This window comes from Geodermatophilus sp. SYSU D01045, from assembly GCF_054050295.1.
This window is the reverse complement of sequence record NZ_JBJGZB010000004.1, coordinates 1-56,173: the sequence shown is the minus strand read 5'-3', so window position 1 is coordinate 56,173 and position 56,173 is coordinate 1. Positions and strand designations below refer to the sequence as shown.

At 76.4% G+C, this 56,173-nt stretch carries 62 protein-coding genes (1 of these 62 cut by a window edge); 47 read left to right on the top strand and 15 right to left on the bottom strand.

Features of this window, described 5'->3' with window-relative positions; all coding sequences use genetic code 11:
* A protein-coding gene (locus ACI798_RS04655) for an RNA degradosome polyphosphate kinase (RefSeq protein ID WP_456940177.1) crosses the window boundary here: on the bottom strand, positions 1-539 show its 5' end (the start). 1,567 nt of this gene lie to the left of the window's left edge; the window shows 539 of its 2,106 coding nt (coding positions 1-539); its start codon is at positions 537-539; its stop codon lies beyond the left edge, outside the window.
* Between the two features lie 53 nt (positions 540-592).
* Positions 593-1,219: a 2-phospho-L-lactate guanylyltransferase gene (gene cofC / locus ACI798_RS04650; RefSeq protein WP_456940176.1), complete on the bottom strand. Its 627-nt coding sequence runs from the start codon at positions 1,217-1,219 to the stop codon at positions 593-595.
* Between the two features lie 120 nt (positions 1,220-1,339).
* On the opposite strand from cofC, the gene ACI798_RS04645 reads away from it, so the two are divergent.
* The 4 genes from ACI798_RS04645 to ACI798_RS04630 are packed head-to-tail and all read left to right on the top strand — an operon-like array spanning position 1,340 to position 5,981.
* Positions 1,340-2,140: a lysophospholipid acyltransferase family protein gene (locus ACI798_RS04645; protein ID WP_456940175.1), complete on the top strand. Its 801-nt coding sequence runs from the start codon at positions 1,340-1,342 to the stop codon at positions 2,138-2,140.
* Positions 2,137-3,159 (top strand): NAD(P)H-dependent glycerol-3-phosphate dehydrogenase, encoded by a 1,023-nt coding sequence (locus tag ACI798_RS04640; protein ID WP_457047355.1) that lies wholly within the window; start codon positions 2,137-2,139, stop codon positions 3,157-3,159. The genes ACI798_RS04645 and ACI798_RS04640 overlap by 4 nt, the downstream gene beginning before the upstream one ends.
* Positions 3,156-4,334, top strand: coding sequence for a cystathionine gamma-lyase (locus tag ACI798_RS04635; protein ID WP_457047354.1), 1,179 nt, complete (start codon positions 3,156-3,158; stop codon positions 4,332-4,334). The genes ACI798_RS04640 and ACI798_RS04635 overlap by 4 nt, the downstream gene beginning before the upstream one ends.
* A 6-nt stretch (positions 4,335-4,340) precedes the next feature.
* Positions 4,341-5,981: a TIGR03767 family metallophosphoesterase gene (locus tag ACI798_RS04630; protein WP_457047353.1), complete on the top strand. Its 1,641-nt coding sequence runs from the start codon at positions 4,341-4,343 to the stop codon at positions 5,979-5,981.
* 69 nt (positions 5,982-6,050) lie between these two features.
* Here ACI798_RS04630 and ACI798_RS04625 read toward each other — a convergent pair whose 3' ends face one another.
* Entirely contained in the window at positions 6,051-6,836 is a 786-nt protein-coding gene (locus ACI798_RS04625; RefSeq protein ID WP_456940171.1) for a CDP-alcohol phosphatidyltransferase family protein, read from the bottom strand.
* Between the two features lie 108 nt (positions 6,837-6,944).
* Here ACI798_RS04625 and ACI798_RS04620 point away from each other — a divergent pair, with 108 nt between their 5' ends.
* Both ACI798_RS04620 and ACI798_RS04615 read left to right on the top strand, forming a co-directional pair.
* A complete protein-coding gene (locus ACI798_RS04620) occupies positions 6,945-8,093 on the top strand; it encodes a D-alanine--D-alanine ligase family protein (protein ID WP_457047352.1) in 1,149 nt (382 codons plus the stop codon).
* Positions 8,090-8,728 carry a hypothetical protein gene (locus ACI798_RS04615; RefSeq protein ID WP_456940169.1) on the top strand — a complete coding sequence of 213 codons (639 nt, stop codon included), beginning with the start codon at positions 8,090-8,092 and terminating at the stop codon, positions 8,726-8,728. Before ACI798_RS04620 ends, ACI798_RS04615 begins: the two co-directional genes overlap by 4 nt.
* A gap of 18 nt (positions 8,729-8,746) precedes the next feature.
* Here ACI798_RS04615 and ACI798_RS04610 read toward each other — a convergent pair whose 3' ends face one another.
* Together ACI798_RS04610 and ACI798_RS04605 are read right to left on the bottom strand one after the other, a co-directional pair.
* Positions 8,747-9,241: a DUF3515 domain-containing protein gene (locus ACI798_RS04610; protein WP_456940168.1), complete on the bottom strand. Its 495-nt coding sequence runs from the start codon at positions 9,239-9,241 to the stop codon at positions 8,747-8,749.
* A gap of 88 nt (positions 9,242-9,329) precedes the next feature.
* The gene (locus tag ACI798_RS04605) at positions 9,330-9,563 is read right to left on the bottom strand and encodes an Lrp/AsnC ligand binding domain-containing protein (protein ID WP_456940167.1); all 234 of its coding nucleotides are present in this window, start codon (positions 9,561-9,563) and stop codon (positions 9,330-9,332) included.
* A gap of 92 nt (positions 9,564-9,655) precedes the next feature.
* Between ACI798_RS04605 and ACI798_RS04600 the strand changes: the two genes are divergently transcribed.
* Genes ACI798_RS04600 through ACI798_RS04590 form a run of 3 tightly spaced genes read left to right on the top strand, consistent with a single transcriptional unit; the run spans position 9,656 to position 11,839 of the window.
* On the top strand, positions 9,656-10,690 hold the full coding sequence (locus tag ACI798_RS04600; protein WP_457047351.1) for a thiamine-phosphate kinase: 1,035 nt from the start codon (positions 9,656-9,658) through the stop codon (positions 10,688-10,690).
* Positions 10,674-11,222, top strand: a complete 549-nt coding sequence (locus ACI798_RS04595; protein ID WP_456940165.1) for a GNAT family N-acetyltransferase — start codon at positions 10,674-10,676, stop codon at positions 11,220-11,222. Before ACI798_RS04600 ends, ACI798_RS04595 begins: the two co-directional genes overlap by 17 nt.
* Positions 11,210-11,839 carry a cytidylate kinase-like family protein gene (locus ACI798_RS04590; protein WP_456940164.1) on the top strand — a complete coding sequence of 210 codons (630 nt, stop codon included), beginning with the start codon at positions 11,210-11,212 and terminating at the stop codon, positions 11,837-11,839. The genes ACI798_RS04595 and ACI798_RS04590 overlap by 13 nt, the downstream gene beginning before the upstream one ends.
* Positions 11,840-11,920: 81 nt before the next feature.
* Here the strand turns inward: ACI798_RS04590 and rpmB are convergent, their stop codons facing one another.
* Positions 11,921-12,103 (bottom strand): 50S ribosomal protein L28, encoded by a 183-nt coding sequence (gene rpmB, locus ACI798_RS04585; protein ID WP_436277817.1) that lies wholly within the window; start codon positions 12,101-12,103, stop codon positions 11,921-11,923.
* A 159-nt stretch (positions 12,104-12,262) separates the two neighbouring features.
* Between rpmB and ACI798_RS04580 the strand changes: the two genes are divergently transcribed.
* From ACI798_RS04580 to smc, 12 genes are all read left to right on the top strand, one after another.
* Entirely contained in the window at positions 12,263-13,858 is a 1,596-nt protein-coding gene (locus tag ACI798_RS04580; protein WP_457047350.1) for a DAK2 domain-containing protein, read from the top strand.
* A gap of 4 nt (positions 13,859-13,862) precedes the next feature.
* On the top strand, positions 13,863-16,049 hold the full coding sequence (gene recG, locus ACI798_RS04575; RefSeq protein ID WP_457047349.1) for an ATP-dependent DNA helicase RecG: 2,187 nt from the start codon (positions 13,863-13,865) through the stop codon (positions 16,047-16,049).
* 79 nt (positions 16,050-16,128) lie between these two features.
* Complete coding sequence (gene rsmD / locus ACI798_RS04570) at positions 16,129-16,683, top strand: 16S rRNA (guanine(966)-N(2))-methyltransferase RsmD (protein WP_457047348.1); 555 nt, start codon at positions 16,129-16,131, stop codon at positions 16,681-16,683.
* Positions 16,680-17,168, top strand: coding sequence for a pantetheine-phosphate adenylyltransferase (coaD, locus tag ACI798_RS04565; RefSeq protein ID WP_456940160.1), 489 nt, complete (start codon positions 16,680-16,682; stop codon positions 17,166-17,168). Before rsmD ends, coaD begins: the two co-directional genes overlap by 4 nt.
* Positions 17,165-17,854 carry a hypothetical protein gene (locus ACI798_RS04560; protein ID WP_456940159.1) on the top strand — a complete coding sequence of 230 codons (690 nt, stop codon included), beginning with the start codon at positions 17,165-17,167 and terminating at the stop codon, positions 17,852-17,854. Before coaD ends, ACI798_RS04560 begins: the two co-directional genes overlap by 4 nt.
* A 124-nt stretch (positions 17,855-17,978) precedes the next feature.
* Positions 17,979-18,605: a YceD family protein gene (locus ACI798_RS04555; RefSeq protein ID WP_456940158.1), complete on the top strand. Its 627-nt coding sequence runs from the start codon at positions 17,979-17,981 to the stop codon at positions 18,603-18,605.
* Between the two features lie 2 nt (positions 18,606-18,607).
* Positions 18,608-18,787 carry a 50S ribosomal protein L32 gene (gene rpmF, locus ACI798_RS04550; RefSeq protein ID WP_089402499.1) on the top strand — a complete coding sequence of 60 codons (180 nt, stop codon included), beginning with the start codon at positions 18,608-18,610 and terminating at the stop codon, positions 18,785-18,787.
* A gap of 11 nt (positions 18,788-18,798) precedes the next feature.
* Positions 18,799-19,575 carry a ribonuclease III gene (rnc, locus tag ACI798_RS04545; RefSeq protein ID WP_457047347.1) on the top strand — a complete coding sequence of 259 codons (777 nt, stop codon included), beginning with the start codon at positions 18,799-18,801 and terminating at the stop codon, positions 19,573-19,575.
* A gap of 3 nt (positions 19,576-19,578) precedes the next feature.
* Positions 19,579-20,454: a bifunctional DNA-formamidopyrimidine glycosylase/DNA-(apurinic or apyrimidinic site) lyase gene (gene mutM, locus ACI798_RS04540; protein WP_456940156.1), complete on the top strand. Its 876-nt coding sequence runs from the start codon at positions 19,579-19,581 to the stop codon at positions 20,452-20,454.
* Positions 20,451-20,726 (top strand): acylphosphatase, encoded by a 276-nt coding sequence (locus tag ACI798_RS04535; protein WP_456940155.1) that lies wholly within the window; start codon positions 20,451-20,453, stop codon positions 20,724-20,726. Before mutM ends, ACI798_RS04535 begins: the two co-directional genes overlap by 4 nt.
* 151 nt (positions 20,727-20,877) lie before the next feature.
* On the top strand, positions 20,878-21,069 hold the full coding sequence (locus ACI798_RS04530; RefSeq protein WP_456940154.1) for a hypothetical protein: 192 nt from the start codon (positions 20,878-20,880) through the stop codon (positions 21,067-21,069).
* Positions 21,070-21,148: 79 nt separating this feature from the next.
* A complete protein-coding gene (gene smc / locus ACI798_RS04525) occupies positions 21,149-24,721 on the top strand; it encodes a chromosome segregation protein SMC (protein WP_457047346.1) in 3,573 nt (1,190 codons plus the stop codon).
* A 31-nt stretch (positions 24,722-24,752) separates the two neighbouring features.
* Here smc and ACI798_RS04520 read toward each other — a convergent pair whose 3' ends face one another.
* Together ACI798_RS04520 and ACI798_RS04515 are read right to left on the bottom strand one after the other, a co-directional pair.
* Positions 24,753-25,568 (bottom strand): endonuclease/exonuclease/phosphatase family protein, encoded by an 816-nt coding sequence (locus ACI798_RS04520; protein ID WP_457047345.1) that lies wholly within the window; start codon positions 25,566-25,568, stop codon positions 24,753-24,755.
* 4 nt (positions 25,569-25,572) lie between these two features.
* Positions 25,573-27,288 (bottom strand): alkaline phosphatase D family protein, encoded by a 1,716-nt coding sequence (locus ACI798_RS04515; RefSeq protein WP_457047344.1) that lies wholly within the window; start codon positions 27,286-27,288, stop codon positions 25,573-25,575.
* A gap of 72 nt (positions 27,289-27,360) precedes the next feature.
* Between ACI798_RS04515 and ftsY the strand changes: the two genes are divergently transcribed.
* The gene (ftsY, locus tag ACI798_RS04510) at positions 27,361-28,596 is read left to right on the top strand and encodes a signal recognition particle-docking protein FtsY (RefSeq protein ID WP_456940150.1); all 1,236 of its coding nucleotides are present in this window, start codon (positions 27,361-27,363) and stop codon (positions 28,594-28,596) included.
* Here the strand turns inward: ftsY and nicT are convergent.
* Complete coding sequence (gene nicT / locus ACI798_RS04505) at positions 28,593-29,720, bottom strand: Nickel transporter NicT (RefSeq protein WP_457047343.1); 1,128 nt, start codon at positions 29,718-29,720, stop codon at positions 28,593-28,595. The two genes, ftsY and nicT, sit on opposite strands and share 4 nt — an antisense overlap.
* Before the next feature lie 337 nt (positions 29,721-30,057).
* Here nicT and ACI798_RS04500 point away from each other — a divergent pair, with 337 nt between their 5' ends.
* The 4 genes from ACI798_RS04500 to ACI798_RS04485 all read left to right on the top strand — a co-directional run bounded on the left by ACI798_RS04500 (position 30,058) and on the right by ACI798_RS04485 (position 34,499).
* Positions 30,058-31,398: an ammonium transporter gene (locus ACI798_RS04500; RefSeq protein ID WP_457047342.1), complete on the top strand. Its 1,341-nt coding sequence runs from the start codon at positions 30,058-30,060 to the stop codon at positions 31,396-31,398.
* Positions 31,395-31,733, top strand: coding sequence for a P-II family nitrogen regulator (locus ACI798_RS04495; RefSeq protein WP_073421809.1), 339 nt, complete (start codon positions 31,395-31,397; stop codon positions 31,731-31,733). The genes ACI798_RS04500 and ACI798_RS04495 overlap by 4 nt, the downstream gene beginning before the upstream one ends.
* 105 nt (positions 31,734-31,838) lie before the next feature.
* Complete coding sequence (locus tag ACI798_RS04490; RefSeq protein WP_457047341.1) at positions 31,839-34,205, top strand: [protein-PII] uridylyltransferase; 2,367 nt, start codon at positions 31,839-31,841, stop codon at positions 34,203-34,205.
* A gap of 87 nt (positions 34,206-34,292) precedes the next feature.
* Entirely contained in the window at positions 34,293-34,499 is a 207-nt protein-coding gene (locus ACI798_RS04485) for a hypothetical protein (protein WP_456940146.1), read from the top strand.
* Between the two features lie 24 nt (positions 34,500-34,523).
* Here ACI798_RS04485 and ACI798_RS04480 read toward each other — a convergent pair whose 3' ends face one another.
* Both ACI798_RS04480 and ACI798_RS04475 read right to left on the bottom strand, forming a co-directional pair.
* Positions 34,524-35,567: a baeRF3 domain-containing protein gene (locus tag ACI798_RS04480; protein WP_456940145.1), complete on the bottom strand. Its 1,044-nt coding sequence runs from the start codon at positions 35,565-35,567 to the stop codon at positions 34,524-34,526.
* The gene (locus ACI798_RS04475) at positions 35,564-36,034 is read right to left on the bottom strand and encodes a hypothetical protein (protein ID WP_457047340.1); all 471 of its coding nucleotides are present in this window, start codon (positions 36,032-36,034) and stop codon (positions 35,564-35,566) included. Before ACI798_RS04475 ends, ACI798_RS04480 begins: the two co-directional genes overlap by 4 nt.
* Positions 36,035-36,226: 192 nt before the next feature.
* Here ACI798_RS04475 and ACI798_RS04470 point away from each other — a divergent pair, with 192 nt between their 5' ends.
* The 3 genes from ACI798_RS04470 (at position 36,227) to ACI798_RS04460 (ending at position 39,346) form a co-directional block, all read left to right on the top strand.
* Entirely contained in the window at positions 36,227-36,532 is a 306-nt protein-coding gene (locus ACI798_RS04470; RefSeq protein WP_457047339.1) for a helix-turn-helix transcriptional regulator, read from the top strand.
* Positions 36,533-36,680: 148 nt separating this feature from the next.
* Positions 36,681-38,264, top strand: coding sequence for a signal recognition particle protein (gene ffh / locus ACI798_RS04465; RefSeq protein ID WP_457047338.1), 1,584 nt, complete (start codon positions 36,681-36,683; stop codon positions 38,262-38,264).
* Positions 38,261-39,346 carry an amidohydrolase family protein gene (locus ACI798_RS04460; RefSeq protein ID WP_456940141.1) on the top strand — a complete coding sequence of 362 codons (1,086 nt, stop codon included), beginning with the start codon at positions 38,261-38,263 and terminating at the stop codon, positions 39,344-39,346. Before ffh ends, ACI798_RS04460 begins: the two co-directional genes overlap by 4 nt.
* Here ACI798_RS04460 and ACI798_RS04455 read toward each other — a convergent pair.
* Both ACI798_RS04455 and ACI798_RS04450 read right to left on the bottom strand, forming a co-directional pair.
* Positions 39,343-39,951 carry a histidine kinase dimerization/phospho-acceptor domain-containing protein gene (locus ACI798_RS04455; protein WP_457047337.1) on the bottom strand — a complete coding sequence of 203 codons (609 nt, stop codon included), beginning with the start codon at positions 39,949-39,951 and terminating at the stop codon, positions 39,343-39,345. The genes ACI798_RS04460 and ACI798_RS04455 overlap by 4 nt on opposite strands.
* Positions 39,952-40,020: 69 nt before the next feature.
* Positions 40,021-40,602, bottom strand: a complete 582-nt coding sequence (locus ACI798_RS04450) for a hypothetical protein (RefSeq protein WP_456940139.1) — start codon at positions 40,600-40,602, stop codon at positions 40,021-40,023.
* 155 nt (positions 40,603-40,757) lie between these two features.
* On the opposite strand from ACI798_RS04450, the gene ACI798_RS04445 reads away from it, so the two are divergent.
* On the top strand, positions 40,758-42,524 hold the full coding sequence (locus tag ACI798_RS04445) for a proline--tRNA ligase (RefSeq protein WP_456940138.1): 1,767 nt from the start codon (positions 40,758-40,760) through the stop codon (positions 42,522-42,524).
* Here the strand turns inward: ACI798_RS04445 and ACI798_RS04440 are convergent.
* Complete coding sequence (locus ACI798_RS04440; protein ID WP_456940137.1) at positions 42,491-42,892, bottom strand: VOC family protein; 402 nt, start codon at positions 42,890-42,892, stop codon at positions 42,491-42,493. The genes ACI798_RS04445 and ACI798_RS04440 overlap by 34 nt on opposite strands.
* A 158-nt stretch (positions 42,893-43,050) precedes the next feature.
* Here ACI798_RS04440 and rpsP point away from each other — a divergent pair, with 158 nt between their 5' ends.
* From rpsP to ACI798_RS04360, 16 genes are all read left to right on the top strand, one after another.
* Entirely contained in the window at positions 43,051-43,530 is a 480-nt protein-coding gene (gene rpsP / locus ACI798_RS04435) for a 30S ribosomal protein S16 (protein WP_457047336.1), read from the top strand.
* Positions 43,531-43,533: 3 nt separating this feature from the next.
* Positions 43,534-43,770 (top strand): RNA-binding protein, encoded by a 237-nt coding sequence (locus ACI798_RS04430; protein ID WP_387993447.1) that lies wholly within the window; start codon positions 43,534-43,536, stop codon positions 43,768-43,770.
* A 10-nt stretch (positions 43,771-43,780) separates the two neighbouring features.
* The gene (gene rimM / locus ACI798_RS04425) at positions 43,781-44,311 is read left to right on the top strand and encodes a ribosome maturation factor RimM (protein ID WP_457047335.1); all 531 of its coding nucleotides are present in this window, start codon (positions 43,781-43,783) and stop codon (positions 44,309-44,311) included.
* Entirely contained in the window at positions 44,308-45,051 is a 744-nt protein-coding gene (gene trmD, locus ACI798_RS04420) for a tRNA (guanosine(37)-N1)-methyltransferase TrmD (RefSeq protein ID WP_457047334.1), read from the top strand. The genes rimM and trmD overlap by 4 nt, the downstream gene beginning before the upstream one ends.
* Positions 45,044-45,544 carry an NUDIX domain-containing protein gene (locus tag ACI798_RS04415; RefSeq protein WP_457047333.1) on the top strand — a complete coding sequence of 167 codons (501 nt, stop codon included), beginning with the start codon at positions 45,044-45,046 and terminating at the stop codon, positions 45,542-45,544. The genes trmD and ACI798_RS04415 overlap by 8 nt, the downstream gene beginning before the upstream one ends.
* A 194-nt stretch (positions 45,545-45,738) precedes the next feature.
* Positions 45,739-46,095: a 50S ribosomal protein L19 gene (rplS, locus tag ACI798_RS04410; protein ID WP_387993438.1), complete on the top strand. Its 357-nt coding sequence runs from the start codon at positions 45,739-45,741 to the stop codon at positions 46,093-46,095.
* An 87-nt stretch (positions 46,096-46,182) separates the two neighbouring features.
* Positions 46,183-47,085, top strand: a complete 903-nt coding sequence (gene lepB, locus ACI798_RS04405) for a signal peptidase I (protein WP_456940132.1) — start codon at positions 46,183-46,185, stop codon at positions 47,083-47,085.
* A gap of 244 nt (positions 47,086-47,329) precedes the next feature.
* Positions 47,330-48,052: a LuxR C-terminal-related transcriptional regulator gene (locus ACI798_RS04400; RefSeq protein WP_456940131.1), complete on the top strand. Its 723-nt coding sequence runs from the start codon at positions 47,330-47,332 to the stop codon at positions 48,050-48,052.
* Positions 48,053-48,250: 198 nt separating this feature from the next.
* On the top strand, positions 48,251-49,042 hold the full coding sequence (locus ACI798_RS04395) for a ribonuclease HII (protein WP_457047332.1): 792 nt from the start codon (positions 48,251-48,253) through the stop codon (positions 49,040-49,042).
* A complete protein-coding gene (locus ACI798_RS04390; protein ID WP_446756854.1) occupies positions 49,039-49,359 on the top strand; it encodes a DUF2469 domain-containing protein in 321 nt (106 codons plus the stop codon). The genes ACI798_RS04395 and ACI798_RS04390 overlap by 4 nt, the downstream gene beginning before the upstream one ends.
* Before the next feature lie 131 nt (positions 49,360-49,490).
* Complete coding sequence (locus ACI798_RS04385) at positions 49,491-49,850, top strand: YraN family protein (protein ID WP_457047331.1); 360 nt, start codon at positions 49,491-49,493, stop codon at positions 49,848-49,850.
* The gene (locus tag ACI798_RS04380) at positions 49,847-51,367 is read left to right on the top strand and encodes a YifB family Mg chelatase-like AAA ATPase (protein ID WP_457047330.1); all 1,521 of its coding nucleotides are present in this window, start codon (positions 49,847-49,849) and stop codon (positions 51,365-51,367) included. Before ACI798_RS04385 ends, ACI798_RS04380 begins: the two co-directional genes overlap by 4 nt.
* Positions 51,364-52,626, top strand: coding sequence for a DNA-processing protein DprA (gene dprA, locus ACI798_RS04375; RefSeq protein WP_457047329.1), 1,263 nt, complete (start codon positions 51,364-51,366; stop codon positions 52,624-52,626). The genes ACI798_RS04380 and dprA overlap by 4 nt, the downstream gene beginning before the upstream one ends.
* An 84-nt stretch (positions 52,627-52,710) precedes the next feature.
* Complete coding sequence (locus ACI798_RS04370) at positions 52,711-53,646, top strand: tyrosine recombinase XerC (protein WP_457047328.1); 936 nt, start codon at positions 52,711-52,713, stop codon at positions 53,644-53,646.
* Between the two features lie 71 nt (positions 53,647-53,717).
* Entirely contained in the window at positions 53,718-54,521 is an 804-nt protein-coding gene (gene whiG / locus ACI798_RS04365; RefSeq protein WP_457047327.1) for an RNA polymerase sigma factor WhiG, read from the top strand.
* Positions 54,522-54,527: 6 nt separating this feature from the next.
* Positions 54,528-54,902, top strand: coding sequence for an antibiotic biosynthesis monooxygenase family protein (locus tag ACI798_RS04360; protein ID WP_456940124.1), 375 nt, complete (start codon positions 54,528-54,530; stop codon positions 54,900-54,902).
* On the opposite strand, the gene ACI798_RS04355 is transcribed toward ACI798_RS04360, so the two are convergent.
* Positions 54,827-55,432: a TMEM175 family protein gene (locus ACI798_RS04355; protein ID WP_457047326.1), complete on the bottom strand. Its 606-nt coding sequence runs from the start codon at positions 55,430-55,432 to the stop codon at positions 54,827-54,829. The two genes, ACI798_RS04360 and ACI798_RS04355, sit on opposite strands and share 76 nt — an antisense overlap.
* A gap of 194 nt (positions 55,433-55,626) precedes the next feature.
* Between ACI798_RS04355 and ACI798_RS04350 the strand changes: the two genes are divergently transcribed.
* Positions 55,627-56,127: a hypothetical protein gene (locus tag ACI798_RS04350; RefSeq protein WP_456940122.1), complete on the top strand. Its 501-nt coding sequence runs from the start codon at positions 55,627-55,629 to the stop codon at positions 56,125-56,127.
* The last annotated feature ends 46 nt before the right edge of the window (positions 56,128-56,173 follow it).

Genomic DNA, 56,173 nt, shown 5'->3' with positions numbered 1-56,173 from the left:
AGGTTGAGCGACAGGCCGCTGATGTAGGGGAACGGGTGCGCCGGGTCGACGGCCAGCGGGGTGAGGACCGGGAACACCTGGTCACGGAAGTACTCGCGCAGCCGCCGGGTCTCGGTCTCGGCGAGGTCGTCCCAGTGCACGATCCGGATGCCCTCGGCCTCCAGCCGTGGCGTGACGTCCTGCTCGAAGCACACGGCGTGCCGGTGCACCAGCTCCTGGGTCCGCTCGGTGACCCGGGCCAGCTGCTCGCGGATGGTCAGCCCGTCGGGGGAGCGGACGGTCAGCCCGGTGCTCTGCCGCCGCTTCAGCCCGGCGATGCGCACCATGTAGAACTCGTCGAGGTTGCCGGCGAAGATCGCGAGGAACTTGACCCGCTCCAGCAGCGGCATCGAGGCGTCCTCGGCCAGCTCGAGCACCCGCGCGTTGAAGTCCAGCCAGGACAGCTCCCGGTTGAGGAAGCGGTCCACGGGCAGCGGGGGCTGCTCGGCGGGCGCGGGGGTCTCGGGCCCGGTGGTCGGGGACGTCGTCTCGGCTGCCACCCGTTCATCGTGCCCCACGCACGTGAACGACCGGTGCCGTTCCGCGGCACCGGTCAGGCGGCCGGGCGGGGCAGCCGCGGCAGCAGCGCCGCCGTCGCCGTCCCGACGCCGAGGCCGGCGGCCGCGGCCAGGTCCGCAGGCGTGTCGACGTCGCGGCGCAGCCCCGGCCAGTCGCCGTCGAGGGGCACCGCGCCCGCGGCGGCGTGCGCGGCGGCGGAGTCCCGGCCGAACCGCGGGTCCAGGGGCACGCCGGCCGCGGTGAGCAGGGTGGTGCCGGTGCCCGCGGCGTCGGCGACGAAGCAGCGCGGCGCCGCCGCGGCCGCGGCCAGGGCGGCGGCCAGCTCCACCGGCCGCAGCGCCGGCAGGTCCGACGACAGGGCGGCGACGGGGTCCCCGCCGCCGGCCCGGGCGCCGTGGGCGAGCGCCGGGTTGAGCCCGCGGTCGGGCTCGTCGGGCACCGTGCGCGCGCCGAGCGCCCGGACGGTGGCGGCCGCGCGCTCGTCGTCGGTCACGACGACGACGTCGGCCACCGTGGGGCAGGCGCGGGCCGCGGCGACGGTGTCGGCCAGCAGCGCGAGCACCAGGTCCGCGTGCAGCCCCGGACCGCCGCCGGTCAGCGGCACGAGGCGGGTCTTGGCCGCGGACAGCCGCTTCGCCGGGACGACCAGGGACCACCGCACGGCACCATGTGAGCACACCGCCGCGGCCCGCCGCGGACGCCGGGAGGACCCCGGTGCGCACCCGGGCCGGCCGGAGGGTCGATCATGTGCCGGTCGTCACGACCGAGCGGAGGTGTGCCGGTGACCGAGGAGCAGTCCTCCGGGACCACTGCGGTACAGCGGCGCGCGCTGCACGAGCGCGGCCGGCTGCCGTGGTCGCTGAAGCTGGCGGTCGCGCTCATCTACCCGACCACGTCGCTGGTGTTCCGGCTGCGCTACCGGGACGGCGACCGGCTGCCGCGCACCGGGCCGGTGCTGCTGGTGGCCAACCACGTGTCGGTGCTGGACCCGCTGGCCTGCGCGCGGCTGGTCTACGACAACGGGCGGGTGCCGCACTTCCTGGCCAAGCAGGCGGTGTTCAAGGGCGTCGTCGGCAAGATCCTCCGGCACGCCGGGCAGATCCCGGTGGCCCGCGGCTCCGCCGACGCCCGCGGCTCCCTGGCCGCCGCGGCGGCCGACCTGGAGGCGGGCAACGTCGTCGTGATCTACCCCGAGGGCTCGGTGACCCGCGACCCCGACTGGTGGCCGATGCAGGCGCGCACCGGCGTCGCGCGGCTGGCGCTGACCACCGACGCGGTGGTGCTGCCGGTGGCCCAGTGGGGCCCGCACCGGGTGCACGACTACCACACGAAGAAGCTGCACCTGCGCTTCCGGGCGCCCGCCGACTACGCCGTCGGGGAGCCGGTCGACCTGTCCGCGCTGCGGGCCGAGGTCCGTGCCGGCCGGCCGCTGACCCCGGACCTGCTCCGGGAGACCACCGACCTCATCATGGGCCGGGTGCGTGACCTGCTGTCCGGGCTCCGGGGTGAGCCGGCCCCCGCCTCGTTCGCCCCCCGGCCGGGGCGGTCGCTGCCCGGCGACCTCCCGGGGAGCGCTGCGTGAGCGAGCTGGACCGCCTCGGGCGGGGCACCCGCGCCGCCGTCCTGGGCGCCGGCTCCTGGGGCACCACCTTCGCCAAGGTGCTCGCCGACGCCGGCTGCACGGTGTCCCTGCACGCCCGCCGGGCGGAGCTGGCCCGGGCGATCGCCGAGACGGGGGAGAACGCCGAGTACCTGCCCGGCGTGCGGCTGCCCCGCGCCCTGACGGCGACCCCCGACGCCGCCGAGGCCCTCGACGGCGCCGACGTCGTCGTGCTCGCCGTCCCCTCCCAGTCGCTGCGCGCCAACCTGCTCGAGTGGACGCCGCTGCTGCCCCCGGACGCGACGCTGCTGTCGCTGATGAAGGGCGTCGAGCTCGGCACCACCAAGCGGATGAGCGAGGTGATCTGCGAGGTCACCGGCGCGGGGCCGGACCGGGTGGCGGCGCTGTCGGGGCCGAACCTGGCGCGGGAGATCGCCGAGGAGCAGCCGGCCGCCACCGTCATCGCCTGCCCGGACGGCGACCGCGCCGCCGCGCTGCAGGCCGCCTGCCACACCGTCTACTTCCGGCCGTACACCAACCAGGACCTCGTCGGCTGCGAGCTCGGCGGCGCGGTGAAGAACGTCATCGCGCTGGCCTGCGGCATCGCCGAGGGGATGGGCTTCGGCGACAACACGCGCGCCTCGCTGATCACCCGCGGCCTGGCCGAGACCACCCGCCTGGGGACGGCCCTGGGCGCGGAGCCCGCGACCTTCGCCGGGCTGGCCGGCCTGGGCGACCTCGTGGCCACCTGCAGCTCGCCGCTGTCGCGCAACCGCACGTTCGGGGAGAAGCTGGGGCGGGGCCTGTCGCTGGAGGAGGTGCAGGCCACCACCCGGCAGACCGCCGAGGGGGTCAAGAGCTGCCGCCCGGTGCTGGACCTGGCCCGCGCGCACGGCGTGGACGTGCCGGTGACCGAGGCGGTCGTCCGGGTCTGCCACGAGGGCGTGCCGGCCGCGCAGATGGTGAAGGAGATCATGTCCCGCGAGGCGAAGCCGGAGTGACCGACGGCTCCACCGGCCGAGCCGGAGGGACGCTGCCTGCCGGGTGGGGCGACGGCACCCGCTCGGTCCGGGCGGGCGACGCCCCACCGGTACCCGGCACCCCGCTACGCCCCTCGCCGGTGTTCGCCGCGCCCTTCCACCTCGGCGACCGGCCGCCGCGCGCCGGCGGCGCCGACGCCTACGCCCGCACCGAGCACCCCACGTTCCGGGCGTTCGAGGACGCCGTCGGCGAGCTCGACGGCGGGCGGTGCCTCGCCTTCTCCACCGGCATGGCCGCGGTCACCGCCGCGGTGACCGCGCTGGTGTCGGCCGGCGACCGGCTGGTGCTGCCCGCCGACGGCTACTACGCGACCCGGCTGCTCGCCCGCGACGAGCTGGAGCGGCTCGGGATCCGGGTGGAGTACGTGCCCACGACCGGGATCGGCGAGGTCGCCGCCCGTGGCGACCTCGACGGCGCCCGCATGGTCCTGCTGGAGACCCCCAGCAACCCGCACCTCGACGTCTGCGACGTCGCCGCGGTGGCCCGCGCGACGCGGGCGGCCGGTGCGCTGCTCGCCGTCGACAACACCACCGCCACCCCGCTCGGCCAGCGGCCGCTGGCGCTCGGCGCCGACCTCACCGTGGGCGCCGACACCAAGGCGCTCACCGGGCACAGCGACCTGCTGCTCGGCCACGTCAGCACCACCTCCGACGAGGTGTTCGACCGGCTCAAGGGCTGGCGCGACCACACCGGCAGCACGCCCGGCGCGTTCGACGCGTGGCTCGGGCACCGGTCGATGAGCACGCTGGACCTGCGGCTGGCCCGCCAGGCCGACACGGCCGCGGCGGTGGCGGAGGTCCTCGCCGGCCACCCGGCGGTGACCGGCGTCCGGTGGCCGTGGCTGGCCTCGGACCCCTCGCACGAGCTCGCCACCCGGCAGATGCTGCGGCCGGTCGGGGTCGTCTCGGCCGAGCTCGCCGACGAGGCCGCGGTGTCGCGCTTCCTCGCCGCGAGCCGGCTGTGGACGGCGGCGACCAGCTTCGGCGGGGTGCACAGCACCGTCGACCGGCGGGCGCAGTGGGGCGGGGACGCGGTCCCGGCGGGCTTCCTCCGCTTCTCCTGCGGCATCGAGGACACCCGCGACGTCGTCGCCGACCTCACCGCCGCGCTCGACGCCGTGTCCGCTGCCGCCTGACCCCGGATGAGCCGCACCACCCTCGACCGCGTCCTCGCCGCCGGCCCCGTGCTGCACGCCGGCCGGGACGGCGACTACCGGGCGCTCGCGTGGGCGGCCGGGGAGCCGCACCGGGTGCGCCGCGAGCTGGTCGGGCCGTCGTGGGAGCCGCCGCGCCGCGGGGTGCGGGCGGTCGCCTGTCTCGCGCACGTCACCGACCTGCAACTGGCCGACGTCTGCTCGCCGGCCCGGTTCGAGTTCTTCCACCGCTTCGAGGCCGACCCGCGGATGCGCGCGCTCGTGCCCATGCACCGGCCGCAGGAGGCGCTGACCGCGCACGCCGTCGACGCGCTGGTGCGCACCCTCAACGGCCTGGCCGGCGCGCCGCGGACCGGTCAGCCGCTGCAGGTGGTGGTCACCACCGGCGACGCCATCGACAACGCGCAGTGGAACGAGCTGGAGCTGTACCTCGCCGTCCTCGGCGGGGGAGTGGTCTCACCCGGCGCCGGGCTGACCGCCTACGACGGCGTGCAGGCCTCGGGATGGCCGCACGACCTGTTCTGGCGGCCCGACGACGACGGCGGTGTCCACCACGAGCGCTTCGGCTTCCCCGCCCGCCCCGGGCTGCTGGAGGCGGCGTTCGCGGCCTTCGCCGCCGAGGGGCTGCGGCTGCCGTGGCTGGGCTGCCACGGCAACCACGAGGCGCTCATCCAGGGCGTCGGCGTCCCCACGCCCGCGCTGGCCGCCGTCCTCGGCGCCGGGCGCAAACCGGTCGACGTCGACCCCGCCCTGCCGCTGGACGACGCGCTGCACCTGTTCACGCACCGCTCCGAGGTCTTCACCACCGCCACCTCGCGCCCGGTGACGCCGGTGGCCGACCGCCGCTTCATCGACCGCCGCTCGTTCGTCGCCGCCCACCTCGCCGACGACGGGGCGCCCGCCGGGCACGGGTTCACCGAGGAGAACCTGCGCGACGGCACCGCCTACTACGTCTGGGACGGGCTGCCCGGCGTGCGCGTGGTCTGCCTGGACACCACCCGGGTCACCGGCGGCGCCGCGGGCTCGGTCGACGCGGTCCAGGCACGCTGGCTGGAGGAGCGGCTGCGCGAGGTGTCGTCGTCGGCGCCCGGTCCCGACGGCGGGCGGGTGGCCACCGGCAACGCCGACCGCCTGGTGGTCCTGCTCTCGCACCACGGGTCGGGCACCCTCACCCGCTCCGACGCCCTCGGCGGGCAGCCGGCCGCCGACGACACCGCCCTGGGCGCGCCCGAGCTCCTCGCGCTGCTGCACCGGTACCCGAACGTGGTGCTCTGGCTCAACGGGCACACGCACGTCAGCGAGGTGCGGCCGTGGGCGCACCCGCGCGAGCCCGGCCGCGGGCTGTGGGAGGTGACCACCTGCGCCGTCGTCGACTGGCCCGGGCAGGCCCGGCTGGTCGAGCTGCTCGACAACGGCGACGGCACCCTGTCGCTGGTCTGCACGATGGTCGACCACGACAGCCCCGCACGGCCGCCGGCCGCCGAGGACCCGGCCGCCGGGGACCCCGCCGCGCTGGCGGCGCTGCACCGCGAGCTGGCGGCCAACGTGCCGTACGCCGGCCTCGGCTCGCCGCTGGCCGGCACGCCCGCCGACCGCAACGTCGAGCTGGTCCTCCGCGCTCCGTTTTAGGAGGACCCTCCTGCCCCCACCCCTCGCTCCGCTCGGCGCGGGCCCCTGCAGGAGGGCCGTTCCAGCCCGTCACCCGGCGGTGCGGGCGTCCCGGCGGCGGCGGTGGGCGGCGCGGGCGGTGAGCCAGCCGCTGAAGGCCAGGTAGTAGACGACGTAGGCGAACGACAGCGCGACCACGAACGGGTTCGGGTCGGGCAGCTGGGCGACGAGCACGGCGTAGGACACGAACCAGACGGCGGTCAGCGCCATGCTCACCTGCCACAGCGCCTCGGTCCGCGACGGGTACAGGTAGCGCACGGGCACGAACACCAGCACCGAGCAGACGACGAGCACCACGGCCACGGCCACCTGCGACAGGTCGAGCACGACCGCGTAGAACGCGACGACGTTCCAGTAGCTCGGGAAGCCCAGGAAGGTGTGGTCGTCGGTCTTCGCGTCGACCCGGCAGAACTGGTAGCTCGACGCCAGCAGCGGCAGGGCGGCGAGCACCCAGCCGGCCGGCCCGTGCGGCAGCACGCCGGTGGTCCAGAGCAGGACGACGGGGGCGAAGACGTAGGTCAGGTAGTCGACGATGTTGTCCAGCAGCGAGCCGTCGAACCAGGGGATCGTCTCCTTGACCCGCGCACGACGGGCCAGCATCCCGTCGGTGCCGTCGACCACCAGCGCGGCCAGCCCGATCCACAGCGCGGCCTCGACCTCGCCCTCGATCGCGGCCAGCACGAACAGCAGCGCCAACACCGAGCCCAGCGCCGTGTAGGCGTGCACCGCCGCCCCGGCCAGCCGCAGGGGGAGCGGGTGCCGGCGCGCGGCGGCGTCCCCCTGGTGCGCCGTCGTCGCCGGAGGCCGGGGGTCCACCGGAGGGGCCGCGTTCTCCCGCATCGCCGACGAGGTTCCCACACCGCCCGGGTGCCGGCCCCGCGGGAGCCGCAGGACGCGCGGGGGCGTCGACTAGGGTCGGCCGCGATGAGCGGAACTCGCAAGGTGCGCGTCGCGGTCGTGTTCGGGGGGCGCAGCGCCGAGCACGCCATCTCCTGCGTCAGCGCCGGGAGCGTGATGGCGGCGCTGGACCCGGAGCGCTACGAGGTCGTCCCCGTCGGCATCGCCCGCGACGGCCGCTGGGTGCTCCCCGACGAGGGCCAGCAGCTGGCCATCGCCGGCGGGCGGTTGCCCGAGGTCACCGGCGGGACGGCGGTGTCGCTGGTCGGCGACCCCGCCGGGCGCGGCCTGGCCGTGCTGGAGCCGGCCGCCGCGATCGGCCCGGCGCTCACCGAGGTCGACGTCGTCTTCCCGGTGCTGCACGGCGCCTACGGCGAGGACGGCACCATCCAGGGACTGCTGGAGATGAGCGGGCTGCCCTACGTGGGGTCCGGGGTGTTCGCCAGCGCCGCGTCGATGGACAAGGAGTTCACCAAGAAGCTCCTGGCCGCCGCGGGGCTGCCGCAGGGTGACCACGTGGTGCTCCGCGACGCCGGGGGTGCGCTGTCGGCCGACCCCGACGTGCTCACCGCCGAGGACCGCGAGCGGCTCGGCCTGCCGGTGTTCGTCAAGCCCTCGCGCGCCGGGTCGAGCATCGGCATCACCCGGGTCACCGACTGGGCGCAGTTCCCCCGGGCGGTGGCCACCGCGGCCGCCGTCGACCCGAAGGTCGTCGTCGAGGCCGCCGTACCCGGCCGGGAGATCGAGTGCGGCGTGCTCGCCGGCCGCGACGGCGGGCCGCCGGAGGCCAGCCTGCCGGCCGAGATCCGGCTCAAGCCGGGCACCGACTGGTACGACTTCGACGCCAAGTACCTCGAGGACGCCGTCGAGTTCGACGTCCCGGCCGGCCTCACGCCCGAGCAGACGCGGATGGTGCAGGAGGCCTCCCGCCGCGCCTACCTCGCCCTGGACTGCGAGGGCCTGGCGCGGGTGGACTTCTTCCTCGGCACCGGGCCCGACGGCCGCGAGCGGCTCGTGATCAACGAGGTCAACACCATGCCGGGCTTCACGCCCATCTCGATGTTCCCGCGGATGTGGGCGGCCAGCGGGGTGTCCTACCCCGAGCTGGTGGACCGGCTGGTCACCTCCGCACTGACCCGTGCGGGCCGGCCGGGGGACCACCGGACCCCCCGGTGACCCCGGGCCGGGTCGCGGCCGTGCTCGCCGGGCTGGTGTGCCTCGTGCCGGCCACGGGCTGCACACCGACCAGCGCCACCCCCGCGCCCGCCCCCGCCACGCCGGAGAGCGTCGAGGAGCTCGGGGAGCTGCTGCTCCACGAGGTGCCCTCCGGCCTCCCGCGGATCCCCGACGCCGACCTGCAGCCCCCCGCCGGCGCCAAGACCGTCGACGACGTGGCCACCTACTCCGAGGACCCCGCCCGGGAGCGCGCGGTGCTGCGCGAGTACGGCTACCGGCACGGCTGGGAGCGCTTCTGGGGCGCCACGACCGGCCCGCTCACCAGCGTCTTCCTCGACCAGTTCGCCGACCCCGCCGGCGCCGCCGCCTACGCGCGCGACCTCGCCGGCAACGACGCCGAGCTCTACGACGGCGTGCTGCACCACGACCCGTCGTCGCTGCCCGAGGGGTGCAGCCTGCTCACCGTGGCCGAGGCCGACCCCGCGACCGGGCTGTCCGGCCCGGCCGCGTTCGCCTGGTGCGGGCACGGGGTGTTCAGCGTGGGGGTCACCGCCGTGGCGGCCACCGAGGAGGCGGCGGGCGACGAGGTCCACGACGCCGTCCGGGCCCAGCTGGAGCGGCTCCCGGCCCCCTGAGCGGCCCCCTGAGCGGTCTCAGCGCGGCGGCAGCGTGTCGGCGATGACGCCGCTGAGCACGGTGACCGGGGCGCTGTCGACGTCCGGCGGCAGGGTCACCTGCACGTACGCCGCGCGGTCGACCGCGGTCCAGGTCGTGGCCTCCTCGGCCTGCTCGACGAACCAGGTGACCTGGTCGATCTGCAGCAGCCCCTCGCCGGCGACCAGGCCCGCGGGCTGCGGCACGCCGCACACCAGGACGATCGGCGGGTCGCCCCAGGCGGCGGCGTAGGGGGTGTCGGAGTCGACCAGCCGCTGCGGCTCCTCCGTCAGGTCGAGGGGCAGCCCCGCCATCAGCGCCGGGCAGTGCGCGTCGGCCTCCGGCGTCGGCGGCGGGACCTCGACCGGCAGCACCGGGAGGTCCTCCGCGCGCTGCTGCGTCGGGGCGCCGCCGACGTCGGCGACCGGGTCCTCGCCGTCGTCGTCGCCGCCGACCACCCGGACCAGGACCAGCAGCGCCACGAGCACCGGCACGACGACGGCGGTCGCGACCAGCGCCAGCCGGCGCAGCGGGTCGCGCGCGGGCGCCGGCGCCGGGTCCGGGGCGTCCTCGCTCAGCGGCTCAGATGTTGACGACGGGGCAGGTCAGCGTGCGCGTGATGCCGTCGACCGACTGGACGCGGGCCACCACCAGCCGACCCAGGTCGTCGACGGTCTCGGCCTCGGCGCGGACGATGACGTCGTAGGGCCCGGTGACGTCCTCGGCCTTGGTCACGCCGGCGATCTCGCTGATCGTGGACGCCACCTGGGCGGCCTTGCCGACCTCGGTCTGGATCAGGATGTAGGCGTGGACCACGGGACGACCTTCCTCGGACGGCTGCGCAGGCGGCTGCCTGCCACGGGCAGGCGGACTGGACCGCAACGTACCCCAGCGACCGGGAGTGACCTGTGACACGGCCCCGTCCGCTGGTCCCGCGCGAGGACCTCGCCGACAGCGTCCGGGTCGTCGGCGAGTTCGGCGTCATCGCCCGGGTGGTCGCCCGCGCCGGCTCCGCGCAGGTGGCGCAGGTCGGCCCCGGCGACGACGCCGCGGTGCTGCGCGTGCCCGACGGCCGGGTGGTCGCCACCACCGACGTGCTCGTCGAGGGCCGCCACTTCCGCCGCGACTGGTCCTCGGCCGAGGACGTCGGGCACAAGGCCGCCGCCGCCAACCTCGCCGACGTCGCCGCGATGGGCGGGGTGGCCACCGCGCTGCTGGTCGGGCTGGCCTGCCCCGCCGACACGCCCACCTCGTGGCTGGAGGGCGTGGCCGCCGGGATGGCCGCCGAGTGCGCGCCGCTGGGCGCCGCCGTCGTCGGCGGGGACACCGTGGCCTCGGCCCCCGACAGCGGCGCCGTCGTCCTGTCGGTCACCGCGCTGGGCGACCTCGGCGGCCGGGTGCCGGTGCTGCGCTCGGGAGCGCGGCCCGGCGACGTGCTCGCCGTCGCCGGGCGGCTGGGCTGGTCGGCGTGCGGGCTGGCCGTGCTGCGCCGCGGCTTCAGCAGCCCGCTGGCCGCCGTGACCGCGCACCGCCGCCCCACCCCGCCCTACCTCGCCGGGCCCGCCGCGGCCGACGCCGGGGCGACCGCGATGTGCGACGTCAGCGACGGCCTGCTCGCCGACGCCGGGCACCTGGCCGCCGACAGCGGCGTCGTCCTGGACGTCGACCGGGCCGCGCTGGTGCGTGCGACCCTGGAGCCGCCCGGTCCGCTGCAGCAGGTGGCGGCGGCCCTCGGCGCCGATCCGCTGGCCTGGGTGCTCACCGGCGGGGAGGACCACGCCCTGCTGGCGACCTTCCCGCCGTCCGCGGTGCTGCCGGAGGGGTGGGTGCCGATCGGGCGGGTCGAGGAGGGGGAGCCGGGGGTGTCCGTCGGTGGGGAACCCGCGGCCGCGGTCGCGGTCGCGGTCGGTGCGGAGGGGACCGGGCATGTCCACTTCGGCTGAGGTGCGGCTGCGCGACGGGTCGGTCGCGCGGCTGCGCGCGGTGCCCTACGACGACCCGCTGGCCCGCGACCTCGTCGGCCGGGTGCAGCAGGAGTACGTGGTGCGCTACGGCGGGCCCGACGGCGCCGTCGTCGACCCGGCCGAGTTCGTGCCCCCGGCCGGGCTGTTCCTCGTCGCGGAGGTCGACGGCGAGCCGGCCGGCTGCGGCGCCTGGCGCCGGCACACCGAGGGGGACGACCCCACCGTCGTCGAGGTCAAGCGCGTGTACGTCGTGCCGCGCTTCCGCCGGCGCGGCCTGGCCCAGGTGCTGGTCACCGCGCTCGAGGACTCCGCGCGCGGTTCGGGGTACCGCTCGGTCGTGCTCAACTCCGGCGACCGCCAGCCCGAGGCGCTCGCGCTGTACGGGGCGATGGGGTACACGCCCGTCCCGGGGTACGGCATCTACGCCGGTGAGGCCGGGGCGGTCTTCCTGGGCCGGCGGATCGGCGACGACATCGACGACGAGGACGAGGAGCGGCCGTGGGCGTCGTGACGATCTCCGCGTCCTACGGCGCGGGCGGGCCGGAGGTCGGCCCCGCCGTCGCCGAGCGGCTCGGCCTGGCCTTCCACGACCGGGCGATCCCCGCGCAGGTGGCCGGCCGCCTCGGCGTCTCCCAGGACGACGCCGAGGCCAACGACGAGCGGGTCGTGCGCGGCCTGTGGCGGCTGGTGGCCTCGCTCGGGGCCATGCCCGACCCGGTCGGCGGCGTGATGCCGGCGACCACGCAGCCCGACGAGCGGGCCTACCGCGAGCACACCGAGCGGGTGCTGCGCGAGATCGCCGACGGCGCCGGCGGGGTCGTGCTCGGTCGCGGCGGGGCGCTGGTGCTGCGTGACCGGCCCGACGCCCTGCACGTACGGCTCGACGGCCCGCCCGGGGCCCGGCTGCGGGCGGCGGTGGCGCGCTACGGCCGCCCCGAGGCCGAGCTCCGGCAGGAGCTCGAGGCCAACGACACCACCCGCGAGGCCTACGTCCGGCACTTCTACCGGTGCGACCCGGCCGCCGCCCGGCACTACCACCTCGTCCTCGACGGGACGGCGCTGCCGCTGCCGACCGTGGTGGACCTGGTGGTCACCGCGGCACGGGCCCGCGGCATCGGCGCCCGCTAGTCGGCGCACGCGAAGGACCCCGGAGGTCACGACCTCCGGGGTCCTCGGCGCGGGGCGGCCTCCGGTCAGGAGGCCCGGCGATCAGGCGCGGACGACCTTGCCCGCGCGGATGCACGAGGTGCAGGCGTTGATCCGCTTGCGGTTGCCGGGGGCGACGAGCGCCCGCACCGACTGGATGTTCGGGTTCCAACGGCGCGGCGTGCGGCGGTGCGAGTGCGACACCGACATACCGAAACCGGGCCCCTTGCCACAGACATCGCACACGGCAGCCACGGTGGATCACTCCCAGAGAATCGATTTTCAGACGGCGGCGCACAGGCGGCGACCGCGAGACCGTCGTCCAGCATAACCGCTCCTCCGCGGAGCCGTCGCCGAGGTCGGACGAGGACCGGGTCCGTCCGTCTCCGCAGGTACCCTCCGCCCGTGCTGCAGGCGCTGGACGACGCCGCGGTCGGTCGCTGGTGCCGGGCCGCGGTCACCGCGCTGTCCACGGGACGGCGCAGCCTCGACGACCTCAACGTCTTCCCCGTGCCCGACGGCGACACCGGCACCAACCTGCTGCTCACCGCGCAGGCGGCGGTCGCCGAGCTCGACGCCGCGGCGGGGCGCGAGCCGGCCTGGGCCGCGCTCACCCGCGGCGCGGTCCTCGGCGCCCGCGGCAACAGCGGCACGATCCTCGCCCAGCTGGTGCGCGGCCTGTCCGACCAGCTCGCCGGCCGGGAGCCCGCCGACGGCCCGGCGCTCGCTGCCGCGCTGCAGAAGGCCGCCGACACCGCCTACTCCGCGGTCGCCGACCCGGAGGAGGGCACCTTCCTCACCGTCGCCCGCGCCGGCGCCGAGTGCGCCGTGGAAGCCGTCGCCCAGGGGCGCACCACCCTGGCCGACGTCGTCACCGCCGCCGCCGACGGCGCCCGCGCCGCCCTGGAGGCCACCCCCGGCCAGCTCGACGCGCTGCGCGACGCCGGCGTGGTCGACGCCGGCGGCGCCGGCCTCTCCCTCGTCCTCGACGCCCTGGTCGCCACCGTCACCGGCGTCGAGCCCGCGCGCCCGCCGCTGGTGCCCCGCCCGGCGCACCCCGCCGACCCCGCCGACGTCCCGCACCAGCCGCCCCCCGGCCCCGGCAGCGAGGTGCAGTACCTGCTCGCCGACACCGACGAGGCCGCCGTCACCGCCCTGCAGTCCCGGCTGGCCGCCCTCGGCGACAGCCTGGTCGTCGTCGGGGTCGACACCCCCACCGGCCGGCAGTGGAACGTGCACGTGCACACCAGCGACGTCGGCGGCGCCATCGAGGCCGGCATCGAGGCCGGCCGGCCGCACCGCATCACGGTCACCCCGCTGGCGCCCGTCCGCCCCGCCGCCCCGGTGCCCGGCCGCCGCGCCGTCGTCGCGGTCGTGCCGGGGGAGGGCCTGGCGCAGCTGTTCTCCGGCGAGGGCGTCCGCGTGGTCACCTGCGGGCCCGGCGGCGTCGACGAGGACGCGCTGCTCGACGAGGTGGTCGCCTCGGCCGCCGGCGACGTCGTCGTCCTGCCCAACGACCCCGCGCTGACCCCGGTCGCCGCCCGCGCCGCCGCCCGGGCCCGGGAGGCCGGCCGCGACGTCGCCGTCGTCCCCACCCGCTCGCCGGTGCAGGGCCTGGCGGCCATCGCCGTCGCCGACCCCGCCCGCCGCTTCGGCGACGACGTCATCGCCATGGCCGAGGCGGCCGCGGCCACCCGCTGGGCCGAGGTCACCGTCGCCGAGCAGGAGGCGCTCACCAGCGCCGGGTTCTGCCGGCCCGGCGACGCGCTGGGCTCGGCGGAGGGCGACGTCGTGGTGGTCGGGCGCGACCTGGCCGCGGTCGCCTGCGACCTGCTCGACCGGCTGCTGTCGGCCGGCGGCGAGATGGCCACCCTCGTCGTCGGGCCGGACGCCGCGCTCGGCGACACCGTCTGCGCGCACCTGGCCGCCGTCCACCCGACCGTCGAGGTGGTCCGCTACGACGCCGGCGCGGTCCTCCCGCTGCAGGTGGGGGTGGAGTAGCCCGATGGCGGTGACCCTCGACACCGACCTCGCGCGCGTGCTCGGCGCCAAGACGGCCAAGGCGATGGCCGAGTCGCTCGGGCTGCGCACCGTCCGCGACCTGCTGCGCCACTACCCGCGCCGCTACGCCCGCCGCGGCGAGATGACCCGGCTCGACGACCTGCAGGTCGGCGACCGCGTGACCGTGCTCGCGCAGGTCCGGCGGGTGACCAGCCGGCGGATGCGCAACCGGCCCGGCACCCTCACCGAGGTCACCGTCGGCGACGGCGCCGGCGAGATGCAACTGGTCTTCTTCAACCGGAAGTTCGGGAAGCTGGAGGAGGGCGCCTGGGGGCTGTTCGCCGGCACGGTCGGCGAGTACCGCCGGGCCAAGCAGTTCGCCCACCCGGACTTCCACCTGATCACCGGCGACGACGACGAGGACTGGGCCCGCGCGCTCATCCCGATCTACCCGGCGAGCAAGGACGTCTCCAGCTGGGTGATCCAGAAGTCGGTGCGGCTGCTGCTCGACGCCTCCGGCGGCTTCGGCTTCGTCGAGGACCCGCTGCCGGAGGACCTGCGCCGCCGCCACGGGCTGCTGAGCCTCCCCGCCGCCCTGCTCGACGTGCACCGCCCCACCAGCGACGAGGACGTCGAGCGCGCCGAGGAGCGCCTGAAGTGGGACGAGGCGCTGGTCCTGCAGCTGGTGCTCGGCGCCCGCCGGCGGGCTGCGGCCCTGGAGCCGGGCACCGCCCGCCCGCGCCGGAGCGGCGGCCTGCTCGACGCCGTCGACGCCGCGCTGCCCTTCGAGCTGACCGAGGGGCAGCGGCAGGTGGGGGAGGAGCTCGCCGCCGAGCTCGCCCGCGACCACCCGATGCACCGGCTGCTGCAGGGCGAGGTCGGCTCGGGCAAGACCGTCGTCGCGCTGCGGGCCATGGCGCAGGTCGTCGACGCCGGCGGGCAGGCCGCGCTGCTGGCGCCCACCGAGGTCCTCGCCGCGCAGCACGCCCGCAGCATCGGGGCGATGCTCGGCCCGCTGGCCCGCGCCGGCGAGCTGGACGGCGACCCCGCGGGCACGCGGGTCGTGCTGCTCACCGGCTCGCTCAAGGCCGCCGCCCGCCGCGCCGCCCGCGCCGCGGTGGCCGACGGCAGCGCCGGGATCGTCGTCGGCACCCACGCGCTGCTGCAGGAGGGCGTCGAGTTCGCCGACCTCGGCCTGGTCGTCGTCGACGAGCAGCACCGCTTCGGCGTGGAGCAGCGCGACGCGCTGCGCGCCAAGGGCAACCGGCCGCCGCACGTGCTGGTCATGACCGCCACGCCGATCCCGCGCACCGTCGCGATGACCGTCTACGGCGACCTGGAGACCTCCGTGCTGCGGCAGCTGCCCAGCGGCCGCGGCGGCGTGGCCAGCTCGGTGGTCCCCGTCAGTGACCGGCCCGCGTGGCTCGACCGCGCCTGGGAGCGGCTGCGCGAGGAGGTCGCCGCCGGGCGGCAGGCCTACGTCGTCTGCCCGCGGATCGGCGACGAGGACGCCGGCAGCGAGGACGAGCCCGACGAGGCCGACGCCCCGGAGGAGAGCGGCGGCGACGGCGACCGGCGCCCGCCGCTGGCGGTCCTCGACGTCGCCGAGGCGCTCGGCGAGGGGCCGCTCGGCGGGCTGCGGCTGGCGGTGCTGCACGGCCGCATGACGCCCGAGGCCAAGGAGGCGACCATGCGGGCCTTCGCCGCCCGCGAGGTCGACGTCCTCGTCGCCACCACCGTCGTCGAGGTCGGCGTGGACGTGCCCAACGCCACCGTCATGGTCGTCATGGACGCCGACCGCTTCGGCGTCAGCCAGCTGCACCAGCTGCGCGGCCGGGTGGCCCGCGGCAAGCACCGGGGCCTGTGCCTGCTGGTCACCGAGGCCCGGGAGACGACGGCGACCGGGCAGCGGCTGGCCGCGGTCGCCGGCACCTCCGACGGCTTCGAGCTCGCCCGCGTGGACCTCGAGACCCGCCGCGAGGGCGACGTCCTCGGCGCCGCGCAGTCCGGGCGGCGCTCCACCGTCAAGCTGCTGTCCCTGCTCGAGGACGAGGAGCTCATCGCCACCGCCCGCGCCGAGGCGACCGCGCTGCTGGCCACCGAGCGCGGGCTGGCCGACCACCCGGGCCTCGCCGCCGAGGTGGCGGCGCTGGCCACCGACGAGCGCTCGGGATACCTCGAGAAGGCATGAGGAAGGACCCCCTGCCCCCCGCCACTCGCGAGCTCGCGGCGGGACCCTGCAAGGGGCCGTCGACGTCCGGGACGGGCCAGTGACCAGACTGATCTCCGGGGTGGCCGGGGGGCGGCGGCTCAGGGTGCCGCCCAGCGGGGTGCGCCCCACGGGCGACCGCGCCCGCGAGGGGCTGTTCAACAGCCTCGGCACCCTGCTCGACCTCGACGGCGCCGCCGTCCTCGACCTCTACGCCGGCTCCGGCGCGCTCGGGCTGGAGGCGCTCTCCCGCGGGGCGGCGCAGGTGGTGCTGGTCGAGAACGGCCCCCGGGTGCTGCCGGTGCTGCGCGCCAACGTCGCCGCCGTCGGCCTGCCCGGGGCGCGGGTGGTCGCCGGGTCGGTGCCCACCGTCGTCGGCGGCGCGCCGCCGGCCCGCTTCGACCTCGTGCTCGCGGACCCGCCCTACGCCGTCCCCGCCGAGGAGGTGCGCGGCGTGCTGAGTGCGCTGGTGACGGGGGAGTGGCTCGCCCCGGACGCGGTGGTCGTCGTCGAGCGCTCCTCCCGCGAGGAGCCCTGGGAGTGGCCGACACCCCTCACCGGGATCCGCGACCGCCGCTACGGGGAGGCGTTGCTCCGGTACGGTCGCCTCCCGTGAGGCGAGCGGTCTGTCCCGGGTCGTTCGACCCGGTCACCAACGGCCACGTCGACGTCATCACCCGGGCCGCCGCGCTGTACGACGAGCTCGTGGTCGCCGTCCTGGTCAACCCCGGCAAGGCCGGGCTGTTCTCCGTCGACGAGCGCATGGAGCTGCTGCGCGAGGCGGTCGCCGACCTGCCCAACGTCGTCGTCGACAGCTTCAGCGGCCTGCTCGTCGACTACTGCCGCAGCCACGACATCCCGGTGGTGGTCAAGGGCCTGCGGGCGGTCGGCGACTTCGAGTACGAGCTGCAGATGGCGCAGATGAACCGCGAGCTGGCCGGCGTCGAGACGCTGTTCGTGCCCACCGCGCCGCAGGTCGGCCACCTGTCCTCCAGCCTGGTCAAGCAGATCGCCACCTTCGGCGGCGACGTCTCCCGGCTGGTGCCCAAGGCGGTCCTCGAGCGGCTGCTGGCCAAGCGCGACGACGGGGCGCAGCCGTGACCGAGGTCGTCTACCGGCTCTACGAGGTCGTCGACGAGCTCAGCCGGGTCATCGAGAACGCGCGCAGCGTGCCCATGTCCGGCTCCTGCATGGTGCCGCGCGACCACCTGCTCGACCTGCTCGACGACCTGCGGGAGAACCTGCCCGAGGAGGTGCACGCGGCCGGCGCGATCGTCGAGCAGCGCACCGAGATCCTCGAGCAGGCGCAGGCCGAGGCCGAGCAGCTGACCGGCCGCACCCGCGAGGAGGCCGACCGGCTGGTCGCCGCCGCCCGCCGGCAGCGCGAGGAGGTCCTCGGCACCGCCCGGCGGCAGCGCGACGAGCTGCTGGCCCGCGCCCAGGCCGAGGCCGAGGACCTGCTCGCCCAGGCGGAGGCGGAGGCCGACCGGCTGGTCGCCGAGGCGCAGGCCCACCACGAGGCGGTGCTCGCCGACGCGCAGGCGCAGCACGCCGAGGTGCTCGCCGCCGCGCAGGCCGAGCACGAGCGGCTGGTCACCGAGACCGAGGTCTACCGCGGCGCGGTCGCCCGCTCCGACGAGCTCGGCGCGCAGACCGTCGCCGAGGTCAACCGGATGCGCGCCGAGGTCGACGAGTACGTCGACACCCGGCTGGCCGACTTCGGCACCACCCTCGAGCGGATGCTGCGCTCGGTGGAGAAGGCCCGCGAGACGCTGCGCGAAGCGTAGGCCGGGGGACGTCCCGGCGGCCGGACGGCGTCGGCGCAGGATCGGGTAGTCTCGGTTGCTGGTCCGACCACCGGTGTCCGTGCCCGGCCGGATCCCCTCCCACCTGACGACCGCGAGTACCGACATGCCTGCCGCACCTGCCGACCGCCGCCCCGGCGCCGCGTCCCCCGACGCCCGGCGCCCCGCTGCCGACCCCTGGGCCGTGGAACTGCGCGAGCTCGGCCGCCGCCCGGGCTCGATGCAGGAGCTCGACCGCACCATCCCGGCCCCCGAGGGCTGGCGGCTGGAGATGATCGGCGTCCCCGGGGGCGCGCCGGTCCACCTGCGGCTGCGGCTGGAGTCGGTGATGGAGGGCGTGCTGGTCTCCGGCGACGTCGAGGTCCCGGTCGAGGGCCAGTGCGCCCGGTGCCTGGAACCGGTCGAGGACACCTACGACCTCGACGTCCAGGAGCTGTTCGCCTACCCGGGCAGCACGACCGAGGCCACCAGCGAGGAGGACGAGGTCCGCCTCGTCGAGGGCGAGCGCATCGACCTGCAGCCGATGGTCCGCGACGCCGTCGTCCTCGCCCTGCCGCTCTCGCCCACCTGCACCGAGGACTGCGCCGGCCTGTGCTCCGGCTGCGGCCAGCGCCTCGACGACCTGCCGGACGACCACTCGCACGAGCTGGTCGACCCCCGCTGGGCCGGCCTCGCCGGCCGTTTCACCACCGGAGCGGTCACCGACCGTCCGGGCGACCCTGAGGAGAACTGACCGTGGCCGTCCCGAAGCGGAAGATGTCCCGCGCCAACACCCGCGCCCGCCGGTCGCAGTGGAAGGCGAGCGCTCCCACGCTCGCCCCCTGCCCGAACCGCGCCTGCGGCCAGCTCAAGCCGCCGCACCAGGCCTGCCCGAACTGCGGCCAGCACGCCGGCCGCCAGGTCCTCTCGGTCTGACCCGGCACGACGTGGGCAGCGCCGCCCGCCCGCCGGTCGTCCCCGACGGCGGCTCGCCGGCGGGGCCCGCGCACGCCGACACCGCGGCCGCCTGGCTGCTCGACGCCCTCGGCGTCGAGCTGCCCGGCGGCCTGCTGGCGTTGGCGCTGACCCACCGCTCGTACGCCTACGAGCACGGTGGCCTGCCCACCAACGAGCGGCTGGAGTTCCTCGGCGACGCGGTGCTCGGCCTCGTCGTCACCGACGAGCTCTACCGCAGCCAGCCGGACCTGCCCGAGGGCCGGCTGGCCAAGCTGCGCGCCTCCGTGGTCAACATGACCTCGCTGGCCGGGGTCGCCCGGCGGCTCGGCGACGGCGGCCTGGGGCCGCACCTGCTGCTCGGTCGCGGCGAGGAGACCACCGGCGGCCGGGAGAAGGACTCGATCCTCGCCGACGCGCTCGAGGCGCTGATCGGCGCGGTGCACCTGGGCCGCGGCCTGGACACCGCGGCGGCGATCGTGCACCGGCTGTTCGACCCGCTGCTGGTCGAGTCCGCCACCCGCGGCGCCGGCCTGGACTGGAAGACCAGCCTGCAGGAGCTCGGCGCCGCCCGCGGCCTGGGCGCCCCCGTCTACGACGTCACCGACGAGGGCCCGCCGCACGCGAAGACCTTCACCGCCGCGGTGTCGCTGGCCGGCGTCGTCCGGGGCAAGGGCACCGGCCGCACCAAGAAGGCCGCCGAGCAGGAGGCCGCCGAGGCCGCCTGGCGCGCCGTCTCCGCCGACGCCCCCGCGGCCGCCGGGAACTGACCCGTGCCCGAGCTGCCCGAGGTCGAGGTGGTCCGGCGCGGCCTGGAGCGCTGGGTCGCCGGGCGCACCGTGGCCGCCGTCGAGGTGCACCACCCGCGCGCGGTCCGCCGGCACCTCGAGGGCGCCGAGCACTTCGTCGAGGCGCTGACCGGCCGCACCTTCAGCGCCGCGCACCGCCGCGGCAAGTACCTGTGGCTGCCGCTGACCGAGGCCGACGGCACGCCCGCCGGCCGGGCGATGGTCGCCCACCTCGGCATGAGCGGGCAGCTGCTGGTGGAGAAGCGCTCCCAGCCCGACGAGACCCACCTGCGCGCCCGGTTCACCTTCACCGACGGCGGCCGCGAGCTGCGCTTCGTCGACCAGCGCACGTTCGGCGGGCTGGCGGTCGAGGACGCCGACGGGGAGAGCATCCCGACGCGGCTGGCGCACATCGCCATCGACCCGCTGGACGCCTCGTTCGACGAGGCCGGCTTCAGCGCCGCGCTGCGCCGCCGGCGCACCGAGGTCAAGCGCGCGCTGCTGGACCAGACGCTGATCGGCGGGGTCGGCAACATCTACGCCGACGAGGCGCTGTGGCGGGCGCGGCTGCACGGCAACCGCCCCACCGACCGGCTCACCCGCGCCCAGGTCACCGACCTCCTCGACGGCGTGCGGGACGTGCTGACCGAGAGCCTGGCGCAGGGCGGCACCTCGTTCGACTCGCTCTACGTCGACGTCAACGGGCAGAGCGGCTACTTCTCCCGGCACCTCGCCGTCTACGGCCAGGCCGACCGGCCCTGCCCGCGGTGCGGGACGCCGATCGTGCGGGAGTCCTTCATGAACCGGTCCAGCTACAGCTGCCCGCAGTGCCAGCCACGCCCGCGCGCGAGGCGGGCGTGAGCGGGGTCGTGCGGGTGCGCGTGCTCGTCTCCGGGCACGTGCAGGGCGTCGGCTACCGCTGGTTCGTCCGCGGCCTCGCCGAGGCGGCCGGGCTGTCGGGCTCGGCGCGCAACCTCCCCGACGGGCGCGTCGAGGTCGAGCTGGAGGGACCGGCCGACGACGTCCGCGCCGTCGCCGCCGCGCTGAGCGGCCCGAACGCCCCTGGCCGGGTGACCGGGACGGTGCAGGAGGACCGCGTGGTGCAGGGAGCGCGTGGCTTCACCACCACGTGACGAAGCCGACATCCCCCCGACACGATGAGTCTCCAGCCTGGACGTTGACCTGCGTCTCCGGGGCTGTCACCCTGGGGACACCGAGCCCGCGCCGACCGACCTCCCGGGGCGGCGGGCACACCCTCTCGCTGTCGGAAAGGCCGTTTCCGCCATGGCCAAGGCCCTCTTCGGTTCCGTCGTGTCCCCCGCGGAGCTCCGCGTATTCGAGGAGAACGCGGTCCTGCGTGCCAGGGTGCGCCGCCTGGAGCAGGAGCTGACCGAGCTGCGGGCCCAGCGGGAGGTCGCCATCGCCCACGAGCTGATGAGCCTGACCGGTGACAACGCCGAGCCGGCCCTGGCCTGAGCGCGTTCTCCACCCCACCAGCACCACCCGCTTCGTCCGCCCCGGCGCATCCCCCCGGGGGGACTAGGCTGCCGAGTCCGTGCACCTGTCCAGCCTGACGCTCAAGGGCTTCAAGTCCTTCGCGTCCCCGACGACGCTCCGGCTGGAGCCGGGCATCACCGCCGTCGTCGGCCCCAACGGCTCGGGCAAGTCCAACGTCGTCGACGCCATCGCCTGGGTCCTGGGCGAGCAGGGCGCCAAGTCGCTGCGCGGCGGCAAGATGGAGGACGTCATCTTCGCCGGCACCGCCGGCCGCCCGGCGCTGGGCCGGGCCGAGGTGACCCTCACCATCGACAACGCCGACGGCGCGCTGCCCATCGACTACACCGAGGTCTCGGTCACCCGCCGGATGTACCGCTCCGGCGAGAGCGAGTACGAGATCAACGGCGACAAGGTCCGCCTCCTCGACGTCCAGGAGCTGCTCAGCGACGCCGGCATCGGCCGCGAGATGCACGTCATCGTCGGCCAGGGGCAGCTCGACGCCGTGCTGTCCGGCCGCCCCGAGGACCGGCGCGCGTTCATCGAGGAGGCCGCCGGCGTCCTCAAGCACCGCAAGCGCAAGGAGAAGGCGCTCCGCAAGCTCGACGCGATGCAGGCCAACCTGGACCGGCTGGCCGACCTCACCGCCGAGCTGCGCCGTCAGCTCAAACCGCTGGGCCGCCAGGCCGAGGTCGCCCGCCGCGCCGCCGGGGTGCAGGCCGAGCTGCGCGACGCCCGCCTGCGGCTGCTCGCCGACGACCTGGTGGGCCTGCGCGACGCCCTGGCCAAGGACGTCGCCGACGAGACCGCGGCCCGCGAGCGGCGCGCCGTCGTCGAGGCCGAGCTGGGGGAGGTCTCGACGCGGGAGAGCGCGCTGGAGGCGGCGCTGGCCGCGGACGCGCCGCGGCTGGGCGCCGCGCAGGACACCTGGTACCGGCTGTCGGCGCTGACCGAGCGGTTCCGCGGCATCGCCCAGCTCGCCGCCGAACGGCACCGCCACCTGTCCGCCGCCGGGCCCGCCCCCACCGGCGGCCGCGACCCCGAGCAGCTGGAGGCCGAGGCCGACCGGGTCGCCGCGACCGAGACCGAGCTGGCCGCCGGGCTGGAGGCCGAGCGCGGCCGGCTGGCCACCGCCGTCGCCGCCCGCACCGGGCTGGAGGAGGAGCTGGCCGCCGAGGAGCGCGCCTGGGTGGCCGCCACCCGCGCGCTCGCCGACCGCCGCGAGGGCCTGGCCCGGCTGTCGGGCAAGGTGGCCGCCGGGCGCTCGCGCGCCGCCGCAGGGCAGGCCGAGGTGGAGCGGCTGGCCCAGGCTGCCGCCGAGGCCGCCGCGCGGGCCGAGGCCGCCGAGGCGCGGCTGGCCGAGCGACGGGCGGGCGCCGCCGACGCCGACGACGAGGACGTCGCGCTGGTCACCGCGCACACCGACGCGGTCGCCGCGCACACCGCCGCCGCACGCACCGTCACCGAGCTCGCCGACGCCGAACGCGCCGCCGAGCGCGACCGCGCCTCCTGGGCCGCCCGCCGCGACGCGCTCGCCCTCGGCCTGGCCCCCGCCGACGGCGCGGCCGCCGTCCTCGCCTCGGGCCTGCCCGGCGTCGTCGGGCCGGTCACCGACCGGATCACCGTGGCGCCCGGCGCGGAGGTGCCGCTGGCCGCCGCGCTCGGCGGGCTGGCCGAGGCCGTCGTCGTCACCGGGGTCGCCGAGGCGGCCGCCGTGCTCGCGCAGCTGCGCGACACCGACGCCGGCCGCGCCGGGCTGCTGGTCACCGGCGGCCCGCCGCCGCTGCCGCGGGAGGGCTGGCCGGCGCTGCCCGAGGGCCTGTCCTGGGCGCTGGACCTGGTCGAGGCGCCCGCGGAGCTGCACCCGGCGCTGGCCCGCGCGCTGGAGCGGGTCGCCGTCGTCCCCACCCTCGACGCCGCCCGCGCGCTGGTCGCCACGCACCCCCGGGTGCGCGCGGTCACCGCCGACGGCGACCTCGTGGGCGCCGACTCCGCCACCGGCGGCGCGACGAACGCGCCCTCGGGCCTGGAGGTGCGCGCCCGGGTCGACGAGGCCGAGCGCGAGCTCGCCGCCGCCAGCGACCGCGCCGCGGACCTCGCCGACCGGCTGGCCGCCGCCCGCGAGACCGCCCGCGCCCGCTCGGCCGACGTCGACACCGCGCTGGCCGCCCGCCAGGCCGCCGACCGCAGCCGCTCCCAGCTGGCCGCGCACCTCGCCGAGCTCGGGGCCGCGGCCCGGTCGGCCGCCGCCGAGGCCGAGCGCTCGGACGCCGCCCGGCGCCGCGCCGAGCGCGCGCTGGGGGAGTCGCAGGCCGGCCTCGCCGAGCTCGAGGCCCGGCTCGCCGAGGCCGAGGCCGCGCCGGTCGAGGAGGAGCCGTCGGCCGAGCAGCGCGACCGGCTGCGCCTGGAGGTGGCCGCGGCCCGGCAGGCCGAGACCGAGGCCCGGCTGGCGGTGCGGACGGCGGAGGAGCGGGCCCGCGCGCTGTCCGGGCGCGCCGACGCGCTGCGCCGGCAGGCCCGGCAGGAGCGGGCCGCCCGCGAGCGCGCCGCGGCCGCCCGGCTGGCCCGCCGCCGCGGCGCGGAGGTCGCCGCCCGGGTGCGCGCCGGCGCCGAGGAGGCCCTCACCGCGCTGGCCGGCTCGCTGACCCGCGCCGCCGCCGAGCGCGACGAGCTGGCCCGGCAGCGCACCGCCCGCGAGGCCGAGCTGCTGGAGGTCCGCACCCGGGTCCGCGCGGCGACCGCCGAGCTGGAGCGGCTCACCGACGAGGTGCACCGCGACGAGGTCGCCCGCGCCGAGCAGCGGCTGCGCATCGAGGCGCTGGAGGAGCGGGCCGCCGAGGAGTTCGGCGTCGACCTGCCCACGCTGGTCGCCGAGTACGGGCCGGCCGCGCCGGTGCCGCCGACCCCGGCGCAGGTCGCCGACGCCGAGGCCGCCGGGGAGCCCGAGCCCGCCGCCGTGCCCTACGACCGCGCCACCCAGGAGCGCCGGGCCGCCCGCGCCGAGCGGGACCTCACCACCCTCGGCAAGGTCAACCCGCTGGCCCTGGAGGAGTTCGCCGCGCTCGAGGAGCGGCACACCTTCCTCGCCACCCAGCTCGAGGACCTCAAGGCCACCCGCCGGGACCTGCTGACCGTCGTCCGCGAGGTCGACGGGCGCATCCACGACGTGTTCGCGTCCGCGTTCGCCGACGTCGCCCGCGAGTTCGAGGGCGTCTTCGCCACCCTGTTCCCCGGCGGGCAGGGGCGGCTGGTGCTCACCGACCCCGACGACATGCTCACCACGGGCGTGGAGATCGAGGCCCGCCCGCCGGGCAAGAAGGTCAAGCGGCTGTCGCTGCTGTCCGGCGGCGAGCGCTCGCTGACCGCCGTCGCGCTGCTGGTGTCGATCTTCCGCGCGCGGCCGTCGCCGTTCTACGTGCTCGACGAGGTCGAGGCCGCGCTCGACGACGTCAACCTCGGCCGGCTGCTCACCCTCGTCGAGCAGCTGCGGGCGACGTCGCAGCTGATCGTCATCACCCACCAGAAGCGGACGATGGAGATCGCCGACGCCCTCTACGGCGTGAGCATGCGCGGCGACGGCATCACCGGCGTGATCAGCCAGCGCCTGCGGGAGCCCGACGCCGCCTCGGCCTGACCCGGGCGGCAGGAACGGCCGGTCCTGCCGCTCAGACGCCGGAGGGGACCAGCAGGTCGACGACGAGCGGCAGGTGGTCCGAGGCACCGGCGCCGTCGAGGACGCGCGCCCCGGCGACCTGGATGCCCGGGGTCACCCACACCTGGTCGATGCGCGCGTGCGGGGCGCGGGCGGGGTGGGTGAGGCCCTCGTCGCGCTGCCAGAACCGCCACCGTGCCTGGTCCCCGCGCTCGCCGGCGACCTCCCAGGCGTCGGTGAACCGCTCGCGCAGGCCGGCGAGCTCGGGGGCGTCGGGAGCGGCGTTGAGGTCGCCGACCAGCACGCCGGTGGCCATGGGCTCGGTGGTCAGCGTCGCCAGCAGCTCCACCTGCTCGGCGCGCTCGGCCGCGGACCGGGTCGTCAGGTGGGTGGTGGTCACCCACAGCGCGCCGCCGTCGAGCTCCACCAGGGTGCGCAGCGCGCTGCGCGGCTCGCCGCTGCCCGGCAGCGGGTGGACGTCGCTGACCAGGATCGGCAGCCGGGACAGCAGCGCGTTGCCGTACTGACGCCGCGGCGCGTCCCCGGGGCGGGGCTCGTCGATCGCCGGGCCCCACGCCAGCTGCATGTCCAGCGCCCGGGACAGCAGCAGCGCCTGGTCGACGTCCTCGCTGCGCTCGCCGAAGTGCCGGTCCACCTCCTGCAGGCAGACGACGTCGGCGTCGGCGGCGGCGAGCACCTTCGCCAGCCGCGGCAGGTCGTGCCGCCGGTCGTCGCCCACGCCGTGGTGGGTGTTGAAGGTGACCAGCCGGACGGGGATGGGTGGCTGGTCGGGCCCGGGGGCCGGCTTCTGACCACGGGGATCGGTCACCCCGTCAGCCTGTCACCTCCGCCGCCGGGGCCGCAGCGGGCACCGGACCGGCCAGCGGCAGGTCGAGCACCTGCTGCAGGCACTCCTCGCCGTCGGGCCGGTGGTCGGTCACGTGCAGCACGAACCGCGCCCGCCGGCCCTCGAGCACCAGCTCGCCCACCTGGTTGCCGAAGAACGGCCCGGCCGCCTTGGTCCACTCGACCGACGCGGGACGGACGCGGGTGGCCCGCGCGAGCGCCCCGGTCAGCCGCCGCGCCCAGCGGCTCCAGCCGATCCGGAAGCCGACCCGGATCGGGTGCGGCGCCTGGTTGTGCAGCGGCGAGACGGTGAGCTGGTGCACCCGCCCGGCCAGGCCGCCGGGGGAGACCACCTCGGCGGCGTAGGCGTGGTGGACGTCGCCGGAGAGCACCACCGCCGTCGCCGGCGCCCGGCCCAGCTCGCCGCGGGCCACGGCCAGCAGCGCGGCGGCCAGCCGGTCGAAGGAGTGCCCGAACGCGGCCCAGTGCTCGAGGTCGGCGGCCTGCCGCAGCGCCTCGGCCAGACGGCCCAGCGGCCGCCCCTCGTGCCGGACCGCCAGCGCCTCGTCCCAGCGCTCGATCGCGTCGATCGCGTGGGGGAGCAGCCAGGGCAGCGACGTGCCGACCAGCAGGTGCTCGACGCCGTCCGCGACCGCGGCGCGCATCTGCTCCTCGATCCAGGCGAACTCGTCGTCGTCGACCATCCGGCGGGACCGCTCCTCGAGCACCCGCCCGGCCCGGCTGTCCACCATCAGCAGCCGCGCCTCGCCCCAGTGGCGCACGTAGCTCCAGCGCACCGACCGCGGGTCCCGGTCGGCGGCCTCGGCCATCTCGCGCAGCACCGGCTCGGCGTCGGCGCCCTCGGGCAGCGCGCACACGGCCTGCCACGTCCCGCTGGCCGCCAGCTCGGCGGGGGAGAGGTTGCCCAGGTGCTGGTAGACCCAGTAGCTGACCATGCCGCCGGCGATGCGGTCGTCCCACCAGTCGGTGGCGGTCACCCGGCGCCGCCAGGCGGCCGAGGTGTTCCAGTCGTCGATCATCTCGTGGTCGTCGAAGACCATGGACGACGGGATGGTGGCCAGCAGCCAGCGCACCTGCGGGTCGCTCCAGGACTCGGCGTAGAGCCGGGTGTACTCCTCCAGGTCGCGGACCTGGGCGCCGCGCTCCACCGCCCTGCCGCGGCGGAGGCCCAGCCACGTGCGGGTGGCCGGGGTGAGCTCGTCGGCGTAGACCTGGTCGCCGAGCAGCACCAGCGCGTCCGGCCACTCGTCCTCGGGCAGCGCCGCGACCCGCTCGGCGTAGGCGTCCAGCGCGTCGGGCGGGATGCCCTCGGCGACGTCGACGGTGCCCGGCGCGGCGTAGCGGCAGGAGCCGAAGGCCAGCCGGAAGGGCCCGGGCCGCCCGGGCGTGCGGATCCGGCTCGGCGGGAACGGCGAGCCCTCCTCGGGCCACACCCGGACGCCATCCGTGCCGTCGGCCGAGAGGTGCACCTCGTAGGGCGTGGTGCTGCCCGGCGCCAGCCCCTCCACGACGACGAGCGCGTAGTGGTGCCCGCCCACGCGGAAGGTGCGCGCGCTGCGCCCCAGGACCTCGACGGTGCACGCGCGGTCGGTCTCGACCCACACGGTCGCCGACACCGGGTCGACGTGCCGCAGCAGCGGGCCGAGCAGCAGGGCCGGGGGATCCCCGTCGGTCGGCGGCATGACCGCCAGCCTCGCCCACCGACCCGGGTTCCGCCCAGAGCCCGCCGTGCGGGAGCTGGGAGACTGACCGGCATGGAGTTCGTGCTGATCGCGATCGCGATCGTCCTCGTGGCCCTGGTCGCCGGGGTGGGTCTCCTGGTGGGCCGCGGCCGCCGCACCACCCGGCTGGACGAGGACGCTGCCGCCGGCACCACGCTCACCCGCCCGCGCCCGCCCACGGCGCCGCCCGCGCCGCCGCGGGAGGACCGCCCGTCGGGGGCCACCGCCTCCGGTCAGGGCCTCGCGCCGGCCGAGCCCGACACCGTCTCGCCCGAGCCGCCGCCCGCCGTCGAGCTGCCGCCGGCCGAGGCGGAGCCGGGCGTCGTCTTCGAGACGCCGCCGCCGTCGGCCGGCCGGCTGGTGCGGCTGCGGTCCCGGCTGGCCCGCTCGCAGTCCTCGCTCGGCCGCGGCCTGCTCACCGTGCTGGCCCGCGAGCGGCTCACCGAGGACGACTGGGAGGAGGTCGAGGAGACCCTGCTGGCCGCCGACGTCGGCGTCGCCGCGACCACCCAGATCGTCGAGCGGCTGCGCACCCAGTCGATGGTGCTGGCCACCGCCACCCCCGCCGACCTGCGCGCGCTGCTCGTCCGCGAGCTGACCGCCGTCCTCGGGCCCGACCTCGACCGCGGCCTGGCCACCGACCGGCACGGGGGCCGGCCCGGCGTGCTCCTCGTCGTCGGCGTCAACGGCGCCGGCAAGACGACGACGGTCGGCAAGATCGCCCGCGTGCTCGTCGGGGACGGCAGGAGCGTCGTCCTCGGCGCCGCCGACACCTTCCGCGCCGCCGCCGCCGACCAGCTCGAGACCTGGGGCGAGCGGGTGGGCGTGCTCACCGTCCGCGGGCGGGAGGGCGCCGACCCGGCGTCGGTGGCGTTCGAGGCGGTGCGCACCGGCGTGGAGGCCGAGGTCGACACCGTCGTCGTCGACACCGCCGGGCGGCTGCACACCAAGTCCGGCCTCATGGACGAGCTGGGCAAGATCAAGCGGGTCGTGGAGAAGCAGAGCCCGGTCACCGAGACGCTGCTGGTCCTCGACGCCACCACCGGCCAGAACGGCATCGTGCAGGCGCGGGTGTTCACCCAGGCCGTCGACGTCACCGGCGTGGTGCTCACCAAGCTCGACGGCACCGCCAAGGGCGGGATCGTCGTCTCGGTGCAGCGCGAGCTCGGCATCCCGGTCAAGCTGATCGGCCTGGGGGAGGGCGCCGACGACCTCGCGCCGTTCGAGCCGGAGGCCTTCGCGGAGGGCCTGGTCGGCGCCGCGGACTAGCGGGCCTCGGCCGGCTCCGACCAGCGCTGCTCGATCCGGCCGTACCGCCAGACCACCGCGGCGACCACCCAGGTCACCACGAACAGCCCGACGATCGCGAACCCGACGAACTCCAGGTCGAGGGAGGCCAGCCAGGCCAGCGGGCCGCCGTCGACGTGCAGCCGCTCGACCAGCAGGCCGACCAGCACGAGGGTGCCGATCACCAGGGCGACGGTCACCGACAGCACCGTGATGGTCAGGTTGTAGAAGACCTTGCGGACCGGCTTGAGGAACGCCCAGCCGTAGGCGCGGGACATCAGGACGCCGTCGGCGGTGTCGAACAGGCTCATGCCGGCGGCGAACAGGACCGGCAGGACGAGGATCGCGTACCAGGGCAGCACGAACGCCGCCGAGCCCGCGGCCAGCACCAGCAGCGCGACCTGGGTGGCGGTGTCGAAGCCGAGGCCCATGAGCAGCCCGACCGGGTAGAGGTGCCAGGCGCGGTCGACCCGGCGGGTCACGCGGCCCAGCAACCGGGCGAGGAAGCCGCGGTTGTGCAGGTGGTGCTCGAGCTCGGCCTCGTCGTACTCGCCGGTGCGCATCCGGCGGAACACCCGGGCGATGCCCATGGCCGAGCCCAGGTTCATCAGGCCGATGAGCAGCAGGAAGCTGCCGGCCACGAGGGTGCCGACCAGCGCCAGCGTCTGCCCGACGGCGTTGTCGTCCTCCTGGACCACCCCGGCCACCGAGCGCACCCCGGCCACCAGCAGCAGGCTCGCCGCGAAGACCACCGAGGAGTGGCCGAGGGAGAACCAGAAGCCGGTGCTCACGGACGGGCGGCCGTCCTCGACCAGCTTCCGGGTGGTGTTGTCGATCGAGGCGATGTGGTCGGCGTCGAAGGCGTGCCGGACGCCGAGCATGTAGGCGGTCAGGCCCACGCCGACGCCGAGCACGCCGGTGCTGCCCAGCCGGTACTCCTGCGGCGCCACGGCGAGGACGAGGACGCCCCAGCCGACGACGTGCAGCAGCAGCACGAACGCCGCCATCCCGCCGATGGACCGCCACTCGCGGGGCGAGAAGCCCCCGCCGACCCGGCCGGGCGATCGCGGTGCACCGAGCGGGGCGGGCACGGCTCGGGCGGGCACGCTCACGGGTTCCTCCAGCGGGGGGCGGCGGACGGACGGGCCGACCTTATTGCACACGGTTTGCAACTGCACACGCCTCGCAGACCGCGGCCGCGGGTGGCCGCGGCCACGCCGGTGCGCGCCCGCAACACGGCCGTCACACGACCCCGGGACACGCGGCGCGGAGTTCACGGTCCGGAAACGCGGCGACGACGCCTCCGGAAACAACGCCCCGGCACCGTGAACGCCGCGTCGCCGCCAGGGAGGGGGGCGACCGCGACCCCGACCGTCCCCGGCCCGCCGGGGCCCGTTTCCCTCGTTGCGGCCGACGGCCCACGACCCACCTCAGGAGGTTGCCGTGGTCAACACCGGCGACACCGCCTGGATCCTCACCAGCGCGGCTCTCGTGCTGTTGATGACGCCGGGCCTCGCGCTCTTCTACGGCGGCATGGTCCGCGCGAAGAGCGTGCTCAACATGATGATGATGAGCTTCGGCGCGCTGGCGCTCATCACCGTGCTCTGGGTGCTCTACGGCTACTCCGTCGCGTTCGGGAACGACGTCGGCGCCGGCCTGCTGGGCGACCCGGGCGAGTTCTTCGGGCTCAAGGGCCTCATGGAGGACACGACGAGCGAGGCCGGCGGCCTGCCGTCGATGGCCTTCGTCGGCTTCCAGGCCGTCTTCGCGATCATCACCGTCGCGCTGATCTCCGGCGCGATCGCCGACCGGGCGAAGTTCGGCTCCTGGATGGTCTTCGCCGGCCTGTGGGCCACCGTCGTCTACTTCCCGGTCGCCCACTGGGTCTTCGACTTCACCCTCACCGACGACGACGGCGTGGTCACCCACACCGGCGGCTGGATCGCCAACGACCTGGCGGCGATCGACTTCGCCGGCGGCACCGCGGTGCACATCAACGCCGGTGCGGCGGGGCTCGCGCTGGCCCTGGTGCTCGGCAAGCGGCGCGGCTTCGGCCGCGAGGCGATGCGCCCGCACAACCTGCCGCTCGTCATGCTCGGCGCCGGCCTGCTGTGGTTCGGCTGGTTCGGCTTCAACGCCGGCTCCGCGCTCGCGGCCAACAACACCGCCGCCGTCGTCTGGGTCAACACCCTCGCCGCCACCGGCGCCGCCGTCCTCGGCTGGCTGGTCACGGAGAAGCTCCGCGACGGCCACGCCACCTCGCTGGGCGCGGCCTCCGGTGCCGTCGCCGGCCTGGTCGCCATCACCCCGGCCTGCTCGTCGCTGTCACCGGTCGGCAGCCTCGTGGTGGGCGTCATCGCCGGTGCGCTGTGCGCCCTCGCCGTCGGGCTGAAGTACCGCCTCGGCTACGACGACTCGCTCGACGTCGTCGGCGTGCACCTGGTCGGCGGCCTCTGGGGCACCCTCGCCGTCGGGTTCCTCGCCACCGCCGGCGCCCCGGCCGGGGTCGACGGGCTCTTCTACGGTGGCGGTGTCGACCAGCTCTGGCGGCAGGCCGTCGGTGCCGTCGCGGTGCTCGTGTTCTCCTTCGTGCTGACGCTCGTGATCGCCACGGTCGTCAAGGCCGTCATGGGCTTCCGGATCAGCGAGGAGGACGAGGTCGCCGGGATCGACACCGTCGTCCACGCCGAGTCCGGGTACGACTTCACCAGCCTCGGGGGCGGCAGCGGGTCCGCCCTCCACCAGGCCACCACCCCGAAGACCACGGAAGGGGTCCGGGCATGAAGCTCGTCACCGCCATCATCAAGCCGTTCAAGCTCGACGACGTGAAGAACGCCCTCGAGCTGATCGGGATCACCGGGCTCACCGTCAGCGAGGTCCAGGGCTTCGGCCGCCAGCGCGGCCACACCGAGGTCTACCGCGGCGCCGAGTACCAGGTGGACTTCGTCCCGAAGGTGCGCATCGAGGTCGTCGTCGGCGAGATCGAGGCCGCCCGCGTGGTGGACGCCGTCGTCGAGTCGGCCTCCACCGGCCAGATCGGCGACGGCAAGGTCTGGGTCACGACGATCGACGAGATCGTGCGGGTCCGGACCGGTGAGCGCGGCGAGGACGCGCTCTAGCCGGGTCCCTGACCCGGAGACCGGGCATCGGCCGGGGTGGTGGGAGGACCCACCGCCCCGGCCGACGCCGTTCCAGCCCGTGGACCGAACCGACCAGGGGGGACCGTGCCGGACCTGAAGGGGCTGCCCGACCTGCCGCGCGCCGAGCGGGTGCGGGTGCTCGACGCCTGGCTGGGCGGCCTGCTGGCCGACGCCGTGGCCGGCACGCCGCCGCCGCGGCAGGGCCGCGGCGGGCCCCCGCCGCTGACCGGCACCGACGGCGTCGCGCTCGTCGCCGTGGGCAGCCTCGGCCGCCGCGAGCCGCCCCCGCACGGCGACCTGGACCTCGTGCTGGTCCACGACGGCCGGCCGGAGGTCGCCGCCCTCGCCGACGCCGTCTGGTACCCGATCTGGGACGCCGGCGTCCGGCTGGACCACTCGGTGCGCTCGGTGCCCGAGGCCGTGTCGGTGGCCTCCACCGACGTGAAGGCCGGCCTCGGGCTGCTCGACGCGCGGCTGGTCGCCGGCGACGCCGCCCTCGCCGGGTCGCTGCGCACCGCCACGCTGGCCAGCTGGCGGCAGTCGGCGTCGAGGCTGCTGCCGCAGCTGCGCGACCTGCGCCGCGGCCGCGCCCGCCAGGTCGGCGAGCTGGCCTTCCTCCTCGAGCCCGACCTCAAGGAGGCCTACGGCGGCCTGCGCGAGGGCCAGGTGCTGCGCGCCGTCGCCGCCGCCCAGCTCGGCGACGAGCCCTCCGCCGAGGCCGAGGCGGCCTACTCCTTCCTGCTCGACGTCCGCGACGAGCTGCGCCGCCGCACCGGCCGGCCCAACGACGTGCTCGTGCGCCAGGAGCAGCGCCCGGTCGCCGCGGCGCTCGGCCTCGCCGACGAGGACGTGCTGCTGCGCGAGGTGAGCCTGGCCGGGCGCCGGCTGGCCTTCGTCGCCGACGACACCTGGCGGCGCGTCGAGGCCGCGCTGGTCCGGCGGCCGCGCGCCCGCTACCGCCGGGTGCGCCGCGAACCGCTGGCCGAGGGCGTGGTGCGCCAGGGCGACGAGGTGGTGCTCGCCCGCGACGCGCGCCCGGCGGCCGACCCCGGCCTCGTGCTGCGCGGCGCCGCGGCCGCCGCCCGCGCCGACCTGCTGCTGTCGCCCTACACGCTCAAGGTGCTCGCGGTGCACTCGCCGCCGGTGCCCGAGCCGTGGCCGGCCGAGGTGCGCTGGTCGTTCCTGCGGCTGCTGGCCAGCGGCCGCTCGGCGGTGCCGGTCCTCGAGCAGCTGGACCAGGAGGGCCTGCTGGCGCGCCTGCTGCCGGAGTGGGCCCGGGTGCGGTCGCTGCCGCAGCGCCACCCGTGGCACCGGTTCACCGTCGACCGGCACCTGGTCGAGGCCGCCGCGGCCGCCGCCGAGCTCACCCACGACGTCGACCGGCCCGACCTGCTGCTGGTCGCGGCGCTGCTGCACGACCTCGGCAAGGGCTGGCCCGGCGACCACAGCGTCGTCGGGGAGCCGATCGCCGCCGGCGTCGCCGAGCGCATGGGCTTCGCGCCGGCCGACGTCGCCACCGTGGGCACGCTGGTCCGCCACCACCTGCTGCTGCCCGACACCGCCACCCGCCGCGACATCGACGACCCGGCCACCATCGAGCGGGTCGCCGACACCATCGGCCGGGACGCCCAGGTGCTGCAGCTGCTGCACGCGCTGGCGCAGGCCGACGGCGCGGCCACCAGCACCTCGGCGTGGTCGCCGTGGAAGGCGCACCTGGTCGCCCACCTGGTGGCCCGCGTGCAGGCGCACCTCGGCGGCACCGTCGTCGACGGGCCCGACCCGGTGCTGCACCCCACCGAGCCGACGGTCACCCAGGCCGGCGGCGACGGTGCGGTCACCGTGGGCGTCGAGGACGTCGCCGACGGCCAGCAGGTGACCATCGGGGCGCCCGACGCGCACGGCCTGTTCAGCCGGCTCGCGGGGGTGCTCGCGCTCAACCAGCTCGACGTCCGCGCGGCCAAGGTGAACGTCGTGGGGGGCCGGGCCACCGCCGTGTTCGCCGTCCGCCCGCGGTTCGGCCGCGCACCGCAGCCGACGATCCTCGCCGACGCCGTCCGCGCCGCCCTGGAGGGGACGCTGCCGCTGGCCGACCGGCTGCGCCAGCGCGAGGCCGACTACCGGCAGGACGCCGCCCGGTCCGCGCCGCCGCGGATCTCCTGGCACGACTCGGAGGTCAGCGGGGAGGCGACCAGCATCGTCGAGGTGCGCGCCGGCGACCGGGCCGGCCTGCTGTACCGGCTCACCGCCGCGCTCGCCGCCGAGGGCCTCGACGTCACCTCCGCGCGGATCGAGACCCTCGGGGCCGACGCCGCCGACTACTTCTACGTGTGCACCCCCACCGGCTGCCCGATCGACGCCGGGCAGCGGGCCCGGGTGGAGGCCGCGCTGGTGGCCGCGGCGCGCGGCGCCGTCCCCGACCCGGCGCGCACCGGAGGCGACACGCCGGGCTGAGGCGGCCGGGAACTGTCGGTGGCCCGTGCGACCGTCGGGACGAGGCGGGACGGACCGGTCCCGCATCCGACGCCGAGGGGGATCCGCGTGACCGTCCAGCAGACCGCAGCCCTGCCGACCTGGCCGTGCCGGGACTGCGGGGAGGACCGCGTGTTCGAGCAGCCGCCGTGCGCCGACGGGCACACCGACGACGGCGGCGAGTGCCCGGAGTGGATCTGCACCGGCTGCGGCGGTGCGCTCCTGGCCGGCGGGGCCGAGGTCGTCGTCGTGGCGGCGGTGCGCCGCGCGGCCTGAGGGAGGACCTCCGCGGCCTCCGGGTCACCGGAGGGTCAGCGCCACCCGGCCGGAGGCGGACAGGGCGCCGTCGGTCACGAACGCGATCCACCCGCCGCGGAGCAGGACCAGCTCGATCAGCTCGTCCACCACGTCGTCGACCACGTCGGGGTGCTCGACGTCGTCGGCGGGGAGGAGGAAGTCGCCGTCCGGGCTCAGGCGGGCCGGGTGGGCGAAGCCCTCCTCGACGGCGAGCATCTCCGGCCGCTCCCGCCGGGCGGCCAGCCAGGCCGCGTCGATGCCCTCGACCACCGCGTGCCGGGAGCGCCGCCGCTCCAGGTGGGCCAGCGCCTCGCCCTGACGGGACAGCAGGTACTGCTCGAGCACCTCGCGGATCCGCGGCACGAGCACCGGCAGGGGCGCGCGGGTCAGGTCGGCGGGCACCGTCCCGGCCAGCCGGGCGGTGTTGCGCGACAGGCGGCGGAAGCGGGCCGTCGCGCGGTCGTTGCCCACGAGGACCAGCGGGGCGGGGTGCAGCCGCAGGTGGGTACCCAGCGCCCGGTCGACCCGGCGCAGGAAGGCGTCGGCGTCCTCGTCCCGCGCCGTGAGCGGGAACGCCGACCGCGGCGGTGGCCGCAGCTCGCCGGCGACGCCCTCGAGCAGCCGCGCCTCCCGGCCCGACAGCAGCAGGACGACGTGTCGCGGCGTGCGGTGCAGGGCGCGGACCAGGTCCCGGGTGGCGAAGGTCGGGTCCACGACGACGCGGTCGGAGACGGGCACCGGCAGGCGCACCACCTCCTGCACCACGCCGTTCACGTAGACCGCGATCCCCGCCCCGGTGGGACCGCGCCGCGCGCCGGCCACCGCCCCGGCCACCGCGTCGGCCAGGGACGGGGGTGCGCCGTCGCGGGCCAGCCGGTCCGCGGCCTCGGCGGCCAGGCGCTGCAGGCGGGCGGCGTCGTCGTCGGTCATGCGGGGCGCCGGGGTCGTCGCCGCCAGCAGGGACACGCACCGGTCGGCGCGGACCGACTGCAGCAGGAGCACCTGCTCGGGGGAGGGCCACTCGATCCGGGCCCGGGTGGCCGTCACGGCGCCGGCCAGCCCAGCGGCACGGCGTCCAGCCGCCGGGCCAGGCGGGCGACGGTGCGGTCGAGGACCCGCTCGCGGCGGGGGCCGTGCAGTCCGGACAACCGGTGGACGCCGATGCGCACCGGGACGCCGGCGGCGGCCGCGCGCTGGACCACCAGGGTGACCAGCTCGGTCTCCTCCCGGTCGGCCTCCTCCACCAGCCGGGCCACGAGCGCGGCGTCGAGGGCGACGGGCACCCGCGGGACGGGCACGCGGGGGAGGAGCAGGGCGGTGTGCACCTCCAGCCCGGTCTCCCGGGCGGTGCGGTGGGCCTCGTCGAGGACCTCCGACGCGCGCTCGCGGCCGGTGACGACGGCCAGCAGCCGGGACGGGCCGCCCCTGGGCGGCCCGAGGGGACGGGCTGCGGCGGGCGCCGGGACGTCCGGCCGCGCGGGGGTGGTCGGCGGGGCGAGGTCGAGCGTGGTCACGGGGACTCCCACGGTCGGGCGAGGTCTCCCCCGGTCCCGGAGGACCGGCCGCGCCCGGGCGGGAGCCGGGACTGACGGGCGGCGGCTTCGCGGATGCGGTCGGGTACTCCCCTCGCACGAACCACAATACGTGCAATTCACTTCGGGTACAAGGCTGCGCGTGCGGAGCGGGGCCCGCGTACGGTGCTGCCCGTGGCCGTCTCCTCGCTCGGGTGGACCTTCCTGTCCAACCACGGCCACGTCCTGGTGAGCCTGGCGGCCGATCCCGAGGCCCGCGTCCGCGACGTGGCCGAACGCGTCGGGATCACCGAGCGTGCGGTGCAGATGATCGTGGCCGACCTCGAGCAGGCGGGCTACGTCGTCCGCGAGCGGGTGGGCCGGCGCAACCGCTACACCGTGTCCACCGAGGGGCACTTCCGCCACCCCCTCGAGGAGCACGTCCGCACGGGGGAGTTCCTCGCCCTGGTGCTCGGGGACGCCGCCTCCTCCCGGGGCTGACGGGCGGCACCGGTCGCGGCCGGACCGGTCGGCGCGCTGCGGTCGATACGCTGGGGACAGGAGGCGCGAGGACCCGGCCGGGTCCGTGCCGTGTCGCCGGTCGGTCTGACCGGCGGGCCGTGCCCGCGACACCCGACGAGGACGTGCTGTGTTCGAGACTCTCTCCGACCGCCTCGACAAGGTCTTCACCGGCCTGCGGGGCAAGGGCCGGCTGACCGACGCCGACATCGACGCCACCGCGCGCGAGATCCGCATCGCGCTGCTCGAGGCCGACGTCGCGCTGCCGGTGGTGCGCGCCTTCATCGCCGCGATCAAGGAGCGGGCGCGCGGCGCCGCGGTGTCGCAGGCGCTCAACCCGGCGCAGCAGGTCATCAAGATCGTCAACGAGGAGCTCATCGAGATCCTCGGCGGCGAGACCCGGCGGCTGCGCTACGCCAAGACCTCGCCCACGGTGATCATGCTCGCCGGTCTGCAGGGCTCCGGTAAGACCACGCTGGCCGGCAAGCTCGGCCGCTGGCTGAAGTCCCAGGGCCACGCCCCGTTGCTGGTCGCCGCCGACCTGCAGCGGCCCAACGCGGTCAACCAGCTCTCGATCGTGGCGCAGCAGGCCGGCGTCGACGTCTACGCGCCGGAGCCGGGCAACGGCGTCGGCGACCCCATCCGGGTGGCCGCCGACTCGATCGAGCACGCCCGCCGCACCATGCACGACGTCGTCGTCGTCGACACCGCCGGCCGGCTGGGCATCGACGCCGAGCTGATGGCGCAGGCCGCCGGCATCCGCGACGCCGTCCAGCCCGACGAGACGCTGTTCGTCGTCGACGCGATGATCGGCCAGGACGCCGTCACCACGGCCGAGGCCTTCCGCGACGGCGTCGGCTTCTCCGGCGTGGTGCTCACCAAGCTCGACGGCGACGCCCGCGGTGGTGCCGCGCTCTCGGTCCGCTACGTGACCGGGCAGCCGATCATGTTCGCCTCCACCGGAGAGAAGCTCACCGACTTCGACGTCTTCCACCCCGAGCGGATGGCCTCGCGCATCCTCGGCATGGGCGACGTGCTCACCCTCATCGAGCAGGCCGAGCAGGCCTTCGACGCCGAGCAGGCCGAGAAGATGGCCGGCAAGCTCGTCAGCCGCGAGGGGTTCACCCTCGAGGACTTCCTCGAGCAGATGATGGCCATCCGCAAGATGGGCCCGATCGCCAACCTGCTCGGCATGCTGCCCGGCGCGGGCGCGATGAAGGAGCAGCTCAAGCAGGTCGACGACCGCGACCTGGACCGCACCGCGGCGATCATCCGCTCGATGACCCCGCAGGAGCGGGTCGACTCGAAGATCATCAACGCGTCGCGGCGGGTGCGCATCGCCAACGGCTCGGGGGTGACCGTCACCGAGGTCAACCAGCTGCTGGAGCGCTTCGCGCAGGCCCAGAAGATGATGGGCCAGATGGCCGGCAGCATGGGCCTGCCGGGCATGGGCCCGATGTCGAAGAAGGCCCGCGGCCGGCAGATGCAGGCCCAGTCCTCGAAGAAGGGCAAGGGCAAGAAGGGCAGCGGCAAGAAGGCTGGCGGCGGCAAGGCCCCGGCCCGCCGGCCGATGGGCGCCCCGGGCCTGCCCCCGGGCGCCGGCTTCCCGGGCGGGCTGCCGGGCGGCATGCCCTCGCTGCCGCCGGGCCAGGCGCTGCCGGACCTGAGCAAGCTCGACTTCAGCAAGTTCGGGGACGAGCGGCCCGGGCGGTGACCGCCCCCGCCCTGCACCTGTCCGGGGTCGTCCTCCCCGAGGGCGAGCACCGCGACCTGTGGATCCGCGACGGCCGGGTCACCTTCGAGCGGGTCCCGGGCGCCGAGACCGTCTCCCGCGGCGGCTGGCTGCTGCCGGGCCTGGTCGACGCGCACTGCCACGTCGGCATCGGCCGGGGCGGGGTGCCCGTCGAGGACCTCGCCGGGCTGCGCGAGCAGGCGCTGGCCGAGCGGGCCGCCGGGGTGCTGGCGCTGCGCGACTGCGGCTCGCCGGTGGACACCCGGGCGCTGGACGACGAGCCCGACCTGCCGACGATCGTCCGCGCCGGCCGGCACCTGGCCGCGACCCGGCGCTACATCCCGGGGCTGGCGGTCGAGCTGGAGCCCGCCGGGCTGGTCGAGCAGGTGCGGGTGCAGGCCCGGCGCGGCGACGGCTGGGTGAAGCTGGTCGGCGACTGGATCGACCGGTCGGTGGGGGACCTCGCGCCCGAGTGGCCGGCCGACGTCGTGGCCGAGGCGATCGCGGCGGCGCACGAGGAGGGCGCGCGGGTCACCGCGCACACCTTCGGCACCGACGCGCTGCCCGACCTGGTCCGCGCCGGCATCGACTGCATCGAGCACGGCACCGGGCTCACCGAGGACCTGGTCGGCGAGATGGCCGCGCGCGGCACCGCCGTCGTCCCGACGCTGGTCAACGTGGAGAACTTCCCCGGCTTCGCCGCCGCGGGGGAGGCGAGGTTCCCGGCGTACGCGAGCACGATGCGGCGGCTGTACGCGTCCTCGGGTGCGGTGGTGCGGGCGGCGTTCGAGGCCGGCGTGCCCGTGTTCGCCGGCACCGACGCCGGCGGCGGCATCGAGCACGGCCGGATCGCCGACGAGGTCCGCGCGCTGTGCGATGCCGGCCTGCCCGCCGAGGCCGCGCTGGCCGCGGCGTCGTGGTCCGCGCGCACCTGGCTGGGCCTGCCCGGCATCGAGGAGGGCGCGCCGGCCGACCTCACCGTCTACGACGGCGACCCGCGCGCCGACCTCGGCGTCCTGACCCGGCCGCAGCTCACCGTGCTGCGCGGCCGGGTGCACCGCTAGGGGCCCCGAGCTCGAGGACCACCTCCGTGCCGCGGCGGGACGACGCCAGCCGTAACCCGCCGCCGGAGGCCTCGGCGGTGCGCCGGGCGATGTCCAGCCCGAGCCCGGTCCACCGCCGCCTCGGGCAGCCCCGGGCCGTCGTCGCGCACGGTCACCCGGGCGGCGCCGCCCGCGCGCGGCCGGACGCCGAGCACGAGCCCCGTGCCGTCGGGGGTGTGGGCGAAGACGTTGCCGATCAGGGCGTCGAGCGCGGCGGCGAGGTCCTCGGCGGGCACCCGGGGCCGGCGGGCCTCGCGGATCACGTCGTCGACCGCGCGGCCGACCGCGTCGACCCCGTCGAGGACGCGGTCGCGCCCCGCCGGCGGCAGCGCCTCGGCGTCCAGCTGCAGCGCGGTCAGCGGCGTGCGCAGCCGGTGGGCGAGGTCGGCGACGGACTCCCGCTCGGCGACCAGCAGCTCCTCGATCCGGCCGGCGAGCTGGTTGACCGCCGCCGTCGGCGCAGGTGACGTGCACCGGGGGGACACGGTTCCGACGACCCGCCGGGCGACGACCGCGGCGGCGACTCCGGCGGCGGGCACGGCGCCGACGACGGCTCCGACGACCACGGCTCCGACGACCGGGCGCTCCCGCCCGGGACGGCGTCCGCACGCCGTCCGGGCGGGAGCGCGGTCCGGTCAGACGCTGACGCCGGCGGCCGCGCAGGCGGTGCCGAACTCGGTGACCGGTCCGGTGAGGCCGGTGACCGCGGTGATGACGTCGCCGCCGGACTGTACGTCGTCGATCGCGGCGTCGGTGGCCGCGGAGACGGCGTCGGCGGCGGCGAGCACCGGCGCGCTGGCGTCCCGGTGCCCGGCCGGGGCGTCGCGCAGGGCCTCGAGCAGCGGGACGACGCCGGCCGGGTCGACGTAGCCGGTCTCGTCGACCGAGATCAGCGACAGGCCGACGTAGCCGAACCACCCGGCCACCGCCTGGCACAGGCCCTCGTCGCCGGGGACGCCCGCGCCGGGGACCGGCAGGTCCTCGTCGCTCGTGGGCACGCTGCCGGACCCGGGCGCGGGCTCCGTCCCGGGCGCGGGGTCGGTCACGGGCTCGGTCCCGCCGGTCTCCTCCACCGGCGGGGCGGCCGGCTCCGTCGAGGCCTCCGACCCCTGCGACACGGGCGTGGCCGAGCCGCTGACCGCGGTGGAGCAGGCGGCCAGCGAGGCGCCGGCGGTGAGGGCGAGGACGGCGGTGGCCAGGCGACGGGGGGTGCGCACGGGGGACTCCAGGGAGCTCGAGCCGGGTCTCGGCGGGGGAGGGCCGCCGGTCGGCGGCTCGCTGGGGACGACGGTCGCGGCCCCTGCTTGCGCCGCTCTTGCGAGCGGCTGACCGCGCGGCACAACCCGTTCGCGCGCCCTGGGAGACTCGTGCCGTGCTGTTGCGGATGTCCTCCCTGTTCCTGCGCACCCTGCGCGACGACCCGGCCGACGCCGAGGTGCCCAGCCACCGCCTGCTCGTGCGGGCCGGCTACATCCGCCGGGCCGCGCCGGGCGGCTTCACCTGGCTGCCCCTGGGCTACCGGGTCTTCCGCAACGTCGAGCGCGTCGTCCGCGAGGAGATGGACCGGATGGGCGCGCAGGAGGTGCACTTCCCGGCGCTGCTGCCCCGCGAGCCCTACGAGGCGACCAACCGCTGGACCGAGTACGGCCCCAACCTCTTCCGGCTGCAGGACCGCCGGGGCGCGGACTTCCTCCTCGGCCCCACCCACGAGGAGGTGTTCACGCTCCTGGTGAAGGACCTGTACTCGTCGTACAAGGACCTCCCGCTGTCGCTGTACCAGATCCAGACCAAGTACCGGGACGAGGCGCGGCCCCGGGCCGGGCTGTTCCGCACCCGCGAGTTCACGATGAAGGACAGCTACTCCTTCGACGTCGACGACGCGGGCCTGGACGCCTCCTACGCCGCGCACCGCGCCGCCTACGTCCGGATCTTCGACCGGCTGGGCCTCGACTACGTGATCGTCTCGGCGATGTCCGGGGCGATGGGCGGCTCCAAGAGCGAGGAGTTCCTCCACCCGACCGAGATCGGCGAGGACACCTTCGTCCGCTCGGCCGGCGGCTACGCGGCCAACGTCGAGGCGGTCGGCACCGTCGTCCCCGACCCGCTGCCGATCGAGGGCCTGCCCGAGGCGCACGTCGAGGACACCCCCGACACCCCGACCATCGAGACGCTGGTCGCCGTCGCGCGGGAGCTGTTCCCCGACGCCGGGTACACGGCCGCGTCGACGCTGAAGAACGTCGTCGTCACCCTGGTGCACCCCGACGGCACCCGGGAGCCGCTGGTGATCGGCATCCCCGGCGACCGCGAGGTCGACGCCAAGCGGCTGGAGGCGCAGGTGGCGCCGGCCGAGGTGGAACCGTTCACCGACTTCGAGGCGCACCCGGCGCTGGTCAAGGGCTACATCGGCCCGCAGGTGCTCGGGAAGGACAGCGAGTCGGGCATCCGCTACCTCGTCGACCCCCGCGTCGTCCCCGGCACCCGCTGGGTCACCGGCGCCAACGAGCCGGGCAAGCACGTGTTCGACCTGGTGGCCGGCCGCGACTTCTCCTGGGACGGCACCGTGGAGGCCGCCGAGGTGCTGCCCGGTGACCCCGCGCCCGACGGCTCGGGCCCGCTGGAGCTCGCCCGCGGCGTGGAGATCGGGCACATCTTCCAGCTGGGCCGCAAGTACGCCGACGCCCTCGGCCTCCAGGTGCTCGACGAGAACGGCAAGCTCGTCACGGTCACCATGGGCTCCTACGGCATCGGCGTCTCCCGCGCCGTCGCCGCGATCGCCGAGTCCACCCACGACGAGCTGGGCCTGGTCTGGCCGCGCGAGATCGCCCCGGCCGACGTGCACGTCGTCGCCACGGGCAAGGACGCCGCGGTGTTCGAGGCCGCGCAGGCCCTGTCCGACGAGCTGGTCGCCGCCGGGCTGACCGTGCTCTACGACGACCGGCCGAAGGTGTCGCCCGGGGTGAAGTTCAAGGACGCCGAGCTGCTCGGGATGCCGACCATCGTGACCGTCGGCCGGGGGCTGGCCGACGGCGTCGTCGAGCTGCGGGACCGGGCGACGGGGGAGCGGTCCGAGGTGCCGGTGGCCGACGCCGCCGCTGCGGTGCTCGCTCAGGTCCGGTCGGAGACCAACTCGACCTCGTAGCCGTCGGCGTCCTCGAGGTAGGCGGCGCGGTGCTGCGGGCCGCCGGCGAACGGGTGGCGGTCGGCGAACAGCAGCCGCCACCCGTGCGCCGGCGCCGCGGTCACCAGGTCGTCGAGGTCGTCGGCGGTGCCCGCCCAGAACGCGAGGTGGTTGAGGCCCGGCCGGCGGCGCTCGTGGGTGTCCGCGGCGAGGTCGGGGGAGTGCTCGACGACGACGTACACGTCGCCGAGCCGCCAGGACCGGCCGTGCTCCCACGACTGGTACGGCTGCGCGCCCAGCGCGGTCAGCAGCCAGCCCCACGAGCGCTCGGCGCGGGCGAGGTCGGGCACCCACAGCTCGACGTGGTGGAGCAGACCCCGGCTGGTCATGGCACGCCTCCCGGCATCTGGCATCATGGTCGGTCGAACACGGCGGTGCGCGGCCCTCTCACCGACGCCGGCCGTGTCCCTGGCTCCGCCCCGGCGTAACCCCACGCGTCCGTCCGGCGAGCACCGACGAACAGCGTTCGAGGAGATTCCGAGCCACCGTGGCCACCAAGATCAAGCTCATGCGTCTGGGCAAGATGCGTGCTCCGTACTACCGCATCGTCGTCGCCGACTCGCGCACCAAGCGCGAGGGTCGCGTCATCGAGACGATCGGCAAGTACCACCCGAAGGAGGAGCCCTCCTTCATCGAGGTCGACAGCGAGCGCGCGCAGTACTGGCTGGGCGTCGGCGCGCAGCCGACCGAGCCGGTCGCGGCGATCCTCCGCGTCACCGGCGACTGGCAGAAGTTCAAGGGCGAGCCGGCCCCGCCGCCCATGAAGGTCGCCGCCCCCAAGCCCGACCGCAAGGCCCTCTACGAGGAGGCCGTCCGCAGCGCCGGCGAGGAGCCGGCCGCCGGTGCGACCACCCCGAAGAAGAAGGCCGCTCCCAAGGCCGACGACACCGCCGCCACGGTGGCCGAGGCCGCCGCTGCCGGTGGCGAGGGCCCGGCCGCCGGCGCCACCGCGACGCCCGCCGAGTAAGACGTGCTCGAAGAGGCGCTCGAGCACCTGGTCAAGGGCATCGTCGACCACCCGCGCGACGTCACCGTCGACCTGGTCGGCGGCCGTCGCGGCAAGACCCTCGAGGTCCGGGTCCACCCCGACGACCTCGGCAAGGTGATCGGCCGCGGCGGGCGCACCGCCAAGGCGCTGCGCACCGTCATGACCGGCGTCGGCGGCCGCGGCCTGCGGGTCGACGTCGTCGACACCGACGGGCGCTGAGCCGCGCGGCTTGGACGCGCAGAACTCCTCCACCGACACCGTGGTGGTCGGCCGCATCGGCCGGCCCCACGGTGTCCGTGGTGAGGCCACCGTCGAGGTCCGCACCGACGACCCCGGTGAGCGCTTCCGCCCCGGGGCCGTCCTGCGCACCGTCCCCGCCGAGCGCGGTCCGCTGACCGTCGCCGGCGCCCGCTGGCACCGCGAGGTGCTGCTGCTCGCGTTCGAGGGCTACGACAGCCGCGAGACCGTCGAGACCCTCCGCGACACCCTGCTCGAGGTCCCGGTCGCCGACCTGCCGGCGCTGGAGGACCCCGACGCCTTCTACGACCACCAACTGGTCGGCCTGGCCGCCCGGCTGACCGACGGCACGCCGCTGGGCGAGGTCACCGCGGTCCGCCACGAGGGCGCGGACCTGCTGGTCGTCGACCGCGCCGAGGGGGGCGAGCTGCTGGTGCCGTTCGTCACGGCGATCGTGCCGACCGTCGACCTCGCCGGCGGGTTCGTCGTCGTCGACCCGCCCGAGGGGCTGCTCGAGCTGTGAGCGCCCCGTACCGCGTCGACGTCGTCACGATCTTCCCCGAGTACCTGGCGCCGCTGCGCCAGTCGCTGCTCGGGAAGGCCGCCGAGCGCGGCCTGGTCTCCGTCGGCGTGCACGACCTGCGGCAGTGGACCGACGACGTCCACCGCACCGTCGACGACGCCCCCTACGGCGGCGGCCCCGGCATGGTCATGCGCCCCGAGCCCTGGGCGCGTGCCCTGGAGGCCGTCCGCCCGACCGGCACCCGGCTGGTGGTGCCCACGCCGGCCGGGCGCCCGTTCACCCAGGCCGTCGCCGCCGAGTGGTCCGCCGAGCCCGGGCTGGTGTTCGCCTGCGGCCGCTACGAGGGCATCGACCAGCGGGTGGCCGAGTGGGCCGCCGCGGCCGGGCCGGTGTCGGAGGTCTCGATCGGCGACTACGTGCTGGCCGGCGGCGAGTCCGCGGTGCTGGTGATGGTCGAGGCGGTCACCCGGCTGCTGCCCGGCGTCGTCGGCAACCGGGAGTCGGTCGAGTTCGACTCGCACGCCGACGGGCTGCTCGAGGGGCCCTCCTACACCCGCCCGGCGTCGTGGCGCGGGCTGGACGTCCCGCCGGTGCTGCTGTCCGGCGACCACGCGGCGATCGCCCGCTGGCGGCGTGCGGAGTCGCTGCGGCGGACCGCGACCCGGCGTCCCGACCTGCTGGCCGCGCTGCCGGAGGACGCGCTGTCGCCCGCCGACCGCGCGGTCCTCGACGGTGCCTGACCGCCCCTGGGTCCGGCCGACGGCGCGGGTGGTCGTCCTCGACCCCGACGGCCGGGTGCTGCTGCTCGGCGCCCGGCTGACCGACCCCGCCGTCCCGCCCGGCGACGTGCTGTTCTGGTACACGCCCGGCGGGGGAGTGGAGGACGGCGAGAGCGTCCGCGAGGCCGCCGCCCGCGAGCTGGCCGAGGAGATCGGCCTGGTCGTCGACCCCGCGGCCCTGGAGGGCCCGGTGTGGTTCCGGCGGCACGTCGGCCCGTTCGCCGGCGTGCAGATCGACTCGCGGGAGACCTTCTTCGTCCTGCGCGACGTCGTCCACGAGGTGGACGCCACCGGCCGCACCGAGCTGGAGCTGCTCGGGGAGGAGCCGCACCGCTGGTGGACCGCCGCCGAGGTCGCCGCGGCGGACGTGGAGTTCGCACCCCGCGAGCTCGCCGGCGTCCTGCCCGAGCTGCTGGCCGGGCCGTGGCGCCGGCCACCCCGCGTGGTCGACTGACCGGCCCCGGGACCAGCCCGGTCCGGCCCGCGCTCGGCAGCGTGGCGCCCGTGTGGCACAGTAGAGAGTCGCTGCAGACCGGAGGCGCCGCCGACGGGCACTCCTCCCGGAGTCGCAGCCACCTGGTCCGGAGCGTGGGGCACCCCGATGCCCGGGCCGACGACGAGCCAACGCTGAGACCGAGGAATGCTGCGATGAACACCCTGGACGTACTCGACGCCGACTCGCTGCGCGACGACATCCCCGAGTTCCGCCCCGGGGACACCGTCAAGGTGCACGTCCGCGTCGTCGAGGGCAACCGCTCGCGCATCCAGGTCTTCCAGGGCGTCGTCATCCGGCGCCAGGGCGGCGGGATCCGCGAGACCTTCACCGTCCGCAAGGTCAGCTTCGGCGTGGGTGTGGAGCGCACCTTCCCGGTGCACACCCCGGTCGTCGAGAAGATCGAGGTGCTGACCCGCGGTGACGTCCGCCGGGCCAAGCTCTACTACCTCCGCGAGCTGCGCGGCAAGGCCGCCAAGATCAAGGAGCGTCGCGAGACCGTCGCGCGCTGACCGTCCCCGGCTCCGGCCGGACGACTCCGGGCCGGTCCGACCCGGCCTGACCACGGCGGGTCCTCCGCGGCCGTACGCTGGCTCCCGATGAGCAGCGATCGGTCCGGAGGGCCCGCCGACGTCGTCCCGGGGGACGACCCCACGCCCGAGCGGCCGGACGCCGGTGGCCGCCGCCGCACCTGGCGGCGGAGGGACGATCCCGAGAAGAAGAGCTCGCTGCTGCGCGAGCTGCCCGTGCTGCTGCTCGTGGCCTTCGTGCTCGCGCTGCTGGTGAAGACCTTCCTCGCCCAGGCCTTCTTCATCCCCTCCGGGTCGATGGAGCAGACGCTGCACGGCTGCACCGGCTGCACCGGTGACCGCGTCCTGGTCAACAAGGTCCCGTACTGGTTCGGCGACCCTGAACCCGGTGACATCGTCGTCTTCCAGGGCCCCGACACCTGGACGCCCGAGGTCGAGGTCTCCGAGCCCTCGAACTGGTTCACCGGCGGGCTGCTGTGGCTGGGCCGGGCCGTCGGCGTGGCGCCGCCGAGCGAGGACGACTACGTCAAGCGGGTCATCGCCGTGGGCGGGCAGACCGTGCAGTGCTGCGACGCCGAGGGCCGGGTGACCGTCGACGGCGAGCCGCTCGACGAGCCCTACATCTACGAGGACACCCCGCTGGAGTCCCGCGCCTTCGGCCCCGTCACCGTGCCCGAGGGCCGGCTGTGGGTCATGGGGGACCACCGGTCGGCCTCGGCCGACTCCCGCTCGCACGTCGGCGACCGCTACGGCGGCACCATCGCCGTCGACGACGTCATCGGCAAGGCCGCGCTCATCGTCTGGCCGGTGTCCCGGTTCGGCACGCTGGACTCCCCGGACATCCAGGGCACCGAGGCGGCCGCCGCGGGCGCGGTCGGCCAGGTGCTTCCGCTGGGTGCGGGCCTCGTCGGCGCGCTGCCGGTCGCGGCGTGGAACCGCCGGCGCCGGCTGCGCCGCCCGCCCCCGGACTGACCTCCCCCCGCCTCCCGACGGCGCCGTCCCTCCCCAGGGGCGGCGCCGTCGTCTTTCCCGCGCCATTTCTCGCAATCGGCGTCCCCAAGTCGACAAATGGGAGACGCTCACCTCTCCGGTTTCTCCTGTGACGAGCGCTACCGATACGGGCATGAAAAAAATCCCCAGGAAGTGTTCAAGGACCGCGCCATTCATCCCGATGGAGTAGTCGAGAGCAACCCGGTCCACCGAAATGGAGAAAGTCGTGTCCGCACCCCTGGCGAGCGCTACCCGAGGCGTCACCCGCGTGCTCCTCCTCGCCGACGCCCCCGTCCTGCGGCGCGGCCTGGTCAGCATGATCAACGAGACCGCCGGCATGCAGTCGGTGGGCACCCCCGGCGAGCTGCGCCGCGCCCTCACCCTCGTCGAGACCGCCCGGCCCGACGCCGTGGTCGTCGAGATGGGCGCCGGCCGCGCCGCCACCCTCAACGTCGTCCGCGACCTGCGCCGCCGCTTCCCGCGGGTCGCCGTCGTCGCCCTCGCGACCTCCGAGGACCCGGCCGTGGTCAACGAGGCGGTCGCCGCCGGTGTCCGCGGCTACCTGATGCTCAACACCTCGCCGACCCTGCTCGGCTGGGCGATCCTCGCCGCCCGCGCCGGCCGGACCGTCGTCGACCCGCAGATCCGCCGGGTCGAGCCGACCGCCGCCCCGGTCGGCAAGCCGCTGACCCCCGAGGTGCCGCTCACCCGGCGCGAGCAGGACGTCCTCGACGAGCTGCTGCAGGGCCAGTCCAACCGGCAGATCGGCCGCAACCTGTTCATCAGCGAGGACACCGTCAAGTCGCACGTGAAGGCGATCCTGCGCAAGCTCGGCGCCCGCGACCGCGCGCACGCCGTCTCGCTGGTCCTGTCCTCCCGCTCCTCCGGCACCTGCAGCTGCGGCGCCCACGCGCTGACCGTCCCCGCCCCTGCCCCGGCCGAGGTCTGATCCCGGCGCCCGGACCCGGCAGCACCGCGCCGGGTCCGGCGCCCCCCGGCCGGCCGTCCGCCTCCTCGGCGGCCGGACCGGGACGACGGGCCGGCCCCCTCTGACCCCGGGGGCCGGCCCGCCGCCGTCCGCGCGTCCGGGCACCCCGCCGTCCCGAGGCCGGGTGGTGTCCCCGGGGCGTCGTAGGGTCGGACGGCGATGGCAGGCCGTCTTCCCCCCGCTCACCGGGCCGCCGCGACGCCGGCCGCCCGCACCCGCCGTGCCGACCCCCTCGGCGACACGGGTCCCGACGACTCGCTCTGGGACATGGAGCGCTCGCTGCGCCGGCGCGGCTTCTCCGCCGTCGCCGGTGCCGACGAGGCCGGCCGCGGCGCGTGCGCCGGGCCGCTGGTCGCCGCCGCCTGCGTGCTGCCCGCCGGCCGCCGCGGACGGGTCCCCGGGCTGGCCGACTCCAAGCTCCTGACCGCCGCGGCGCGGGAGCGGGTCTACGCCGAGGTCGTCGGCCGCGCGCTGTCCTGGTCGGTCGTGGTCGTCCCGGTGGCCGACCTCGACGCGCGTGGCATGCACGTCACCAACCTCGAGGCGCTGCGCCGCGCGGTCAGCGCGTTGGACCCGGCGGCGGACTACGTGCTCACCGACGGCTTCTCCGTGCCCGGCCTCGGGGTGCCGACCCTGGCCGTGTGGAAGGGCGACCGGGTCGCCGCCTGCGTGGCCGCGGCGTCTGTGCTGGCCAAGGTCACCCGGGACCGGATCATGCTCGACCTGCACGAGCGCTTCCCCGAGTACGACTTCGCGGTGCACAAGGGCTACACGACCGAGGCGCACACCGCCGCGCTGGAGCGTCACGGGCCCTGTCCCGAGCACCGGTCCCGCTTCGTCAACGTCGTCCGCGCCCGCGACGCGCGCGCCGTCCGGGAGCTCCAGCTCACCGCTGCCGGCGGCATGGTCGATGATGGGGGCATGCGCACGATCTCCGGAGAGCCGCGATGAGCACCGAGGACCTGGAGAAGTACGAGACCGAGATGGAGCTGCAGCTCTATCGCGAGTACCGGGACATCGTCCGGCAGTTCACCTACGTGGTGGAGACCGAGCGGCGGTTCTACCTGGCCAACTCCGTCGACCTGCAGGTCCGCGAGGCCGGCGGCGAGGTGTTCTTCGAGCTCAAGCTGTCCGACGCCTGGGTCTGGGACATGTACCGGCCCGCGCGCTTCGTCCGCAACGTCCGGGTGCTGACGTTCAAGGACGTCAACGTCGAGGAGCTGGACAAGCCCGACCTCGAGCTGCCCGACGGGCCCCGCCTCACCTGATCGCATCCGCACGCCCGGGAGGCTGACCGCCCGGGCCGACGGGGCCGCCCGCGCCGTCCACAGCCCGGGCCGTCGTCCACAGACCGCCGTCCCGCGCCGTGCCGGGCGCCCGCCCGGGCCACGGTCGGCAGGTGTCCACGAGAAGCGAACTCGGCAGCCGCGGGGAGACGATCGCCGCGGCCTACCTCACCGACGCCGGCCTGGCCGTCCTCGACCGCAACTGGCAGTGCCGCGACGGCGAGCTCGACATCGTCGCCCGCGAGGGCACCGCGATCGTCTTCTGCGAGGTCAAGACCCGCCGGGCCACCGGCTTCGGCCACCCCGTCGAGGCGGTGACCGCGGCCAAGCAGCGGCGGCTGCGCACGCTGGCCCAGCGGTGGCTGGCCGCCCACGACGAGCACGCGCCCGACCTGCGCTTCGACGTCGTCGGCGTGCTGGTGCGGCCGGCCGCGCCGGCGCTGGTCACCCACCTGCGCGGGGCGTTCTCGTGACGCTCGCCCGCACCTGGTCGGTCGGGCTGGCCGGCGTGTCCGGCGCGATGGTCGAGGTCGAGGTGGACATGTCCGCCGGCGTCCCCGGCGTGGTGCTCGTCGGCCTGCCCGACGCCGTGGTGCGCCAGTCGGTCGACCGCGTCCGCGCGGCCGTGGTGAACACCGGCGCGTCCTGGCCGATGCGCCGGATCACCATCGGGCTGTCGCCGGCGTCGATGCCCAAGCAGGGGAGCGGCTTCGACCTCGCGCTGGCCGCCGCCGTGCTCGCCGCGGCCGGCACCCTCCCGGCTGACGCCGCCGACGGGCTGGTGCTGCTCGGCGAGCTCGGGCTCGACGGCTCGGTGCGCGCGGTCCGCGGCGTCCTCCCGGCCGTGCTGGCCGCCGCCCGGGCCGGGCACGGCACGGTCGTCGTCCCGGCCGGGAACGCGGAGGAGGCCGCGCTGGTCGACGGCGTCGACGTCCTCGCCCCGCGCACCCTCGGCGACCTGGTGGCCCACCTGTCCGGCCGCGCCCGGCTGACGCCGCACGTCCGCGGCCCGCTGCCCCCGCCGGCACCGGCGCCGGACCTCGGCGACGTCGTCGGCCAGGCCGCGGGCCGGCGGGCGGTGGAGGTGGCCGCGGCCGGCGGGCACCACCTGCTCCTCACCGGGCCGCCGGGGGCGGGCAAGACGATGCTCGCCGAGCGGCTGTCCGGCCTGCTGCCCGTCCTCGACGAGCGGGCCGCGCTCGAGGTCACCGCCATCCACTCGGTCGCCGGCACGCTGCCGCCGGGGGCGCCGCTGCTCAGCCGCCCGCCGTTCGAGGCGCCGCACCACTCGGCCACGATGGCCGCCCTCGTCGGCGGCGGCTCGGGCGCCATCCGCCCCGGCGCGCTGTGCCGTGCCCACCGCGGCGTGCTGTTCCTGGACGAGGCGCCGGAGTTCGCCCGGGCCACGCTGGACACGCTGCGCCAACCGCTCGAGCGGGGCCAGGTCACGATCAGCCGGGCCGCCGGGTCGGCGACCTTCCCGTGCCGCGCCCAGCTGGTGCTCGCCGCCAACCCGTGCCCGTGCGCCAGCGCGGCCGGCAACTCCGTCTGCACCTGCAGCCCGCTGGAGCGCCGCCGCTACCAGTCGCGGCTGTCCGGCCCGCTGCTGGACCGCATCGACCTGCGGATCGAGCTGCCGCCGGTCACCCGTGCCGCCTGGCTGGACACCGGCGCGGCCCCGGAGCCGACCGCCGAGGTGGCCGCCCGCGTCGCGGCCGCCCGCGGGGCCGCGGCCGCCCGGCTGCGCGGCACCGGCCTGCTGCTCAACAGCCAGGTGCCCGGGCGGCTGCTGCGCGAGCGCTGGGCGGTGCCGCGGTCGGCGCTGGCCCTCGCCGAGCGGGCACTGGACCGCGGCCTGCTGTCGGTCCGCGGACTCGACCGCGTGCTGCGGGTGTCCTGGACCCTGGCCGACCTCGCCGGGCGGGCCGTCCCCGACGGCGGCGACGTCGCCGAGGCGCTGGGCATGCGGCTGCAGCGGGTGGCGGTGTGACCGCGCCGGCCCTGGAGGAGGACCTCGAGGACGCCCTCGGCGGCCCGACCGCGGTCGACGGCGTGGCGGTCCCCGGCATCCGGCGCGCCCGCGCCTGGCTGACCCGCGCCGCGGAGCCCGGCTCGGTGGCCCTGTGGCGGTGGGTCGACGACGTCGGCCCGGTCGCGGCGGTGCGCGCGCTGCGGGGCGGGACGGCGCCGGAGCGGGCCCGCGCCCTGGTCGGCGTGCGCGCCGAGCAGGACGCCACCCTCGCCGACCTCCGCCGGGCCGAGCGCTGCGGCGCCCGGCTGGTGGTCCCCGAGGACGACGAGTGGCCGGCGCTGCCCCTGCACGCGCTGACCGTCGCCGCCTGCACCGGCGGGACCGGCGACGGCGACGGCCGGCACGACCGGACCACCGCGCTCGTCCCGCCGGTCGCCCTGTGGGTGCGCGGGGACCCGCCGCTCGGGCCCACCGTCGACCGCTCGGTGGCCGTGGTCGGCGCGCGGGCGTCGACGGCCTACGGCGAGCACGTGGCCGCCGACCTCGGCGCGCAGCTGGGGGAGCGCGGCTGGACGGTGGTCTCCGGCGGCGCCTACGGCATCGACGTCGCGGCCCACCGCGGTGCGCTGGCCGCGGGCGCCCCGACCGTGGTGGTGCTCGCCTGCGGGGTCGACCGGGCCTACCCGGCCGCGCACTCCGCGGTGTTCGAGCGCATCGTCGGCAGCGGCGGCCTGCTGGTCAGCGAGTGGCCACCGGGCGCGGCACCGCACCGGCACCGCTTCCTGGTCCGCAACCGCATCATCGCCGGGCTCACCCGCGGCACCGTGGTGGTCGAGGCCGCGGCCCGCTCCGGCGCGCAGGCGACCGCCCGGCGCGCCCGCGCGCTGGGCAAGGAGGTGCTGGTCGTGCCCGGCCCGGTGACGAGCGCGATGTCGGTCGGCTGCCACGAGCTGCTGCGGGAGGAGGAGTCCGGTGCCCGGCTGGTCGGCAACGCCGCGCAGGTCATCGAGGCGGTCGGCAGCCTCGGGGACGACCTGGCCGCTCCGGAGCAGCGGCCCGCGTCCCCGCGCGACGGCCTGTCCGACCTGGCCCGCCGGGTGCTCGACGCCTGCCCCGTCCGGACCGGCGTGAGCGCCGAGCGGCTGGCCGCGGTCGCCGGTTGTGACCCGCTGGAGGCGATGCGGGTGCTGCCGGGCCTGGAGATCGCCGAGCTCGTGCAGTGGACCCGCACCGGGTGGCGGCTCGCCCCGCCGCCGAAGGCGGCACGGCGCCCCTGAGGACGGTGGGACGCCCGTTCCGTCGTGGACAACGGACCGGCGCGGCGCCTTGACCGGGCGGGGGCGCCGTCGGACGGTCGGAGCGTGACCGCCCGGACCGCCGACGCCCGCGCCGCGCTGCCGCCGGCGCTCGCGGCCGCGCTCGAGGGCTACGAGGACGCGCTGCGCGACGAGCGGGACCTGTCCGCGCACACCGTCCGCGGTTACGTCACCGACGCCGTGTGGCTGCTCGACCACCTCGCCCGCCGCGGCGGCACCCGGGTCGACGAGCTGGACCTCGCGGCGCTGCGCAGCTGGCTGGCCCAGGGCCGCACCCGCGGCGCCAGCCGCGCGACCACCGCCCGCCGCGCCGCCGCCGTCCGGTCGTTCACCGCCTGGCTGCGCCGCTCGGGGCACACCCCCGAGGACGTCGGCCTGCGGCTGGTCAGCCCCAAGGCGCACCGGACGTTGCCCGACGTGCTCGCCCCCGACCAGGCGCGCGCCGTCGTCGAGTCCACCGCCGGCGCCGACGACCCGGTGGGCCTGCGCGACGCCGTGGTCCTCGAGCTGCTCTACGCCAGCGGCATCCGGGTCAGTGAGCTGGTCGGCCTCGACGTCGACGACGTCGACCGCGGCCGCCGGCTGCTGCGGGTCCTCGGCAAGGGCCGCAAGGAGCGCAGTGTCCCCTACGGCGCGCCGGCCGAGCGGGCGCTCGACGCCTGGCTGACCCGGGGCCGCCCGGCGCTGGCCACCCCCGACTCCGGCCCGGCGCTGCTGCTCGGCCGGCGCGGGCGGCGGCTGGACCCGCGCGAGGCCCGCCGGACCGTGCACGCCGCGGTGGCCCGCGCGCCGGGCGCCCCCGACGTCGGCCCGCACGGGCTGCGGCACTCCGCGGCCACCCACGTCCTGGAGGGCGGCGCCGACCTGCGCTCCGTCCAGGAGCTGCTCGGCCACGCTAGCCTCGCGACGACGCAGATCTACACGCACGTGACCGTCGAGCGGCTACGTGCGGTGCACGCCCAGGCGCACCCGCGGGCCTGAGCCGACCGCCACTGCACCGACCGTCCCTTGGGTCCGGCAGGACCCCAGCCACCACGAACCGGGAGACCGACGTGCCCGAGGCCACCATCCACCGGATCGGCGGCGAGTCCGAGGAGGACGCCGACGCCGCGCTGGCCGAGCTGTGGGCGCAGTACGTCGCCGACCGTGCCCCGGAGCTGCGCGACCGGCTGATCCTGCACTACGCGCCGCTGGTCAAGTACGTCGCCGGCCGGGTCGGCAGCGGTCTGCCGGCGCACGTCGAGCAGGCCGACCTGGTCTCCTACGGCACCTTCGGGCTCATCGACGCGATCACCCGCTACCAGCCCTCGCGCGAGGTCAAGTTCGAGAGCTACGCGATGTCCCGCATCCGCGGCGCGATCATCGACGAGCTGCGCAGCACCGACTGGATCCCGCGGTCGGTGCGGATGCGCGCCCGGCAGTTCGAGCGGACGGTCGCCGCGCTGGAGAACCAGCTCCGGCGCAGCCCGACCGACGAGGAGATCGCCACGGCGATGGAGATGGACGTCGAGGACGTGCGCAAGTTCCTCGGCCAGCTCTCCCTGGTCAACGTCGTCGCCCTCGACGAGCTGCTCACCGACGACGACGGCGGCGCGCCGCGGCTGGTCGACACGCTGCAGGACGCCAACGCCCTCGACCCGCAGGCGATGGCCGAGCACGGCGAGGCCCGCCAGCTGCTCGCCCGTGCCGTCGAGCAGCTGCCCGAGCGGGAGAAGGTCGTCGTCAGCCTGTACTACTTCGAGGGCCTGACGCTGGCCGACATCGGCCGCGTCCTCGGCGTCACCGAGAGCCGCATCTGCCAGCTGCACACCAAGGCCGTGCTGCACCTGCGCACCAAGCTCGCCGACATCGCCTGACCGCCGGTGGTGCTCGAGCACGCGCTGCTCCCGGTCCGGCCCGGCCGGGAGGAGGAGTTCGAGGCGGCGTTCGCGCGGGCCCGGCCGGTCATCTCGGCGTCCCCGGGCTTCCGCTCCCTGCGGCTGTCCCGGTGCCTCGAGCGCCCGGGGACCTACCTGCTGCTGGTCGAGTGGGACCGGCTGGAGGACCACACCGAGGGGTTCCGCGGCTCGGCCGCCTACCAGGAGTGGAAGGCGCTGCTGCACTCCTTCTACGACCCCTTCCCGGTCGTCGAGCACTTCACGGACGTGACGGTGGCCGGGGATCAGGCCGCCGCGACGCGGCGCCGCAGCACGGACTCGACCGGCCCGGACAGGAACAGCAGGAACATCGCCCAGTAGTGCACCCCCGGCAGCAGCGTCCCGGCCAGCAGGGCGACGAGGAACAGCCCGCTGGCGACCAGCGACGGCCACGGGGGGCCGACCGGCGCCGCGGCGTCGCGGCGCAGGACGGGGCGCCGCCACAGCAGCAGGCTGATCGCCGTGAGGCAGAACGAGCTCAGCGTGATCGTGCCGATGTAGAGCGCGACCGCGGGCCGGTCGGTGCCGTAGCGGGCCGACACCTGGGTGGCGAACGGCAGCAGGACGATCGTGAGGATCCACAGCAGGTTGGCGGTGAGGAACGCCCGGTCGTAGGACCCCACGGTCTCGACCACCCGGTGGTGGACCAGCCAGAGCCGCGCGATCACGGCGAAGCTGAGGAAGAACGCGCCGATCTGTGACGACTCGTCGGCCAGCAGCGTGCCCAGGCCGGTCCGCGGCTGCGCGCCGTCGAGCAGCTCGGTCAGCGGCAGCACCAGCAGGGTGATCGCGATGGCGACGACCGCGTCGAGGAACGTGACGAAGCGGTCGAGGCCCCGTTCGGTCCGCATCCGCGCAGGCTAGGGGCGGCGGCGGGCCCGGCAGCGGTTCCCGCGCGTCACCGGGCCGGCGGCCGGTCCCCTCCTGGGGTGGGGTCCCCCCACCCCTCGGGGGCGCACGCCCAGCCCTGGGGTCCCTGGTCGCGGGGTCACCCCGATCCGAGCCTCGTGGACGTCGGGAACGACCACACCACGAGGAGCACGCCATGAACCGGAACCACCGCACGCACGCGGACACCCCGAACCGGCCCTCCGGCCGCCGCCTGCTGGGACGTCTCGGCCTGGTCGCCGTGACCGTCGCGGCCGGGGCGACGCTCGCCGCGTCCCCGGCTGCCGCCACGTCGACGGGCGTCTGGTACACGATCGACACCTGGTACGGGGACGGGATCCACGACACCTGGGTGCTCAACGCCGACGGTGACGCCGAGTTCGAGTACTTCTACTTCGACACCGACGAGTACCCGGACGGGTACGCCGACGTCGGGGTGCTCGACCTCCTCGGCGACGGCTCGGTCCTGTTCTACGACCTGGCGCCGCTCGACGGCGTCTTCGAGACCGTGGCCGACGCCAACGGCCGGCCCGTCACGCAGTCCGGCATCCCGCTCGTCATCAGCCCCGGCGACGTCCCCGTGAGCCCTCCCGGGATGCCGAACTCCGGGTGCCTGCCGTTCGCGCTCCCCGAGGGCTGGGAGTGCCGCCCGGTCTGAGCCGACGGACCCGGGATCCCCGCCCCGGCCGCCCGCACCGGGCGGC

Coding starts and splice junctions, on each gene's coding strand:
- ACI798_RS04620 (WP_457047352.1), top strand. CDS start 6,945: ATGAGCGGAACTCGCAAGGTGCGCGTCGCGGTCGTGTTCGGGGGGCGC.
- ACI798_RS04630 (WP_457047353.1), top strand. CDS start 4,341: ATGAGCCGCACCACCCTCGACCGCGTCCTCGCCGCCGGCCCCGTGCTG.
- ACI798_RS04355 (WP_457047326.1), bottom strand. CDS start 55,432: ATGCGGACCGAACGGGGCCTCGACCGCTTCGTCACGTTCCTCGACGCG.
- ACI798_RS04390 (WP_446756854.1), top strand. CDS start 49,039: ATGAGCACCGAGGACCTGGAGAAGTACGAGACCGAGATGGAGCTGCAG.
- ACI798_RS04395 (WP_457047332.1), top strand. CDS start 48,251: ATGGCAGGCCGTCTTCCCCCCGCTCACCGGGCCGCCGCGACGCCGGCC.
- ACI798_RS04440 (WP_456940137.1), bottom strand. CDS start 42,892: ATGACCAGCCGGGGTCTGCTCCACCACGTCGAGCTGTGGGTGCCCGAC.
- ftsY (WP_456940150.1), top strand. CDS start 27,361: ATGGAGTTCGTGCTGATCGCGATCGCGATCGTCCTCGTGGCCCTGGTC.
- ACI798_RS04595 (WP_456940165.1), top strand. CDS start 10,674: ATGTCCACTTCGGCTGAGGTGCGGCTGCGCGACGGGTCGGTCGCGCGG.
- rplS (WP_387993438.1), top strand. CDS start 45,739: ATGAACACCCTGGACGTACTCGACGCCGACTCGCTGCGCGACGACATC.
- ACI798_RS04530 (WP_456940154.1), top strand. CDS start 20,878: ATGGCCAAGGCCCTCTTCGGTTCCGTCGTGTCCCCCGCGGAGCTCCGC.
- ACI798_RS04495 (WP_073421809.1), top strand. CDS start 31,395: ATGAAGCTCGTCACCGCCATCATCAAGCCGTTCAAGCTCGACGACGTG.
- ACI798_RS04350 (WP_456940122.1), top strand. CDS start 55,627: ATGAACCGGAACCACCGCACGCACGCGGACACCCCGAACCGGCCCTCC.
- recG (WP_457047349.1), top strand. CDS start 13,863: ATGGCGGTGACCCTCGACACCGACCTCGCGCGCGTGCTCGGCGCCAAG.
- lepB (WP_456940132.1), top strand. CDS start 46,183: ATGAGCAGCGATCGGTCCGGAGGGCCCGCCGACGTCGTCCCGGGGGAC.
- ACI798_RS04515 (WP_457047344.1), bottom strand. CDS start 27,288: ATGCCGCCGACCGACGGGGATCCCCCGGCCCTGCTGCTCGGCCCGCTG.
- ACI798_RS04555 (WP_456940158.1), top strand. CDS start 17,979: ATGCCTGCCGCACCTGCCGACCGCCGCCCCGGCGCCGCGTCCCCCGAC.